This window comes from Pseudomonas sp. HD6422, assembly GCF_025377065.1.
Classification (GTDB): domain Bacteria; phylum Pseudomonadota; class Gammaproteobacteria; order Pseudomonadales; family Pseudomonadaceae; genus Aquipseudomonas; species Aquipseudomonas putida_U.
In genome coordinates, this window is sequence record NZ_JAHWIW010000042.1 from 1 (window position 1) to 44,173 (window position 44,173).

Genomic DNA, 44,173 nt, shown 5'->3' on the forward strand with positions numbered 1-44,173 from the left:
TAAGGGCGCGCAGTTCGCACGCCTCGCTATCCCTCCCCGCACTAAAGTACGGGGTATCTCGCGGAGAAAACCGATGATGGTGCTGGAGTAGCGCTGGGAAATCCGCTCACCTTCCAGCAGAGCCACTGAACTGGCCGCCTGGCCAATCATCTGCCGCAGAGGGATAACACCGGGCCGTGCTTCGTCCAGCACCAGCGCGGTGATGTCGCCGATGCGGGGCAGGCGCTGCGAGACATCCATGAGCAGCAGTTGCATATCCAGGAGCTGCAACTGAACGCTGAACGTTTCGACATTTCCCGCGAGATGCTCCACGACGGCCTGTGGGATATCGAGGTGGTGGCCGGCGACCCGGCCAACCCGAGCAACACCATCTGGTGGTCGTCGCAGATGCGCAGGCTGCTTGGTTGCAACACCGTCGAGGAATTCCCCAACACCTTGGAAAGCTGGACCTCACGCCTGCCCCCCGACGACAGCGCCGGTGCCATCGCTGCGTTTATCGCCCATGTCGACGATCGCAGCGGCAACACCCCGTTCGATGTGGAGTACCGGCTTCGGCACCAGAGCGGCGCCTATCGCTGGTTCCGCGGCCGTGGGCAAACACGCCGTGGTCAGGATGGCGCGCCGTTGCGGGTAGTAGGGGCTATAACTGACATCCATGCCCGCCATGAAGAAAGCACCATCCGCGAGGCACAGGCGCAACAGCATCAGGTAATGCAGGATACCCTTGGCAAAATCACCCACATCGTCGCCACCATCCAAGGTATCGCCAGCCAGACCAACCTGCTGGCGTTGAACGCCGCCATCGAAGCAGCACGCGCAGGTGAAGCCGGCCGTGGTTTTGCCGTGGTCGCAGACGAAGTGCGCAAGCTAGCCACACGTACCAGCCAGGCGACCCAGCAAGCGGCACAGATGATCGACAGCTAGGGGTGATCGCGTCCGCTTGAAAATACGCGGACACCATCGCCCCTAAAGCAGTCAGATCACTTTTACCGCGCGGCCAATGAACTTCACCGGCCCCGTAGGCAGGCCGGTAGGCGAACCGCCAGATTTCTCCAGTGTCAGTTCGAACAATTGATTGGCCTCTAGCGGTGGCAGGCTCTCTAGCGGAACACGATAGAGCTCCCCAGGTTTGACCAGGCCCAATGAAACCGGTGCTTGCCACTGTTCGCCCTTGGTCCAGAACTGAAGGGCCATGCCTTCGGGGACAGCATCCCGGCCAAGCGGGATCAGCTCAATCATGCGGCTATCGCTGGTCTGCACCACCCAGCCGGCGGTTTGGCTGTTCGGCGCCACCAATACCACCACGAACTGGGTGGGCGGCGGGGGCGCAGTAAGCAATGTGAACGCCAGGACCGCGCTTGCAGCCAGCCCCGCTGCACTCAGCCCTTGCCACAGGCCGAGGCGTCGCCACCATCTAACTCGCTGTTGCGCGGCAGGTGCGGCCAGTTCATTCAGGCTGCGCTGGATGCGGCCCCACAGGCGGGCGCTTGGTGGTTGTGGCGCAGCCAGCGCGGTCAGCTCCAGCAAACGTGCTTCCCAGGCATTCACTGCGGCGCGCAAAGCCGAGTCGCTGACCAGGCGCTCGGTCACTGTGGCGTGTTGCTGTGGCGACAGGGTTCCCAGCACGAACTCGCCGGCGAGGCTGTCCAGTTCCTCGGCAGTATCCGGCTTCATTCCAGGCACTCCCGCAATGCCTTGAGGCTGCGCTTGATCCAAGCTTTGACGGTGCCCAATGGCGCCCCCAGCAGCCCGGCGATTTCGGCGTGGCTGCAGCCGTCCACATAGGCGTGCAGGATGCAACGCTGTGGTGCAGGCTGCAGCTTTTCAAGGCAACGGTAGATCTTCGCCGACCCTGACCAGAGGTCAACGTCATCGAATCCCCCGTGCAATGTGGGCGTCGTATCCATATCGGCTTCGTCCAGTACGGTTTCACGGCGTGAATCGCGGACCGAATTCAGTGCCAGGTGTCGGGTGATGCTGTAGATCCAGCCGCGCGCAGAGCCGCGTGCGGGGTCGAAGCTGGCGGAGCGGGTCCAGATACGGATAAAGGCATCGTGGACGATGTCTTCTGCGCTGGCGTCGTCACGCGCGATGCGCCGGGCAACGCCCAGCAGGCGCGCGCCTTCGTGGTCGTAAAGCGCCTGCAGGGCACGCCGGTCACCCTGTGCGCAGGCCTCCAGGCAGCGGTGGAAGTCGAAGGGGGCGACAGGCGAGTTCAACGTGTGCAGCTTCCTTGTGTCATGCAAGGTTCCCCGGCCATCCAGCCGGGGGCTTGCCAACGAGCATAGATGAAGATTGCAAGGTGTCTGCTCAAGTGCGTCTTACTTGGCTGTCCAGAACACATAGTCGGCCTGATACTTGACGAACTGCCTAGCACCTTTGTTCTGCGCCGTACAGTCGCTTGCCGGCGCCACGCCGCCGCGGGTGGCCAGGCGCTGGATGTAGCTGACGCCCTGCATGGCGCCCTCGCCTTCGGCCATGTTGGCCTTGACCAGTTGATAAGGTATAGCGCCCTTGTCTGCAGGTGCCACCGCCACCTGGGTACCGGTGACTTTTGATCCATCCTTGGCCTGCCAGGTGGCGGGTGGGCCGAAGTAGTCGCCCACCTGCCTACCGGCACGGTCATTGAGCGCGGCCTTGGGGCCTACGAAGGTCCATTCGGTCTGGCCGGGGGTATTGGCCTTGTCGCGGCACTCGTAGGTGATCTCGCCGACGCCGACGGTCTCGAGCAAGACGCGATGACCATCGGGGACCTTGACCGCATCTGGCAGTGCGGTTTGGGCGTGAGCGGGTTGCAGCGCCAGGGCGAGGCAACAGGCGAGCAGGCAGACGGTGGGTTTGAGGCTCATGGGTAGTGCTCCTGACAGGTCATTTGGCTGGGCAGTCACAGGCCGCCCATAAGCAATACCCACCAACGGCCGGACTGGATGCACTGAATGGGTAAAAAACTGGTTTCGCCCATCAGGACCGACCGCTAACGACCCAAAGCTGCCCTTCAGACCTAATGCCTGCTGACGCCTGTTCAACTATCGGTCGGCTCCTCCAGGATCGCCACCGCTCGCACAAAACCCGCTGAGGCGCGTCGAATCTTGTAGGGGAAGGAACTGACCAGGAACCCACGATTGGGCAGGAGCTCCAGGTATCGGTTCCGACCACGTCAATTCTGCCTCGACCTCTGCCGCCGTGAACCAGCAGCTTGGCCTGCTCCGTCAGCGGTTGGCGGAGCCAGGCCAAGGCTGGATCGGTCGCCAGCTGAGTATTTTTCGATGGTCGGTATCTTCTACCGAGATACCTGGTCTGGAACGACCTGCTCTGTTGTCGCACACCGTTCGGATCGTGTCGCGTAGAGCATGCTGCCGCCCCGATAGACCGCCTACCCTGCCTCCCTGTCAAAGGCGTAAACCAGAAAAAAGCTGACAACACCCGCCATGGGAGCACTGCTCGTGCCTATCGATTTCAGACCCGCCCAAGCCTCGGACGCGCAAGACATCGCGCGTTTCTTCCAAGTGACATCGGAAGGCATGGCCGATTACATATGGAGCAAGCTCGCCGCCCCCGGAGAGACATTGCTCAGTGTCGGTACCTCTCGCTATGCCAGGGAACAGGGCGACTTTTCTTACAAAAACTGCCTGATGGCCACTTTCGAAGGGCGCGTCATCGGCATGATGCATAGCTACGCCTTACGCGCGGTCGAGGACAGACCGGTGGAGACCGACCCGGTCCTCGCGCCTTATGCCGACATGGAAATACCCGATACCTTATACATATCCAGCCTGGCGCTGGATGAGGCTTGGCGGAACCAGGGGCTGGGCGTCCAGTTTCTGCATCACGCCCAGCAGCGCGCCGATGACGCTGGCCTCGATGGGCTGTGCCTGATCGATTACGCGGAAAACCACGGTGCACGCCGCTTCTACGAACGGCACGGTTTCCAGATTGTTAAAACCTGCCAGATCGTGCCGCACCCGATGCTGGGCGTAACCGGTGAAGCCTATTTGATGTATCGCCCTACTCACAACCTACTCGAGAACAAACGATGAGCCAGAAACTGACCGTGTTCCGCGAACTGGATATCCAACCGCTGCGCGACCTTCCCTTCTTTGAAGAGATCGTCGACGGTACCCCTCATACGCTCACGTCCAAGTACTATCACGATGAACAACAAGGTCGCATTTCCGGAGAATGGGAAGCCACCACCGGGGCGTGGCGCATCGACTACAAAGTCTGGGAGTTCTGCCATGTGCTGAGCGGGCGCTGCGTCATTGAACTGGAGGGTCGCTCCCCGGTAACGCTGGCCGCAGGCGACACGTTCATCATCGAGCCGGGTGCCAAAGGCAAATGGACCGTAGTGGAAGACATGAAAAAGAACTTCGTGATTATCGTGCCTGCGAACTAGGCCCAGGGGTGCGCTTGGCGGCAAAGATCCAGCTAACAACGCCCCCGAAAATACTCACCGAGAAACTCCACCGTCACTTTCACCTTCGCCGAATTGAGCAACGGCGAGGTGTGCACGGCCCAGATGTCTGCCGGCTGTCGGTACTCACCGAGCACGGCCGTCCAGATCCGCACTGCTGAAACCGTTGCGTTGACAGAAGCGCTGCAACTCACGGGCTTCGGGCTCCCTGCCCGTGAAGATTCTCAGGTACTCGGGGATGTAGCGCATGCGCTCGCTCAGCGTCTCCTGGGTCTTCATGCTGATATAGCCGATTTGCGTGAGATAGATCGAACGTGCACGGGTAACCGCAGCATCCTGGTCAAAACCGAAACGCTCGAACATCTGCCGCAGCGCCTCGACCCGTTGGGCGTCGGCCTGGCTGATTTCCTGCGCCACTTCAGCGGACTGCAGCGCCCAACTGCGCATGGCGAACTCGAACTGCGAGTCGAACAACTCGCTGTTCAGCCAGCAATCGAAAACGTTGAGTATCGCCTCGGTGATGAACTCGGCATAAGCCTCGGATTGGGCAATGAGGTTGAAGGTGTTCTTGCCTTTCCAGCGTTCGATCAGGGCGCCGAGCAAGGCATCGCGGTCTTCGAAGAACCAGTAGAAGCTGGTGCGCGACACATTCAGTTTTTTCGCCAGCGGCATGACTCGCACGGCCTCTACACCTGACTCCGTCAGGCTTTCGTAGGCCGCATCGAGCCACCCTTCCAACGAGCTTCGGCCGGTCGGCTCCGCCATTTTGGTGGTCGCTTTCATGGGTGATGCTTCCCTGTTCAGATGCGCTGTTGGTGGTCGATTGTACACCAGTGTCAATAATGTTGACACTGGTGTACAGCCAGCCTATTGTCGGCCAAGCCTGATGACCTGTTTGCGAGACCGATATGAAAAACGATCCGCTACTTCAGCCTTATCGCCTCAAGCATCTGACCTTGCGCAACCGCATCATCACCACGTCGCACGAACCGGCTTACCCGGAAGACGGGATGCCGAAGAAGCTCTACCGTGCCTACCACGTCGAGCGGGCGAAAGCCGGGGTAGCCATGACCATGACCGCAGGCTCGGCGGCGATCTCCCGTGACAGCCCACCTGTGTTCAACAACATTCTGGCGTACAAGGACGAAGTGGTCGGATGGCTCAAGGACCTCACCGACGAGTGCCACGAACACGGCGCAGCGGTGATGATCCAGCTCACTCACCTGGGCCGGCGGACACGCTGGGACAAGGGCGACTGGTTACCGGTGGTGTCACCCTCGCACAATCAGGAACCCGCCCACCGCGCCTTTCCCAAGCAACTCGAACCCTGGGACATCGAGCGCATCATCCGCGACTACGCCGATGCCGCCGAACGCATGAAAGCCGCCGGCCTGGACGGCATCGAGCTGCAAGCCTACGGCCATCTGATGGATCAGTTCTGGTCACCCCTGACCAACGAACTGGAAGGGCCATATGGCGGCTCGCTGGATAACCGTCTGCGCTTCACGTTCGATGTGCTCACCGCCATTCGCCAGCGCGTGGGCGCAGAATTCATCGTCGGCATTCGCTACACCGGGGACGAAATCCTGACCGGCGGACTGACCAAAGAGGAAGGCCTGCAGATCTCCCAACGGCTCAAAGACAGCGGCATGATCGACTTCCTGAATGTGATTCGCGGTAATATCGCCACCGACGCCGGGCTGACTGACGTCATTCCGGTCCAGGGCATGCGCAATGCCCCGCACCTGGACTTTGCCGGCGAGATCAAGGCGCTGACCGGCTTCCCGACCTTCCATGCCGCGAAGATCCCCGACGTGGCCACGGCGCGCCATGCCATTGCCTCGGGGTTGGTGGACATGGTCGGGATGACCCGCGCGCACATGACCGACCCCCATATCGTGCGCAAGATCATCGAAGGTCGCGAAGACGATATCCGCCCTTGCGTCGGCGCCAACTATTGCCTGGACCGTATCTACAACGGCGGCGCGGCCTACTGCATCCACAACGCCGCGACCGGGCGCGAAACCACCATGCCTCATGAAATACCCAAGGCTACCCAGAAGCGCAAATTCGTGATTGTCGGTGCAGGCCCCGGAGGCCTGGAAGCGGCACGCGTGGCAGCAGAGCGCGGCCACGAGGTGGTGGTGTACGAGTTGGCAGACAAGCCCGGCGGACAGATTCGCCTGACCGCGCAGTCCGAGCGGCGCAAGGAGATGATCAGCATCATCGATTGGCGCATGGCGCAATGCGAGCGCCTTGGCGTGACCTTTCACTTCAATACCTGGGCCGACACCGCGATCATTCTCGATGAGGGCCCCGACGTGGTGATCGTGGCCACCGGAGGGATGGCGCACACCGAGGTGCTGGAGCAAGGCAATCAGTTCCTGGTATCAAGCTGGGACATCATCTCCGGCGACGTGAAGCCTGGGCGCAATGTGCTGGTTTACGACGATGCGGGCGACCACGCGGGCCTGCAAGCCGCCGAATTCATCGCCCGCAGCGGCGCCAGGACCGAAATCATGACTCCCGACCGCTCGTTCGCGCCTGAAGTCATGGGCATGAACCTGGTTCCGTACATGCGCTCGTTGCAGCAACTCGACACCACCTTTACCGTCACTTACCGGCTCAAGGCGGTGGAACAACAAGGCGACCAATTGCTGGCCACGATCGGCACCGATTACAGCGAACTGACCAGAACACGCCTGGTGGATCAGGTAGTGGTCAACCATGGTACCCGGCCGCTGGACGAGCTGTACTTCGACCTCAAACCCCTGGCCAGCAACGAAGGCGCCGTGGAGTACATGGACCTGATCGTCGGCAAGCCACAAACCAAGGCCAGCAACCCCCAAGGGCGCTTCCAGTTGTTCCGCATTGGCGATGCCGTGGCGTCGCGCAACACCCACGCCGCTATTTACGATGCCCTGCGACTGGTCAAGGACCTCTAGGCGCTTATTGACATCGCGAGAAACCCAGTGCCCGGCCGGTACTCGATAGCGTGCCCTGGGTGATCTCGTACAGCACCTGGTCAGCCAGTGGCAGCCCGGGAGTTCAACTGCGTGATTGGGACAACTAAATCCTTATGCTTGAATCAATAAAAAACGCCCCAAAGGGTAATGCCAGTCAGTTAAGGTCTCATGCTCATCTATTGGGGCCGCGTTGCGGCCCTTCGCGGGTAATCCGACTCCCTGACCACAGGGAAGTAAGCCTTGCCCGCCTCGGTAAGTTCGAGGCCCCGTGGCAGACGCTTGAAAAGCGCAACCCCTAACTGGGACTCCAGCGCCTTCACCTGCTGACTGATCGCCGCTTGCGTAAGATTGAGCTCTTCGGCGGCATGGGTGAAGTTCAGCATTCGGGCAGAAACTTCGAATGCTCGAAGCCAGTTCAGGGGAGGTAAACGCTTTTTCATACGGCATCCAACGCTAGGCTCATCGGGAGTCGAATCGCTTCGTGATTGACATTAGAGACGAACAGTCTAAATTACAACGCATGAATAGCTCCCAACCCACACCTCGAAGAGGCCGTCCCCCAAAAGTTGCGCGTGAGCACGGCGAAACGCTCGAACTGCTGTTGCGCTGCGGCATGGAAATCCTCACCGAACAAGGCTTTGCCGCTACCGGCATCGATACCGTGCTCAAACGGGTCCAGGTACCCAAGGGCTCGTTCTATCACTATTTCGACAGTAAAGAAGCGTTCGGCCAAGCGGTACTTCAGCGCTATGCCGACTATTTCGCTCGAAAGCTCGATCGCTGTTTCGGCGACCTGAGCGTGTCGCCGCTGGGAAGGCTGTCCAATTTCGTCGAAGAGGCGAAAGTGGGGATGGCCAGGTACCAGTTCCGAAGAGGTTGCCTGGTCGGCAACCTTGGCCAAGAGGTATTGGTGCTGCCAGACAGCTTCCGCGAACAGTTGGAGCTGACCTTGCAGGACTGGGAGCTGCGTTTGTCGGCCTGCCTGGAGGACGCGGTGAAGCACGCAGAAGTGTCTTGCGAGCATGACTGCAAGGCCCTCGCGGCCTATTTCTGGGTGGGTTGGGAGGGTGCCGTGCTGCGCGCAAGACTGGCGCAGAATGTCCGCCCCCTGGACATTTTCTTTCAAGGCTTTCTGTCAGGAATCACGCGCTGATTCCTCTCGGCCAATTTAAAGACAATCGGTCTAAAAAAAGGATGAACCATGTTCAAAGCCATACTTATCGAAAAGCTGGACGACCAGTACTCTGCCCGACTCACCGAGTTACAGGACGATCAGCTCCCCTGCACAAGCGTGACGGTGAAGGTGAACTACAGCACCTTGAACTACAAGGATGCGCTCGCAATTACCGGCAAAGGGCCGGTTGTCCGTCAATTTCCGATGGTGCCAGGCATTGATCTCGCGGGCATCGTAGAGGCGAGTGACGATCCTCGATACCAACCTGGCGACCGCGTATTGCTCAATGGCTGGGGGGTGGGCGAAAGCCATTGGGGCGGACTTGCACAAAAAGCGCGGTTGAACGGTGACTGGCTGATCCCTCACCCCAAGCGCCTGAGCGAACGCCAGAGCATGGCTATCGGCACCGCTGGGTACACCGCCATGCTGTGCCTGATGGCGCTGGAGCGCCACGGCTTGAAGCCTTCCGATGGACCGGTGTTGGTCACAGGCGCCACAGGCGGCGTCGGCAGCTTTGCCATCAGCCTTTTGGCCGGTGCCGGGTATGACGTCATTGCAGCCACAGGTAAAGCCAGCGAAGCGGCTTATCTGGAAAGCCTGGGTGCGAGGAGCATCATCGATCGCGCTGAGCTCTCAGCCCCAGGACGCCCATTGGCGAAAGAAAAATGGGCGGCTGTCATCGATTCGGTTGGCAGCCATACGCTGGCCAATGCCTGCGCGAGCACGATGTCCGAAGGCTTGGTCGCCGCCTGTGGACTGGCTCAGGGTATGGATTTTCCGGCAACCGTTGCGCCTTTCATTCTCCGCGGGGTAAGCCTGCTCGGCATCAACAGCGTCACCCAGCCCTTCGAGCGGCGTGTCGAAGCCTGGGACAGGCTGTCGACTCAGTTGAACCTCGACGCATTATCCCTGATGACCCGAGAAATTAGCCTCGGGCAGGCGATTGCAGCTGCTTCTGATTTGATGGATGGCAAGATCCGTGGCCGGCTGGTCGTGGACGTCAACGGCTAGCAAGGCGGCCTGATGCGCTGCATCAGGCCGATGCAGCGCAGCCTCCACCTCAGTCCTGCTTGTCCTTGATGGCCTTGAGCAGCGCATCGATATCGCTGCGCCGCCCCTGGTCCGCCAACTCACGCCCTGGCCTTGCAGGCGCCTGCAAGGCTTTCTGCAAAGCCGCGGTGGCCTCCGGGTAGCGCTTTTGCCGGTACAGGTGATTACCCCAGAAGTAATTGCTGTCGATCCCATTGGGGTTGATCTGCAACGCCTTGCGCAGCAACTCGTCGGCCTTGTCGGCATCACCGAAACCGATCGGCCAGCCCGGCACCTGGTCGTACAACGTGCCCAGGCTGGTATAGGCGGACCCTTGCAGAGCGTTGGGGTCCAGCTTGATCGCCTGTTCCAGGCTGGCTTTCGCCGCCTTGACCTTGCCCAGCGCTCCCAGCCCCCCGACCGCACCTGCCCAACTGCTGTTGATGATGCCTTCCCAGATCAACGGTTCAGGCGTGTCCGGGTAACGTCGAACGAACGTCGCCGCGTCGCCAGCAAGTGCTTCGAACGCATCGGCACGCTGGTCCTTGGGCAATTGGTACTGGATTTTCGCCCAACGTGACTGCAGGTCACTGAGCTGTTGGCTGCCGGCTTGATCCAGTGCCCAGGTGAACGGGGCGAATGCCAGCAGGCTGGCGATGAACAGGCGCTTCATTTGCTCGACTCCTTGGAATGGCTACCGATATACCGCCGGATCACCGGCAATTGCTTGCGCAGCGCACGATCGACGACCCCTGGCAACATGCCGTTGATGCGCACGAACAACTTCTCCGGCCAGCCCAGATAGAGCTCGCTGCGTTCGGACACCATGGCATCGAGCACGGCCCGAGCGACATCGGCGGGATCGTCCATGCCGACTTTCAGTGCCTGGTTGAGCGCCGTCGCGGCACTGCTGTTCATGCTCGTGCGGGTGGCCCGAGGCGCGGCATACACCACGTTCACGGTGGTGTCGGCCAACTCGCGGCGCAAGGCCTCGGAAAAGCCACGCAGCGCGAATTTGCTGGCGCAATAACTGGTGTAACCCGGATAGCCTATCGAGCCATAGGTGGACCCGACATTGACCACCAACGCCTTGGGCTGGGCCCGCAGCAGCGGCAGACAGGCACGGGTCAACTGCAGCGGCGCCTTGAGGTTGATGTCCAGCAACTCGTCCAATGCGTACTCGTCCAGTTGATCGAGCAAGGCGAAACGATTGACCCCGGCGGCGTTGATCAGAACGTTGAACCCGCCCATTTCGCGGGCCCGACTGATGACTTCGTCACGGCCCTGCTGGCTGCGCAGGTCGGCGCTCTGCCAGCGCAGACGCTCCGGGTAGCGGTTCATCAGGCTTGCCAGTTTGCCAAGGTGCCGGCTCACCGCCAGCACCCGCGCCCCTGCGGCGCACAGTTGCTCGGCCAACTCCAGGCCGATGCCACCGCTGGCTCCGGTGAGCAACACCACCGATTCAGACAAACGCATGGTTCACCTCTGATTGGCCCGCACGCGGCAAGCCTTCGAACATCTCGGTATACAGCCGGTACACCACCTTGGCCGCGTGGATCACCGCCTGGTGGTCATCGACCGCCTCGAGCCGGTCCATCAGCCGCTTGTAGGTGACCATGTGGTCTTGGTCCAGGGCGCCATGGGAGCTGAGATAGCTGAACGCGGTGTCCGGAAGGCCGAGGCTGTTCTGGATCGCGCCGGCGGCATGGGTCGCCAGGGCGATGCTGGTGCCTTCGAGAACGTTGACCATGCCGAACAGCCCCACGGGGTTGCCGCGGGCGATCAGGTCATACAGATAGGCAACCATCAGTTCGATCGGCAAGGCGGGTCGGCCGTCACGCACCGCCTCCCAGTCGCCGCCGCAGGCCTTGATGTCGTTGAGGATCCACTGCTCGTGGCCATACTCTTCCTCGATGTATTCGCAAACGGCGCCGCGCAACCACTCCAGGCGTGTGGGCAGGCGCGCACCGCAGGCCATCATCAACGGTACGGTATGGCGCACATGATGGTAGGCCTGGGTCAGGAACGCGATGTAGCTTTCCCGGCTGACCTGACCGGCCAGGGCTTCGCGTATCACCGGCACCTCGAACAGGGTTTGGCGTTCGTGACGGGTTTGCAATTGCAGGGTGTCGAAAAAGGACATGGCAGGCCTCACAACGGAATCTCGGACAACAAGGTATGGAATCGCTGCAGGATCGCCTCGCGTCGCGGGCGACCGTTGGCGGTCAGGGTGTTCTCGCCCGGGGACAGCGGGCCGGGCAGTCGCCGCCAGGCATGAACCCTGGCGTAGTCGGGCAAGCTCGCGTTGCAGCGCTGCACGGCCTGTTCGAGGGTGTCATCGCTTGCATCGGGGTCCAGCGGCCAGAGCAGTGCCAGATTGCGCGGCAGCCCTTCACCGTGGACGAAGGCCTGGGCGATCGCGCCGCTCTGGGTCAGTTCGGCTTCCACCCATTCAGGGTTGACGTTGCGGCCAAAGCTGGTGATGAACTGGTGCTTCTTGCGACCGTTCAGGTACAGGTAGCCATCGTCATCCAGGTAGCCCAGGTCGCCCGTAGCCCACCAGGCCGACGACACCGGTGGCTCCCCCAGGTAGCCAAGCAGCACCGAACCTGCGACCAGGACCTCACCATCCTCGGCGACACGCACCTGCACATGGGGCAATGGCTGGCCGACACTGCCTGGGCGTACCGCCCCCGGGCGATTGAGCGCCACTACCGATGCACATTCCGAGAGCCCGTAACCTTCGAACACGGGTAACCGCAGGACCTCGGCCCGGGCCAGCAGGCTGGGCGATACCCGAGCGCCGCCCACCGCGACGAAGCGCAACGCGCCAACTCGCATCAAACCGTGCTCGATCGCCGTCACCAGCCCCATCAACAGTTGCGGCACCAGAATCAGGCTCTGCGCCCCGCTCAGGGCGATGGCGCCCAACAAACGCTTGAAGTCGACCTGGCTGGCCCCGCCCATGCCCAGTTCTGCCTGGGGATACGACAGCACGCTGGCGCCCGCCATCAAGGCGGCATATACGCCCAGGTTCTCCAGCAGAACGCCCAGCGGCAGGACCGTGAGATGGCGCTGTGGCTGACTGGGCCGACTGGCCAGGTGCAGTTCATAGGCGACCCGCAGCATGCTGTCCGCGCTCAGGCAAACGCCTTTGGGCGTACCTGTGCTGCCGGAGGTGTAGGTAATCTTGGCGGTGCCTTCAGGCAGTGCCACCGGTGTCTCGAGCGTGCGCTCCCAGAATGCATCCTGCTTCATGAAGCCAAGCTGCTCGAGCATTTCGTCCCACGGAGCGTGGCAGACGATCTGGCATGCGCCACTCTGTTCGATGCAGTGCCGGACCTGGGACAGGCTGAAGAACGGCGGCACGATCACGCAGGCCCGTCCCGAGACCAACGCCGCCAGGTCCCAGAACAGCAATTGCGGCCCGTTATCCAGTGCCAGCAGCAACGCACCTGGCCGTCGCTGGCGCAGTGTTTCAGCGCGCAGTTCCACCTCAGCGAGCAGTTGCTTGTAGGTGAACCGCTCGTTCGAGCCCTGGACCGCCAGCGCATCGCCCTGCTCACGGGCATGGGCGAACAGCAGTCGCCTGAAACGCTCAAGCTCATGGGACATGGACGGTCTCCTGGCACACGGTGGTCGCGCGCAGACACCGAAGGGCGCCGGTTCCAAGCTCAAGGCAGCCAGGCAAGGGTATGGATTCAGGCAAGTCGTGGGTCATGAAACTCCCCCCGTTTGGGTTGGTGAGGGGAGTATCCGAGCTGAATCTTAAGGCAATCTGAAGTGCTGACCCGGGCGATGCTTACGCTCGCTCATTGACCTCACGGGGCAGCACGAAACGCTTCGACGGCGTTGAACAGCAACATGCCGACCAGCATCGCGGCCACGAACAGCCAGGCCTGCCAGTGACCTGCAGGCAACAACACCAGGGCCGGCCCGGGACAGACGCCCGCCAGCCCCCAGCCAACACCGAATACCAGGCTGCCGCCGATCAGGCGGCGGTCCAGATCGCGCCGGGTGGGCAACTGCATCTTGCCGCCGAGCAACGCCACGTCGTGCCGACGCGCCCAGGCCATGGGCAACAATGCGGCACCGATGGCACCGACCATGACCAAGGCCAGTGACGGATCCCAGCGCCCGGCAAGGTCGAGAAAGCCCAGCACCTTGGCAGGGTTGGCCATGCCTGACAGCAACAAGCCCAGGCCGAACAGCAGTCCTGCCACGAAGGCCATGATCCGTTTCATGTCACGCTCCTCTAAGCAAATGCCGGATGACGTACACGGTGGCGAAACCCGCAGCCATGAAACACACCGTGGCCAGCGCCGACCGGGGCGACAGCCGGGACAGGCCGCACACTCCGTGACCACTGGTGCAGCCGCCGCCATAACGGGTACCCACGCCGACCAGTAGTCCAGCCGCCATCAGCGACCAGGGCGTGGTGCTGAAATCAACGACAGGCATCGCCGAGAACGCTTGCCAGAGCATCGGTGCGGCCAGGATGCCAAGCAAAAAAAACAGCTTCTCCCCCCGCCCCTCCCCTGCGCGCTGCAGCAACGACGCCAGCAAGCCGCTGATGCCAGCGATGCGCCCATTCGCCACCACGAACATTCCCGCCGCCAATCCGATCAGTACGCCACCGGCCAAAGCCGACCAGGGCGTGAATGCGCCCATGTCAACGACCATCTCGCTCTCCTTATCCTACCTGTGGCAAGATTCTGAACCTCTCTACCAGCTGTGTTCAATCGCTGAACACCGACGCGTCACTGCTGTCAGGCGCCGCGACGGGCGCCGGCTGAGCCAGTGCCCGCCGCGATGCCCGCACATCGCACAACCGTTCGATAACCGCACAAATTCCGCGATTCCCTCTCTACTTGTCCCCCTCTCTGCGGCAGGCTATAGCGCAAGTCGACAGACATTTTCCAAGCGCTGACTGGCCCTGTCTTTTCACCGCACGCCGGCCAGTTCGACAATCCATACTCCAGGAAGAACCAGGAGCTCGCTTTGATCAATAAAACATTCGAGTCCATCGCCAGCGCGGTGGAAGGCATTAAAGACGGTTCGACCATCATGGTCGGTGGCTTCGGCACTGCCGGCATGCCGTCCGAGCTCATCGATGCCCTGATCGACACCGGTGCCCGCGATCTGACCATCATCAGCAACAACGCCGGCAACGGTGAAATCGGTCTGGCCGCCCTGCTCAAGGCGGGCAGCGTGCGCAAGGTGGTCTGCTCGTTCCCGCGCCAATCCGACTCCTACGTCTTCGACGAGTTGTACCGGGCCGGCAAGATCGAGCTGGAAGTGGTACCGCAAGGCAATCTGGCCGAGCGTATTCGCGCAGCCGGCTCGGGCATCGGTGCGTTCTTCTCGCCAACCGGTTACGGCACCCTGCTGGCCGAAGGCAAGGAAACCCGTGAGATCGACGGTCGCCAGTACGTCCTGGAAATGCCGCTGCACGCCGACTTCGCCCTGATCAAAGCCTACAAGGGCGACCGCTGGGGCAACCTGGTCTACCGCAAGGCCGCCCGCAATTTCGGCCCGATCATGGCCATGGCAGCCAAGACTGCCATCGCCCAGGTCGACCAGATCGTCGAGCTCGGCGAACTGGACCCGGAACACATCATCACGCCGGGTATTTTCGTTCAGCGCGTGGTCGCCGTTTCCGGGGCTGCCGCATCTTCGATCGCCAACGCTGTCTGAGGCCTGCCATGACCATCACCAAAAAACTGTCCCGCACCGAGATGGCCCAGCGCGTGGCCGCAGACATCCAGGAAGGCGCCTACGTGAACCTGGGCATCGGCGCCCCGACCTTGGTCGCCAACTACCTGGGCGACAAAGAAGTGTTCCTGCACAGCGAGAACGGCCTGTTGGGCATGGGCCCGAGCCCTGCGCCGGGCGAGGAAGACGATGACCTGATCAACGCCGGCAAGCAGCACGTGACCCTGCTAACCGGTGGCGCCTTCTTCCACCACGCCGACTCGTTCTCGATGATGCGTGGCGGCCACCTGGACATCGCCGTCCTGGGCGCCTTCCAGGTATCGGTCAAGGGCGACTTGGCCAACTGGCATACCGGCGCCGAAGGCTCGATCCCTGCCGTGGGCGGTGCGATGGACCTCGCCACCGGTGCCCGTCAGGTGTTCGTGATGATGGACCACCTGACCAAGACCGGCGAGAGCAAGCTGGTGCCTGAGTGCACCTATCCGCTGACCGGCATCGGTTGCGTCAGCCGCATCTACACCGACCTGGCCGTGCTGGAAGTGACGTCCGATGGGCTCAAGGTGATCGAGATCTGCGCTGACATCGACTTCGATGAGCTGCAACGGCTCAGTGGTGTGCCGCTGTACATGTAAACGGCGCAGCGTCGAACAGGTGCCGCTGGCCGACTGGCCAGCGGCACTTGAATTACCCCCTCTTCAAAGCTCCGCCCTCACGCCCCTGCCCCACCACGCTGGTCTGCTCAGGCAGCGCCGTGACCTTGATCGCACGCACCGGCACGGCGAACCTGGCGCCAATACGGGAGAATCGTTCGAGCAAGCCGAAATTGATGCCTTGCTGAATGTCCATGTACAGGTTGTAGCCAGGGTCTTGAACGATGTAGACGCACTCGAACTCCAGCGCCTCCTTGCCAAAGCCACGCAGGTGGGCGCGGTCGAAGCGAACCTGATCCTGCGCCTTGATGACCTCTTCGACGATGGCGGGCGCCTTTTTCACGGCTTCGGTGGGTGTGTCATAGGACAAACCGAATTCGAAGACGATACGCCGCTCCTGCAGGCGTTTGTAATTCTGGATAGTGCTGCTGATCATGCTGGCGTTGGCCATGACGATCTGCTCGCCGCCGAGGCTGCGGATTCGTGTGGTCTTGAGCCCGACGTGCTCCACGGTGCCTGCCAGCGGGCCGATGACGATGAAGTCTCCCACCTCGAAAGGCTTGTCTACTGCAATCGACAGCGAAGCGAACAGGTCGCCGAGAATGTTCTGCACAGCCAGTGCCACCGCGATGCCGCCTACGCCCAGGCTGGCCACGAAGGCCGTGATGTTCACGCCCAGGTTGGACAACATGGCCAAGGCCACCACCGACCAGAGCAGCACGCGAGCGCCCCAGGCCGACAACGTCGCCAGCGCACTGCCCTGGTAGAGCCCATCGCCGCCGTGGCGGGAAAAGTAGCGGGCCAGGCCCAGGGCGATCGCACGGTTCAACCACAAACCGATCTGTAGCGCTGCCACCACGAACCACAGGCTGCCGACACGGCTCAACCACCGTTCGGGCAGGTCGAGCAGTCCCAACCCGACCAACAGCGACGCCAGCAGCAACAGCAGGTTGCTGGTGCCCGCCAGCACCTGGGCCAGCACTTGGTTGAATGCGCCGGTATGCCGTATCCGACGCTTGAGGAAGCCAACGGCCGTGCGCGCCAACAAGAAAGTGGCGGCGGCAGCGCACAGGGCTACCAGTACGTTGAGTACGGAAATACCGAATACCGTGGTGTGGGTAATGGTGTCGATGATGCGATCATTCATGGTGGGCAGGCCTCCTGATGCTCCTCGGATGATTGACGGTACGCTGCATCTGACGCCGCACAGGCCCAGGAGGTCGATCGGATTTGCTCGCCATCGCGATCTATCTTCTCCTTTACGCGTTTTTTACTCGACATTGGCGCAGATCCGTCAATACTGCGCGGCATATCCCGAATGAGCTCGTTCGATGCCACTCCCTGCGTTGCGTTTCATTGGCTTCATCATTGGTGTTTTCCTGATCACGCTGGCCGTCAGCATGGTGATTCCCATGACGACGCTGTTGCTCTATGGTCGCAGCGATGACCTCGGTGCCTTCGCCTGGTCGAGCCTGATCGCCCTGTGCGCCGGCGTCGCCCTGATCGCCCGCGGCATCCCCGAGGCACCGCAGATAAGGGCCAGGGACATGTATTTGCTGACCACCGCCAGTTGGGTCACCGTCTGTGCTTTCGCCGCGCTGCCGATGGTTTTCATTCGCCATATCAGCTACACGGATGCCTTCTTCGAAACCATGTCGGGCATCACCACGACCGGATCCACCGTGCTGACGGGGCTCGACACAGCGTCACCTGGCCTGCTGATCTGGCGCTCGCTGCTGCACTGGCTGGGGGGTATCGGCTTCATCGGCATGGCCGTCGCGATTCTGCCGCTGTTGCGGGTCGGTGGTATGCGCCTGTTCCAGACCGAGTCTTCGGACTGGTCGGACAAAGTGACACCGCGCTCCCACGTTGCGGCCAAGATGATCCTGCTGATCTACCTGGCAATCACCGGATTGGGCTTCGTTGCCCTGTGGCTCGCCGGAATGACGCCGTTCGACGCCATCAATCATTCGATGTCGCTGGTCTCGACCGGCGGCTTCTCGACCTCCGACGCATCGCTCGGGCACTGGACCCAACCGGCAGTGCACTGGGTGGCCGTGGTGATCATGATTCTCGGCAGCCTGCCCTTCACCCTGTATGTGGCGACCCTGCGCGGGCATCGACGGGCTTTGCTCAAAGATCACCAGGTCCGCGGCTTCCTGGGTTTTCTGCTGTTCGTCTGGGTCACGGTCGGCAGCTGGCTGTGCTGGCACAGCGACCTGAGCTGGTGGGACGCCTTCCGGGTCGTGGCGGTCAATGTGACCTCGGTGGTCACCACCACCGGCATTGCCGTCGGTGACTACACCCTCTGGGGCGGGTTTGCAGTCATGCTGTTCTTCTACCTGACCTTCATCGGCGGATGCTCAGGGTCGACAGCCGGTGGCTTGAAGATTTTCCGCTTTCAAGTCGCTGCATCGCTGCTGATCGGCAGCTTGAAGCAGTTGATCCATCCTCGGGCGACGATTTCGAAGAAATACAACGGTCATCCGATCGACGAAGAAATCGTGCGGTCGCTGCTGACCTTTTCGTTCTTCTTCTCCATCACCATTGCGGTGATCGCCCTGCTGCTGTCGTTGATCGGGCTTGACTGGACCACCGCCCTGAGTGGCGCAGCCACCGCCGTCTGCAACGTTGGACCTGGCCTGGGCGAACTGATTGGCCCCGCCGGCAACTTTGCCTCGCTGCCCGATTCGGCGAAGTGGCTGCTGACCATCGGCATGCTTCTGGGACGCCTGGAAATCCTCACCGTGCTGGTGCTGGTAGCCCCTGCGTTCTGGAGGTTCTAAGCGACTATGCGTGCCTTCACGCGACGTACCTGAGCAGCATCCATAGGCCCATGCCGAACATGATGAGGTTCTCGGTCAGGGAAATCGCCCCCAGCGGCACATTGCTGCTGCCGCCCACGCAGGCGCACTTGAGCTCGCGTTTTTCGATGTACACAGCGCGAAACACCGAGATCGCGCCCACACCGCCGAGCACCATCGCTAGCGGACCGGATAACCAACTGAGCCAGCCCGCCACCATGAGCAGCCCCGCCAGCGCTTCGCCGTAGGGATAAACGTAGGCATAAGGCACCCAGCGCTGAGCGAGCAGGTCGTAACCCAGAAACATGTTGCTGAACGACTCGACGTCCTGAAGTTTCAGCATCGCCAGCAGCAGCATGGTGATAGCGAAGAACCCCTGCACCAGCCAGGCCAGACCGAACTGCCCCACCCCCATCAGCGCCAGTACCCCTGCCAGCAACAAGGCACACAGGAACACCGTCACGACAGGGCGATACCGATTGGCTTGCGCACTGCCTTTGCCTAAATGCTGACGAAGGTCATCGTAGCCACCGATGCGCTGGTGATCTATCCAAATCTGCGGCGTGGACTTCACGCCTTCGCGCTCCTTGAACCTGTCCGTCTCCTCGCGAGTCCTCAGCCAGTTGTCTTCGACTTCGTAGCCAGCCTGGGTCAGTAGATATTTTGATTTGAGCCCGAACGGACACACGTGCTCGGGCATCACCATGCGGTACAACACGGCCTCTTTCTCGGCCATCAGCGGTCTCCTCGTCAACCAGGGCAGTTACGTCAGTGGAGTGACGTCTGCCGGATTGGTTGATGTTGAGTCAGCACTGAGCGATGAACGGACCGATTGACGCCAAGGACGACACAAAAACTTGTACAAGATAATTGTGCGCGTACAAGTTTTATCCTAGTCTTCAGCTATACCTGTACAACCTGGCATGGTTGTACAAGAATGTCTGGAGTCTCGCATGTCCGACTATCTCCAACGGTTCGCCCAGCGCTTCGCCAGTCTCGACGCCAGCACGCTCGATGACCTGGGCAACCTGTACGATGAAAACGTCACCTTTCGTGACCCCCTGCATGAGTTGAAGGGCCTTCAGGCCCTGCGGGGATACTTCGACCAGTTGTACGCCAACACCCACGACATCCGCTACGCCATCCTCGGCGCCGATGAGCTCAGTCCCGGCCAAGGCTACCTGCGCTGGTCCCTGCAGTTTCGCCACCCGCGCCTGGCCAGCGGCCAGCCGATCCAAGTGCAAGGTTGCAGCTACCTGCAATGGCGTGACCGGGTGCACTTCCATCAGGACTATTTCGACGCTGGCGCGTTGCTTTACGAGCATGTCCCGGTCATGGGCAGTGCCATCCGCTGGCTCAAGGGCCGCCTGAAATGAGCCGCTGCTGGTTGACCGGCGCCAGCAGCGGCATCGGCGCTGCACTGGCTCAGAGCCTGCTGGAAAGCGGCCACCAAGTGGCGCTGGGCAGCCGCCGGGCCGACCGTCTCACTGCCCTGGTCGAGCAGTTTCCCGGACAGGCGTTGCTGGCCATCGGCGATCTCGATAGGCCCGAGCAGGTGACCGACATCGCCGGGCGCATCGAACAGGCTTGGGGCGCACTGGATCTGGTGATTCTCAACGCAGGCACGTGCGAGTACCTCGAGCCTGGGCATTTCGACCCAGCCCTGGTCGAACGCGTGATACGCACCAATTTCCTGGCCGTCAGCCATTGCCTGGGCGTTGCCCTACCCTTGTTGCGCGCCGGGCATGCACCGCATCTGGTGGTCATAGGCAGTTCGGTGACTTGGCTGGCCTTGCCCCGCGCCGGTGCCTATGGCGCCTCCAAGGCCGCCGTGCGTTACCTGGTGGAGTCCTTGCGTATCGACCTGGCGCATGAAGGCATCGATGTCACCCTGGTCAGCCCGGGCTTCGTCGACACCCCGCTGACCCGCCGCAACGACTTTCCCATGCCGCAGATGTGGTCGGCGCAACGCGCCGCCCAGCATATCGCCAGGCGATTGCCGCGCCGGCCCCTGGAAATCAACTTCCCCGGCTCTTTCACATTGCTGTTGCGCCTGCTCGGGGCGTTGCCGCCACGGCTGCGCCTGGCCCTGGGCAAGCGTCTGGCACGTGCGGAACAGGAGTGACGAAGCATGCGCATCGCCATCATCGGTAGCGGCATCGCAGGGCTGACCTGCGCCTACCTGCTGTCGCGCAAACATGAGGTCACGGTGTTCGAGGCCGAGCGATGGATCGGCGGGCACACCCATACCCTCGATGTCGACTGGCAGGGCCAACGCTATGCCATCGACACGGGCTTCATCGTTTTCAACGACTGGACATACCCAAATTTCATACGCCTGCTCGATCAGCTCAACGTTGCATCGCAACCGACGCAGATGAGCTTTTCGGTGCATGACCCGCGCACCGGCCTGGAATACAACGGTCATGACCTCAATACGCTGTTCGCGCAACGGCGCAACCTGCTGTCACCGGGGTTCTGGGGCATGTTGCGCGATATCCTGCGCTTCAACCGACAGGTGATCACCGACCTGGACAACCAACGTATCGATCCGACCACCACCTTGGGCGCCTACCTGCTCGCCCAAGGCTACGGCCATCGCTTCATCGAGCACTACATCGTACCGATGGGTTCGGCGATCTGGTCGATGTCGCGCGCCGACATGCTCGCCTTCCCGCTGCGCTTCTTCGTGCGTTTCTGCCGCAACCATGGCTTGCTGTCGGTGAACGATAGACCTCAATGGCGGGTCATCCAGGGCGGCTCGCGCAGCTATGTGGAACCGCTGTGCCGAACCTTCGCCGAGCGCATACGTCTCGGCTGCAAGGTCGAGCGAGTCAGCCGCGACGAAGCCGGTGCCACCGTCGTCAGCACCGCCGGCATCGAACGCTTCGACAGCGTGGTCTTCGCCTGCCATAGCGACCAGGCCCTGGCCATGCTGCAAGCGCCGACCGCCCAGGAGCGTGCCGTATTGGGTGGCATCGGCTACGCCGACAATGACGTCGTCCTGCACACCGACACCCGGCTGCTCCCTCAACGCAAACTGGCTTGGGCGAGCTGGAACTACCGCCTGGGTGCAGCCGAGAACGCCCCGGCTGCGGTCACTTACAACATGAACCTGCTGCAGGGGCTGAAAGCGCCGGTGACCTTCTGCGTCAGTCTGAACCAGACCGCCCTGATCGACCCGACGCAAATCATCGCCCGCTTGCGCTACGCCCACCCGCAATACACCCTGCGCGCTTCGGCGGCGCAAGGGCGCAAGGCCCAGTTGCAGGGGCATCTGAACAGCTACTTCTGCGGTGCGTATTGGGGCAATGGCTTTCATGAAGACGGGGTGGTCAGCGCGTTGCAGGTCGCTGGCCATTTTGGCGAGCAGCTGTGAACAGCGCACTTTGCGTAGGCTGGCTCAGCCACCGCCGCCTGGTCCCCAAGGTCCACGCGTTTACCTACCACATGGGAATGTTCTATCTGGACCTGGACGAACACGCCGCTTGGATGAGTCTCTCGCGCGGGCTCAGGCCCTGGCGCCTGGCACCGCTGAGCTGGCGCGAAACCGACTACCTGCCCGCCTTGACCGGTCGCGGCATGCCGCTGGCTCAGGCCGCACGCTCGCTGGTCTGCCAGGCCCTCGGCCAGACGCCCGAGGGGCCGGTGCACCTGCTGACGCAATTGCGTTGCTGGGGGCTGTCGTTCAACCCGGTCAGCTTCTACTTCTGCCACGACGCCGACCAGCGACTGGCCGCGATCCTGCTGGAAGTACGCAATACCCCCTGGCGAGAACGCTTCCACTACGTGTTGCCGGTCCAGGGCGAACTGTCCACGCCGTTCACCCTGGCCAAGGCCTTTCATGTGTCACCGTTCATGCCGCTGGACATGGAGTACCGCTTGACCTTGCGCATGGACGCCGACCAGCTGCGCATCCACATGCAGAACTGGCAGGACGGGCAGAAGGTATTCGACGCCACGCTCAACCTGCAACGCCAACCGCTTACCCGACAGGCGTTACGGCACTACATCCTGACGTTTCCCTGGATGAGCCTGCGCACCGTCTCAGGCATCTATTGGCAGGCGCTGCGCCTGTTGCTCAAACGCCTACCCGTCCATGACCATGCCGAACGCCGGGGCGATCTGGTGGTTGGCCAACCCTGCGAGGACCCCGATCATGCCCAACACCACCCTGAGCGCTAGCAAGTCATCCGGTCTGGCACCGCGGCTCGGGACCCTGGCCCGAACCCTCGTCCTGGCCCAACTGGGCAAGCTGCGCCACGGCCATCTGCGCGTGCTCAGCCATGGCAGGCAGTGGAGCTTCGGCGATGCTGCCAGCCCTTTGCAGGCCGAAGTGGAAATCCTCGATGAAGCCGCCTGGAGCCTGTTGGCAGGCAATGGCTCGATCGGCGCCGGCGAGGCCTATATCCAAGGTTACTGGCGCAGCCCCGACCTCGCCTTGGTGACACGTCTGTTCGTAGCCAACCTCGCTGTCCTGGACGCCCTTGAAGGAGGACTGGCACGCCTGGGCCGCCCGGCGTTGCAACTGTTTCATCGGTTGCACCGCAACAGCCGGCACGGCGCGCGGCGCAACATCCTGGCGCACTATGACCTGGGCAATGCCTTGTTCGAACAACTGCTCGACCCGACCATGATGTATTCAGCCGCCCAGTTCGAGTACCCCGAACAGCCACTGGAACAAGCCCAGTTGCACAAACTCGAACGCATCTGCCAAAAGCTCGAACTGCGCCCCAGCGACCACCTGCTGGAGATCGGCTGCGGTTGGGGCAGCCTGGCCATCCATGCCGCCACCCGCCACGGCTGTCGGGTCACCACCACCACGCTGTCGGAAGCGCAGTACGCCTATACCTTGCAGCGCGTGCGGGCCATGGGTCTGGAGGCACAGGTGACGGTGCTGCGCGACGACTACCGTGACCTGAAGGGCAGCTTCGACAAACTGGTCTCCATCGAGATGATCGAGGCCGTGGGCCACCGCTACCTGCCGATCTACTTTCGCCAATGCGCCGCACGGCTCAAGCCCGACGGGCTGATGTTGTTGCAGGCGATCACCATGCGTGACCAACGCTACGCCCAGGCCCGACGCTCGGTGGACTTCATCCAACGCCATATCTTCCCCGGCGGAGCCCTGCCCTCGCTGAGCGTGATGCTGCAGACTGCCAGCCGCGAGACAACGCTCAACCTGGTGCACCTGGAGGACTTCGGCGCGGACTACGCACGGACCCTGCGCCATTGGCGCGACAACCTGCGCCAGGCACGCACCCGCTTGAGCCAGCTGGGATACGACGATGCCTTCCAGCGCCTGTGGGAGTTCTACCTGTGCTACTGCCAGGGAGGATTCGAAGAGCGGGCCATCGGTGTGGCCCAATTGCTCTGGGCAGCGCCCCAGGCCCGGCGGGCGCCCTTGCCTGAGCCGCGATGAGCAGCACTCGGTGGCTACTGGCCAATGCCTTGTGGTTGCAGGCCGGCTGGTGGCTGTGCGTGCTCGGCGCTCAGCGCCCCTGGCTGTTGTCGCTGGTCGCGCTCGGGCTGGGCATTCACCTGTACCTGAGCCCGGCCCGGGGGAGCGAGGTCGCGGCACTGTGGCGGGTCGCATTGGCAGGCTGTGTACTCGATAGCCTGCTGGGCGCGCTGGGCCTTTTCGCTTTCGTCGCCTGGCCGCTGCCACTCTGGCTCGCGTTGTTGTGGCTGGTGCTGGCCAGCGGTCTGCGCCATAGCCTGGCCTGGACAGGCTGGCCATTGTGGCGCGGCGCCCTGGTCGGAGGGATGGGTGGGCCAGGGGCATACGTGGGCGGTGCCGGGCTGGCAGGTGTCGATTTGCCCCTCGGCCCATTGCCGACCGCTCTATGTCTGGTGCCGATCTGGGCACTGGCGCTACCGTTGCTGGCACGCCTGGCGGCACACCAAGGCCGCTGAAAGCTGATCTAGCGTGCTCAGTTACAGCTAGCGGCGCTGGGCGTGCGCCGGAAGAACAAGGTGACCTGGCCGACTTCCACGCCCAATTTGCTCATGCGGGTACGGTTGATCAGGGTGTCTTCGTCCATCAGGAACATCCAGTCATCCATGTCCATCTGCCAGTGCCGCCCGTCGACCGGCAGGTCCAACTGGTAACGCCAGCGCAGGGCATTGCCCGCCACCTCACCGCGTGCTTCGCCGATCACGTCCCCCGCGGTGCCGCGCCAGCGTCCGGGGCCGTCCGGCACCAGTGTCCAGACCCGTTGTTGGCGAGTCCCATCGCTGTACACGAAACGCTCATCGAGAATCAAGCGCTCTCCCTCTCGATGGCTGCCTATGCACACATGAAAGCGCTTGACCACCTCTCCAGAGCGCTTCTGAAACATGCCCCAGGCCTGCACCGGCTGCGAGAAGAACGCAGCCAGGTCGAGCGCCGGTCGCTCGCCTGCATAACGCTCGACGCCGACATTGCCACAGCTTCCCAACAGCAGGCAGGTTACCAACAGCAGTGCTCTGGACATGTTTACACTCCTCAGTCGCCGCCGGCCTGGCCAAGCAGGCGCAGGCGCAGTTGCGTATCCCTGGCCCGGGGATCGAGCCAGATAGCGAAAAACGCCCGGGCGAACAGCGGATCGTCGACCACCTGGGTCAGCCTGCCATCGACATAGAAACGACATCCCTGCTCCGGTCGATACACACCCGTGATGCGCATGCCTGGGGTGACATCGACGAAAGCGCCAGCGAGCCTTTCGGACCAGGCATCGATCTGCGCTTGTGTCACCCTACCGCGGTTCAAACGGCGGATTTCCTCGACACTGGCCTTGACCAAGGTGTCGCGGGAGAGGGACCGGTGGTAGCGCAGTTCGAGCGCGAACGGCTGCTGCCAGTCCTGTACCGGACCAACGGTCCACAGCCTGGCGCTGTAGACCCGCAGGCCGAACCAGGTGAAGTCGCCACTGCCGAGGAGCTGCGCCGTGGGCATCGCCGATCGCCAATCGGCGGCTGCCGGTTGCGCGAATACCAGAAACAGCAATAGCCAGATGCAGCGAGCAGGTTGCGCCATGCTGACCTCGAACGCCTTGAATATTGTACAAAGATAGTTTTCTGTACAGCTTTATTCAAGCGTTGCACAGACGCTATGGCGATAGCCGGTGCAGCCTTCAGCGCCGGTCCAGATAGCGGTACAACGCGCCCTCCGGGCAGGAATGCGCTTGACCATGGCGTAACTGCGAGGGTTCAGATGGGCATGACCGATCAAGGCGTCGTTGCATGCGCCTCCTCCGGGAGCAGGTCGAACTGCTCCAGGCAACGTTGCTCATCGGCCGGTGTCAGTGCCTTCAAACCGCTCACTTCCTGCAGGGGCGTGTCGAACAACGCCAGACGAATCACCCCGTTGCGATCGAGAAAGGTTTGCGCCAGGCAGGTACACACCGGCTTGCCGATCAGTGCCGAGAGCTGCTCGTCCTCCGGGGACTGCACCTGACCCTGCAGGCTCGCCTCGCAGTGGTCGACGATCTGTGCCACGGAGCGCCCAGCCAGCCACACAGTACCCGCTCCCAGCACAGCCAGCAGCAGCAACGTGGCCAGCAATGCGTTGGATTCCCGTGCGACCGCGCGCAGAAACGCCAGCCTGTCCTGCCAAGTGCTCTGTTCACTGGTGAAGATGGCCTTGCCCACCGTGCGTTTGACGCCTCGCTGCACCGCCCAACCCAATGCCGCGCTCAAGGCCAGCAAGGCCAACAACACCACCGGGTCGCGCATGGGCAGGCGCCAGGTCGGTGTCAGGTGTCTGTAGACGGCGGTCGCTACCAGCAGGGCGACGATGGCCACGATCCAGCCCAGACTGCCCCTGGGTCGATGCATCCAGGCCCGCAACCTGGCCCGAGCTTGTGTATTCATGGATACCTCCTGCGCTGGCTCAGCGCACAGGGTCGATGGCAACCGTTTCCTGATAGTCAGGTACGCACACCTGCCAGCCGAGTTCGAGGCTGATACGCCGGCGCAGGGTATCGGCAGCATGAGGTTCGCCGTGAATGACGTAGGTCTGCCGGGGCGGCCGGCTGAACCCTCGCAACCACTCCATGATCTCGTCGGCGTCAGCATGGGCAGAGAGGTTCTCCATGGCATGCACCTGCGCCCGGATGGGCACGTCCTTGCCTTGCAGGCGCACGCTGTGGGCGCCCGCGACGATGTCGGCACCGCGCGTGCCGCCGGCCTGGAAGCCTGAGAAAAGAATGCTGTTGCGTGGGTTGGGCGCCAGCGCCTTGAGGTGGTGCAGTACCCGCCCACCTGTGGCCATGCCACTGGCAGCGATGATCACCGCCGGCTCGCGCAACTGATCCAGGTGCCGGGATTCGTCGACCGTGCGGACAATCCGCGTGCCCTGACACATCGAGGCGCACTCTGCCGCGCTCAGGCGATGCTCGCTCCGGAAACGCAGGTACAGTTGCGTGGCATCGGTGGCCATCGGGCTGTTGAGATAGACCGGGATATCCGGGATCAACTTGTCGCGCTTGAGTTTGTAGAGGTAGTACATCAGCAATTGCGCCCGGCCAACGGCAAAGGACGGAACCAAGGTGATGCCATGGCGCAGGAGCGTCTGATTGATGACCTGGGCCAGGTATTGCTCGGTGGACTCTGCAGGATGCAAGCGATCGCCGTAGGTGGATTCAACCAACAGTACGTCAGCCGTCCGAACCAACTCCGGCGCGCGCATGATCGGGTCCTGCGGGCGCCCCAAATCGCCCGAGAAAACCACGGTCTGACCTCCCGCGCAGATCTGCACGGTCGCCGCGCCAAGAATGTGTCCGGCACTGCGCAACAGCAATTCGATACCCTCGGCGATAGGCGTGGTCTGGTGCAGCTCCACCGGGCGAAACAGCTCTAACGCACGTTTGGCGTCCTCTTCGGTATAGAGCGGGCGCGCCGGCGAATGCTTGGAGTAGCCGTGGCGATTGGCATGCTCTGCCTGTTCCTCCTGCAACCGGGCACTGTCGAGCAGCAGGATCTGCGCCAAGGCGCAGGTTGCCGCAGTGGCATAGATGGGCCCGCGGTAGCCTTCACGGACCAGCACCGGCAGATAGCCGCTGTGATCGAGGTGGGCGTGGGTCAGCACCACGGCGTCGAGCGCCCGCAGGGTGGCGGGCAAAGGCTCCCAGTTACGCAGACGTAGCTGCTTGAAGCCCTGGAACAGTCCGCAGTCGACCAGTATCCGCGTCGTATCGTGGGTCAGCAGGAATTTGCTACCGGTCACGGTCCCGGTGCCGCCAAGAAATGTCAGGTGCATGGCTAGGCCTCCCAGGTACCGGCCAGATCAGGGTGAACCGCGAAGATGCTGCACGGCGGCCGTCCGACGAGGCGTTCGGTGGTGTCGCCGAGCAGTTTGTCCAACCCTTTGGGCTGCACCACCCCCATCACGACCGCATCGATATCCAGAGCCTGCACCTGTTCACGGATCACCTGCACCGGGCCACCTTCGACGAAATGGCGACGGTCCAGGGCCACCCCTTCGGCGTCTGCCAGCGCGTCGAAAGGCTCCTGTAACGCCTTGCGCATCTCTTCGATCCAGGCCTGAGTCACGTTCATGTCCGAAGCGAACACCCCGGCGAGGTTGTAGGCGCAGAGCAGGTGCAACTGTGCATCACACTGCAAGGCCAGTGCCTGGGCAGCGCGTACCAGCCCCTGGTTGAAGCGCTCCTGGGTTGCAGGCGCCTCGCTGAAGGCGGTGTCCACGGCAACCAGGATGCGCCGAGGCAATGACACGGCAGCCTGCGGCACGAACTGGGTGATGCCCTTGAAGCTTCGCATCAGCGCGCAATCGAGCGGAGTGCCGAACAGCCGCATCAAGGCAGAGGCGGTTTCGCTGTCCTTGATGACCATGTCAGGCTGTAGCTCGCCGATGTAGTCGATGGCCTGGCTGCGGATGTCCTCTGCGCTGAGGCTATCGACCGTCAGCACGATGCCGCTGGCGCGGTGCCGGTCGACCAGCTTCGCCAACTGGATACGGTAGCGCTCGTACTGGCGCTCGATATCGGCCTCGTTCAGCCGCTCCTCGCGCAGCAGATGTTCTTCGCTTGGCTCGAACAGGCCCAGCACGTGGACGCTGGCGCCGCTGACATGCGCCAGGGCCAAGGCCCGGCGCAGCGCGGCCGAGTGGGGATCGACCTCGGTGAGCAACACCAGCAACTGTCGATATTGACCCATGATGGACCTCCGGATACGGGCGACGGGAATGCGCTGGGAACGATATTCCGCGCCAATGTCGGATGCCGCTTGATGCAGATCAGAAATCCACCACCCATCCTCAGTTTGACGTTTGTCAGAACCGAACCGGCGCTTCACGTTACAACAGCAGCACCAGGCATTGATCCGGCAACCGCGAGGCGACATGAACGGGCATCCGACTGACCAGGCAGAAGCGTGCGAGCACTGGGTCGAAAAGCTGGACGACGGCTCGGCAGTACTGATCCGCCCGCTGCGCGAGGAAGACCACGAACGGGACAAGCGCTTTCTGAGCACGATCGCTTACGAGTCGCGCCGCTTTCGCTTCATCGCCGGGCTCAGCGGCGGCTTGCCGAGCCTGGACACGCAATGCATGCCGGTGGACTACCACCAGCGCATGGCCTACGTCGCACTGGCGCATGTCGACGGCAAGCTGCAACAGATCGGCGTCAGCCGCTATGCCGGCATCCCGGGCAGTCCACGCTGCGAATGCGCGGTGGCGGTGAGGGAAGATTGGCAGCGCAAGGGCCTGGGCAGGCACCTGCTGCAACACCTGATCGCCGCTGCGCGGCGCAACGGCTACCACTACATGATGTCCAGGGACCTGGCGAACAACTACGCCATGCACCGACTGGCCAAGGGGCTGGGCTTCAGCTCGAGCTATGTGGGGGGTGACGTCAGCGAGATCCTGCACGAACTCGACCTGCGCCCCTGAAGACAAGGCCCTTGCGGGCCTTGAACTCAACCCTGGGAACGTTCCGGGGAAATCACCAGCACGCTGCTGGACAACCGATGCAGCACCCGCTCGGCGGTGCTGCCGATGAACCAGCCGATGCCGCGGTGGTGATAACTGCCCATGACCAGCACATCGATGTCGTTGTTGTCCATGTACAGGGCCAGCACCTTGGCTGGGTCGCCGATGCGCATGTGTCGATGCTCGACGGCGATGCCATTGCGTTCGGCGAGCGCCTGGAATGCATCGCTTTGGGCCTCATGGAGGGTCTGGGCGAGGTTCGAGTCGAACAGGAACGAGTGCTCGCGGCTACTGCCGGCGTCCAGGTACATGGAGCCGAGGTCGTAGGCATATAACAAGTCGATCTGGGCATTGCACTGCAACGCCAGTTTCAGCGCTTCGCTGATGATCTGGTCGTTGAAACCTTCGAACTGATCCTCCGGTCTGGACAGGTCCACGGCCGCCAGAATCCTGCGCGGCAGCGCATGGCTGGCCTTGTGCACCAGGTGCAGGGGGACGCGGGTTTCGCGCAAAAGCTGGATATCCAGCGAGGTGAACATGGCCCTCACCCACCAAGGCTCATGCTCGAACTCCTTGATCAGCATGGCGAATGGTTGCTCGCGCAGATGCACCAGGATCTCGTTCAAGGGATGCTGCACCCATACCACTTCGGTGGTCACCGTGACGCCATTGCGCCGCATCGACAGCGCCTGGCTTTCCAGCCACTCACGGTGTTGTTGCACATATCCTTCGCGCATCACCGCCAGTGCCTGATCGTTGACCAAGCCTGCGGTGGCCAGCCCTTCCAGGTAATCGAACGCCACGATGTGCAGTGCCATGCCCTTGGCCTTGGCCAGCGCGGCAGCGCGGTCATAGACAGGGGTTCGGCGCATCAGCGGGGGTACGATCAGCAGCAGTCTTTGTGGGGTTTGCATGTCACACCTCAGCGGTTGGGGTACGTACCTTGAGCATCTGCCACCTTTGCCATGCGTATTTGATGTTTATCAATTGCCGCCCGCAGCGGACCAGCGGCATGGACCTTGGCAAGAAAATTTGACGCGGATCAAAGCGAGGCAAATTAGTCGGCGCACGCTGTCCCCATGTCACCAACGGTTCCATCGCAGGCCAACGGGGTGACCAGGCCCTGAGTCCTACCCGCTGGCGGCAGGGATGCCTTCGTTTTGCCATGTTGCAGATACCTTGCTCATGCATGCTCTGGAGGCTCCGTTGAACGTCTACGTCGAGAACGACACCGAACAAAAGCGCTGGTGGGTCCGCATGGATGACTGGCGGGTGGCTTTCAGCACAGCTGAAGAGGCCGAACTGTTCGTCGAACGTCTGAACAACCGACTCAATGCCCCTCACTCGCGGGACAGGCTGGCAGATGGGTCGCCCCGCAACGGCGTAGCCGATCACCGATGTGCGAAGGAGGCATGACCATGACTGGCCAACTGAAGGTCACGCTCCTCGAACAGCCCGCCGCATCCCGCGCGGCAAAGCCGATACACCTGAAACCGCTGGCGGCCCTGTGCAGAGACTGCCGCGTCAGCGGCCTGTGCTTGCCTACCGGACTACCGATACACGACAACAGCTGCCTGGGCGCCTTGATCGGACCGCGCCTGCGCGTGCGCAAAGGCGCCGCACTGTTCAATGCCAACGATCCCTTGACCATGCTCTACGCGGTGCACTGCGGCAGTTTCAAAACCAGCCTGAATACCGCCGAAGGGCAAGGTGTGGTAATCAACTTCTGGATGCCTGGCGACGTGCTCGGCCTCGACGCCATTGCCACCGAGCGGCATGTCTGCGATGCGATCGCCTTGGAAGACAGCGAGGTCTGCCCGGTGCCCTACCGCCGCTTGCAATCCCTGGCCCGCGACTTTCCTGTCCTGCAACAGAGCCTGAATCGCCTGATGAGCCGGGAAATCGTGCGCGAACACGAGCGCGTACTGATGCTCTGCAACCTCACCGCCGAACAGCGGCTGGCCAGCTTTCTGGTCGGGCTGTCCAGGCGCTTTGTCAGCCGAGGCTACTCGGCCCACGGCTTCCTGCTGCGCATGTCGCGCGAGGATATGGCGTCGTACCTGGGCCTGCGCCTGGAAACCGTGTGCCGGTCGGTGGCCCGGCTGCGCGCGCTTGGCATCGTCAGCCTGCGCGGCAGGCTGGTGGAGATTCTCGACATGCCTGCGCTGCTTGCCCTCGAACAAGGCGGCGCCGAAGGCACTAGCCTGGATACCAATGATCATCGGGCGTGAACCTTGTCCACTGGGGCGTACTCCATCCAAGACCCGGAGAATCTGCCCCTTGATGAGGTGCCCCCTTGAATAACACCCTGCCGCCATCAAACGGTGCCTCAGCGCGGGAAGGTTTCTACAGCACCGACATCCCCGCCCGCCTCGACCGTTTGCCGTGGACGCGTTTTCACACGTTGTTGGTGGTGGCGCTCGGTATCACCTGGCTACTCGACGGGCTCGAGGTCACTTTGGCTGGGTCGGTGTCCGGCGCCCTCAAGGACAGCCCGGCCCTGGCCATGAGCAATACCGAGATCGGCCTGGCCGGCGCCAGCTACATCGCCGGCGCGGTGCTCGGTGCACTGCTGTTCGGCTGGCTCACCGACCGCCTCGGGCGGCGCAAGCTGTTCTTCATCACCCTGGCGCTGTACATCGGTGCCACGGCGGCCACGGCGTTTTCCTGGAACCTGTGGAGCTTCCTGGTGTTTCGCTTTCTCACCGGCGCCGGTATCGGCGGCGAATACACCGCGATCAACTCGACCATCCAGGAATTCACCCCGGCACGCTACCGGGGCTGGGTCGATCTGACCATCAACGGCACGTTCTGGATCGGCGCGGCACTCGGTGCCGTAGGCGCAGTGGTGCTGCTCGACCCGGACGTGGCGGGTGGAGAACTGGGTTGGCGGCTGTGCTTCGGCATCGGTGCGCTGTTGGGTCTGGTGATCCTGCTGATGCGCCTGTGGATACCAGAGAGCCCGCGCTGGCTGATGATCCACAACCAGCCCGAAGAAGCCGAGCGTATCGTCGCCGACATCGAGCGTCATTACCACGAGCGCGGTATCGAGATACCGTCCCTGCAGGCCCCACCCCTGCGCCTGCGCACCCGCAACCACACGCCGCTGCGCGAGGTGGTGCACAGCCTGTTCGTCGAGCATCGCCAGCGGGCGCTGGTGGGTCTTGCGTTGCTGACCGCCCAGGCGTTTTTCTATAACGCCATCTTTTTCACCTACGCCCTGGTGTTGACCGACTTCTACCAGGTCCCGTCGGCTCAGGTGGGTTGGTACGTCCTGCCCTTCGCCCTGGGGAACTTCTGTGGCCCCCTGATACTTGGCCGCCTGTTCGACGTCATCGGCCGACGGATCATGATCAGCTCGACCTACCTGATCGCAGGTGTGCTGCTGACGATCAGCGGCTACCTGTTCCAGCAAGACATGATCGACGTCACCCAGCAGACCCTGGCCTGGATGGTGATCTTTTTCTTCGCCTCCGCCGCTGCGAGCTCGGCCTATCTCACGGTGGCCGAGACGTTCCCGCTGGAAATCCGCGCGCTCGCCATTGCTGTGTTCTACGCCTTCGGCACCGGTCTGGGTGGTCTGATCGGGCCAACCTTGTTCGGCGCGCTGATCGAGACCGGCGAACGCACCAATGTCTGGTATGGATACCTGATCGGGGCAGTGTTGATGATCGTCGCCGCGCTGACCCAGGCGGTCTGGGGTGTGTCGGCTGAGCGCAGATCGCTCGAGGAGGTGGCCCGGCCACTTTCACAAGTCTGCGAATAACTGAGCGCCTCTCGGCCGCGGCGAGCCCACCCTCTCAGCGGATGTAACGAAATGTGAAAAAAATGTCGAATTGCTAGATGCCTTTGATGTAGATTCTCATTCAGATTATCAAATGCATCAAAGTCCATTTCGCCGTAGGATCTTTTCTTTGAAACGTCACTTCCCTGCCAGTCTCCTGCTGGTCGGCGCGTGCAGCGCCTTGCCCAGTGTTCATGCCGCCGACGACCTGACGCTACCCGCCACCGAGATCGTCAGTACCCACGAAAGCATCGACGGTGTCAGTCAGGGATACGAGGGCCAGGCATCCTCCACCACCACCAAGCTGGGCCTGACCGACAAGCAGACGCCCCAGGCGGTCACCACCCTCACCCGCCAGCAGCTGGACGACTTCAAGATCAACGGCATCAAAGAGGCTCTGCGCTCCGCGCCGTCGGTGACCGTCGAACAGACCGAATCGGACCGCACCGAATTCACCTCGCGCGGTTTCGACATCAACACCTTCGAATTCGACGGCATGGGCATGCCCTTCGTCGGCACCGTGCTGGTGGGCGAACTGGACCTGGCCGAATATGAGCAGATCGATATCCTGCACGGCGCCAATGGTTTGATGAGCGGTGCCGGCAACCCGTCCGCCACGGTCAACTTCGTACGCAAACGCCCTACCGAGACGTTCCAGGCCCAGATCAATACCAGTGTCGGCTCGTGGGACAACCGCCGCGTCGACGTCGATCTTTCCGGCCCGTTGACCGACAGCGGCAATGTCCGCGGCCGCTTCATCTATGCCCACGACAAAGGCAACTCGTGGATGGACCGCTACAGCCACGAGCGCAACATCGCCGCCGGCCTGTTGGCTTTCGACGTGACCGACACCGACACCGTGACCGTCGGCTTCTCCCAGCACAACAGCGACTCCAACGGCAGCACCTGGGGCAACCTGCCACTGGTCGACAGCGCTGGCAACGCCATCCACTACAGCAGCCGCAGCAGCAACATCGGCCAGCCGTGGACGTACTGGAACCTGCACACCCAGCGAGCCTTCGTCGAGCTCAAGCACGACTTCGGCAACGATTGGAATGCCACCCTCACGGCGTCTGGCGTGCAAGAGAAGCAGAATACCAACATGCTCTACGTAGGGTCGGTCGACGGTGACGTTGCCGGCGCCTATGCCAACCATACCCGTAGCGAGGCGCATCAGTTACTGGGCGAGGCCAAGTTACAAGGTCCGTTCAGCTTGTTCGGTCGCGAGCATCAGCTGACATTGGGGGCTGCGTACGGGCGAACCCATCAGAAACTTAAAGAGTATGACGAGGACCTGGCGCACTTCAGCTACTTCGAGACTTCATGGTCGGACATTCTGGCAGGCAAAACGCTTATGCCATCGTTCACGGCCAACGACGCATCGCTGTCGCAGAATTTCCAAGATACTCAGAAGAGCGTGTTCGCAGCGACCCGCTTCAGCCTCACCGACGACCTGCACTGGATCGCCGGCGCACGTCTGCTCAGTGCCGACGGGAAAGGTGACAGCTATGGCGCCGAACGCTCTACCCGCGAGCACGGCAAGGTCACGCCCTATACCGGACTGGTCTATGACCTCAACGACGCCTGGAGCGTGTATGGCAGCTGGACCAAGATCTACAACCCGCAATACAACCTGGCGGACGTCTCCGGCAAACTGCTCGATCCGTTGGAAGGCAAGAGTATGGAAGTCGGCCTCAAGGGCAGCGTCATGGACTCACGCTTGCACGTAACCGCAGCACTGTTCAAGACCGAACAACGCAACGTCGCCGTGGATGCGGGCATGGTAGCCGGTCGCCAGGCCTATACCGCCGACGAGTTCAAGAGCCACGGCGTCGAACTGCAGGCCACGGGCGAAGTGATGCCTGGCCTGGACCTGATGGCCGGCTATACCTATGTCCGCATCGACAATGACGACGGCGATCGTGCGCGCAAATACGTGCCGAGCCACGCCTTGCGCGGCATGCTCACCTACCGCCTGCCGGCCCTGCCGCAGATGAAGGTCGGCGCCCGCCTCAGCTGGCAGACCAAGGTGGAGAACGACAACAACAGCGCCATCCACCAGAATGCTTACGGCCTGGTGGACCTGATGACCAGCTACGACATCGACAGCAACTGGAGCACGTCGCTGAACCTGAACAACGTCACCGATCGCAAGTACCTGCTGTCGCTGTACAACAATGCCACCACCGCCAGCTACGGCGCGCCGCGTAACCTCACGGCCTCGGTGACCTGGAGGTATTGACCCCTGCCCTAGACTGTTCGAGGCGGGCCTGACAAACCCGCCTCACCCGCCCCGCGCCCTCCTGGGCAGCGTCAACCCAGATAGTCCTGCACACACTTCAGCCAAACATCGCTAAGCCAATCAGGACGTCAACGCCTGCTGGCGCACTGGCATTTCATAGCGGTGCGGCTGCTGCCAGGCCAAGGTCTCCTGGACACTCACCGCGGCATCCAACACTTTCTGCGTCCAGCTTTCGTCCTTGGGACACACGACGACCACACGAAAACCGTGGTCGAGGCCTTCGATGCGCACGCCCTCGGAGTCATCGACGTGGAGATCGATATCGAACGCCGGCGGGTATTTGGACGGCCCCTTGAAGAAGCCTTGCGCGTTCAATGCGTGCTGATGGCGGTCGCTGTTGACCACGCCATCGACGTGTATCCCGTAGAGCATCAACCAGCGCCGAATATAGGCCGGAGTGCGCCCTGAAGAGGTGTACACCCATACGCTACAGCCCTGACGGCGCAGGTCACGTATCAACGAGCGGGTCCCTGCCCGCAAGGGCTCGCCCAACCAGCGGTGGACGAACTCGGGCAGTTTGCAGTCTTCGGCAGCACTGTGCTCAGGCAAACAGGCGAGCGTGTCGTCGATGTCGAACGAAATACGCATCTTCGGCCGCGAGAAAGCGCGAGCCAGCGTTTGCCACGCCTGCTGGGTGGAAGGTCGCCATTGATTGAGCATCGGATAGCGGGCCATCAGTGGCTCCCCTGGTAGATAGCCTGTGGTGCAGCGCCGAGGAAGAACGCCCTGGCGTCAGGCGCCTGCGCTTCCAGAAAGGCCGCGTATTTTTTCTTGATCTTGGGCAACTCGTAAAGGGCCTTGACGCCATGCTTGGCGGAGTTGCGAATCACCGAGGAAGGATTGAAGTAGCCTTCGGCGTTGTCCAGCGACAGCACGAACGGCGGCAGACCGGCACGCATCAGCAAATAGCTGACGATGAGCGAACCGGTGCGGTTGTTGCCCTCGATGAACAGTTGAGGTTTGCTCAGAATCCGCACGTAGACGCCCGCAGCCCGCTTCCATACCGAATCACTCCGATACGAGCAATACCAGTTGTACAAGTCCTTGATGCCGCCCTCGACGTTGTTGAAGAAGTGCGCCTCGGTGGCGGCCAGATGCTGGGCGAACTCCCGCCGGCGTCGCGGATCTCGACCGCACAGTACCGTGGCATTGAGTTCGAGCATCAGGTTGACCTGCTGCAGCTCGAACAGGTCGATGCCCCGCGCTACGTAGTCGTCTATGAGGGCATAGCCTTCGACCACATTCAGCAACACCTCATCGGTGAACGGGTCACGCGGTTCGGTGAAGTGCCGGCTGAGCTCGGCGAAACGGTTCTGCACCTCACGCAGTGCGCGTTCTACCGCAGACAGATCAAGACGACGCGTTGCAGGCATGGGTGATCCCGACACAGACTGAAAAGTAAAGCGATCCGAGTGGCTCCCGGCTCAGCTGAATTTACCGCTGATGTAATCGCTGGTCAGTTGCTCGCGAGGGTTCTCGAAAATCTGCCGGGTCTCGCCCATCTCGACCAGGTAACCGGTACGGGTCCCCTGGGAAATGTCGACCGAGAAGAACGCGGTGGTGTCGGCGACACGGATCGCCTGCTGCATGTTGTGGGTCACCAAGGCGATGGTGTAATCCTTTTTCAGCTCGACCATCAGTTCTTCGACACGGCGGGTAGCGATCGGATCGAGTGCCGAGCATGGCTCGTCGAGCAACAGCACTTCCGGTTCGGTGGCGATGGCGCGGGCGATACACAGCCGCTGCTGCTGGCCACCGGACAGCGACAGGCCGCTGACCTTGAGCTTGTCCTTGACCTCGTCCCACAGCGCAGCACCTTGCAGGGCGTGCTTTACGCGGTCGCCCAGATCACCCTTGTAACGATTCAGACGCAGGCCGAAGGCGACGTTGTCGAAGATGCTCATGGAGAACGGGTTCGGCTGCTGAAACACCATGCCGATGTAGCGGCGCACCACGACCGGATCGACGCCCTTGCCATAGACGTCCTGGCCGAGAAAGTGCACATGGCCCTCGAAACGGAAGCCCTTCACCAGGTCATTCATGCGGTTGAGGCTGCGCAGCACGGTGCTCTTGCCACAGCCCGACGGACCGATGAAGCCGGTGATCTTGTTCTTCTCGATCGGCACATGGCTATCGCGCACGGCCATGAAGTTGCCGTAGAAGATCTTGTCCAGTTTGCAGTCCATGACCACGGGCGATTGGTTGACCATCGGAGCGGCGCGGTGCGCAGTGGATACGTTCAAGTTCAGATGCTCCCTGTCTTAATACTTGGGCTTGCCGAAGATGCGGCTGATGACGTTCACCACCAGCACGATCATCACCAGCACCAGCGAGGCGGCCCAGGCGAGCTCCAGCTGGTTGTCGAACGGCATGCCGGAGAAGTTGTAGATGAGTACGGCAAGCGAGGCCGTAGGGTTCATGACCGCAAGGCTGCCGTCATGGTAGATCCAGTAGTTGCTGAACAGCGCGGTGAACAGCAGCGGCGCGGTTTCGCCGGCGGCACGTGCAACGGCCAGCATGACGCCGGTGAGGATCGCCGGCAGGCCAGTTGGCAAGACGATCTTCCAAACCACCTGGGCGCGGGTGCAGCCCATGCCGTAAGCGGCATCTTTCATGATCTTGGGCACCATCTTCATGGCTTCTTCGGCGGTCAGCACGACGATCGGCAGCATCAGCACGGCCAGGGCGACACCGCCGGCCGGTGCCGAATAAGTCCCCGTGGTCATCACCACCAGCGCATAGGCGAATACACCGGCGAGAATCGAAGGCAGGCCGGTGAGCATCTTGGCGGCGAAGCGTGCGGCATTGGCCAGCTTGCTGTCCGGGCCCAGTTCGGCCAGGAACACCGCCGCCAGGATACCTACCGGCACGGCGATGGCTGCGGCAATGCCAACCATGACGAAGGTACCGGCCATGGCGTTACCGAAACCGCCGCCCATCTCGAAGCCCGTCGGCGGCAGTTCGGTGAACACTTCGAGGTTCAGGCGCGCACCGCCGCGGGTGATCAGCATGTACAGGACCGAGATCAGCGGCACGCTGGCGAGCAAGGCAACCAGCCAGACCAGGGTGGTCAGTACCACGCTGCGCAGGGCACGCCCTTCGAACCTGCGTTGCAGACTTGGCAAGGCGACGGCTGGGGTGGTCAGGTCGGTCATTATTTGTTACCCCGCTGGGCGTAGAGCATGATCATCGAGCCGAACACGTTCACCAACAGGGTGATGAACATCAGTACCAGCGCGGCGTACATGAGTATCTCGATCTCGTTCGGTCCGGCCTCGGGGAAGTTCAGGGCCAGCAGGGCCGCCAGGGTGTTGGCCGGGGCGAACAAGGACAGCGAGATGTTGTTGGCGTTACCCACCAGCATGGCCAGGGCCATGGTTTCGCCCAGTGCCCGACCGAGTCCCAGGACCAGGGAGCCGAAAATTCCGGTGGCAGCCGAGGGCACCATCACCTTGAGAATCGCTTCCCAATGGGTGGTCCCCATGCCGTAGGCCGCCTGTTTGGTTTTCATCGGTACGCTGGTCAGCGCATCCTGCGAAACGGCGGCGATGGTCGGCAGAATCATGATGGCGAGTACCAGTGCCGCTGGCAGCAGCCCAGGCCCGCTCAAGGAGGTGCTGAAGAATGGAATCCAGCCCAGCTCGCTGTTGAGCCATGCGGTCAGCGGGCGGATCGCCGGGATCACTACGTAGATGCCCCACAGGCCGTAGACCACACTGGGGATGGCCGCGAGCAGCTCGACGATGGTACGGAACACCGCAGCCAGTCTCGCGGGTAGAAAGTCCTGGGTGAGGAAGATGGCCATGCTGATGCCGAAGAAACCGGCAATCAGCAGTGCGATGAAGGCGCTGTACAGGGTGCCCCAGATGGCCGGCAGGATGCCGTACTTGCCCTGGTTGACATCCCAGACGCTGCCGAACAGCACGTCGAAGCCATGCTTCTCCATCCCCGGAAGTGCCTTGCTCCCCACTTCGTAGACCAACGCGAAGACCAGTGCCAGCACCAGCACCACGCCGATCCGCGCAAGCGCACGGAACGTGCGATCGACCAGGAAATCCCTGGCCGAGGGTGGCTGGCACGCTGAGTCGGGATTATCCGGTATGGCAAAGGGTGTGTTCATTGGCTGTTTCCGCGACGAAGGTCAAATGCTCCCGACGCGGTGGTCACACCGGTCAGGAGCGGTCTGGCAGGTATTACTGAATGTTCTGAGCCGCTTTACGCACTTCAGCGACGACCGACGGCGGCAATGGGATGTAGCCCATCGAGTCGGCGATTTTCTGACCTTGGGTCAGGCTGTACTCGACCATTTCACGCATGGCCTTGGCCTTGGCCGGATTGCCGTTGTCCTTGCGGAAGATCATCCAGGTGTAGGTGGTGATCGGGTAGGACTTGGCACCGTCCGGATCAGGCAGCCAGGCCACCAGGTTTTCCGGCATCTTCACCGCCGCCAGGGCTTCTGCACCGCTTTCGGCATTCGGCACGACGTATTGACCGGCCTTGTTCTGCAGTTCGGCGAAGTCGACCTTGGCCAGCTTGGCGAAGCCGTACTCGATGTAGCCAATGGCACCAGGCGTCTGGCGTACGGTCGCGGTCACGCCATCGTTCTTCGGCGACTTGATGAACTTGTCGGAGGCTGGCCAGTTGACGGTGTTGCCCTCGCCCATGGCGGACTTGAAGGCCGGATTGATGGTGGACAGGTGCTTGGTGAAGACTGCGGTGGTACCGCTGGAGTCGGCACGCACGACCACGGTGATCGGAGTGTCAGGCAGCTTCAGATCAGGGTTGGCCGCGACGATCTGCGGATCGTTCCAGTGGGTGATCTTGCCCAGGAAGATGTTGGAGTACACATCACGTGGCAGCTTCAGGCCCTTCGGATTGCCTGGCAGGTTGTAGGCCAGGACGATTTCACCAGCGGTCATTGGCAGCAGTTGCACGCCTTCACCCACCTTGGCGATGTCTTCGTCCTTCATGGCCGAGTCGCTGGCGGCAAAATCGACGGTCTTGTTCAGGAAGTCCTGAACGCCCGCACCACTGCCCTTGGACTGGTAATCGACGGTCACGCCATCGGTGTTCTTGCTGAAATCCTTGAACCAGGTGAGGTAGATCGGTGCTGGGAAGCTGGCGCCGGAGCCGGTCAGGCGAACGTTCTCGGAGGCGAAGGCACCCGAGGCACAGAGAGAGACCGAGACGGCGAGTGCAGCAGACTTCATCAGGCGTATCATCGAAAGAGCTCCATGTGTTGGCCGGAGCACTTTGCAATAGCTATGTTACAGCTGTGTGACGATTGGGTGGCAACGCTCGAGACAGACCCACTTTCCGACTAATGCTTAGACACTGGGACCTAGGGTGCCGTTCTCGACTCCAGGTCCATGTCGGCAGGCCACGTTACCTTGGGCGCCAAGCGGAGTGCGAATTCACACCACAGCACATCGTTATGGTCTTTGGGTGGGTCTGGGATTGGCAAGGCGGCGGGGCCTTCTTGCATGTAGGTACAGATGTAGGCCCAGGCATGCTCATCCGCCCCCATGGTGCCCAGAGGAAATCGGTCGATCACCACATTCGTGCCGGGCTCCACGATTGAAAGCACGACGCCAGCTTTGTAGATAACGCCGCCATTGGGCAAACCGCCCATCTGCGACCATCGTTCGGCCCTCACCTGGGACCAATCGTAGCTTACGGGCACTACGGTCCAAGCCGCGAAGGGGTTCCACCAAGTGTGTTTGAAGTTGTAGGCGTATATTTTTCGCCGAAGCCGATTGAAACGTAGAGGTTCGTCTCTCGGTGGGCAGACGGCGATTTTGAAGGAAAATAGCGTGCTCCACACACTAACAAGAAATACTAGGCTACCTGTAAACAGGAATTCAGTATCACCTTCAAAAAACGCATCCACTATATACCGAGGAATATCAAAAACACTGTAAGCCGTCAACAAAGAAAAGAAAATAAACACACCACGAAACGAGATCGAAGACCGAGGAATTTCTAAATAAATACCATCCTGGTAATTTGGCGACTTCCGACAAAGACTAGCCTCAATGGCAACTTTCTCGCCTGGACCTGGGAGATCTTCTTGCCATCCAGTACATGGCGGATTTAAAAGCGGACGACACATCACCTATCCTCCATTTGCGCTTGCAACTTATCTTCTCTAACGGTCACGACAGCCAGCCCAGCATCGTCACCCTTGTCAGGCCAGTACTCAATCTTCAGCTGAATTGCCGTAATACCGTGATTTTCACTCAGAGGAAGCCCGGCCTGAATTCTTAAACTCTTATCTTGACTGATACAGCTCAGTCGCGGCAAAGACTCGAAAAATATATCGCTAGTTCCCGCGGCCAAACCATTAATCCTACCCAACCGTTCACCATCCCCCCAAAGGGACACATCTTGCTTGTGGCCTCCGGGCCTGTACAGATCCAGATACCACTTGACACTTGACACTCCATCAATGAAACCAGGCAGCTCTATATTCAGATCCAGATAAAACCCGAAATTGACAGTTTCATTAGCGAATATAACCGCCTCAGATGCTTGATGATGCGGCGACTGCAGCCTCAAGGCAATTGAAATATCCGCGCGCAAACCGATAGCTGCGGCATTCAGCTCCCCAATAGAGGCGTCAAAGTTTGACGAGTGCATCCAGCGTCTTTCGTGTGGCGGCATCCCCCACCTCGAGCGCCGACACCAAAGTTCCAAAGCACTAGACTCTTCATGCCTGCCTCCTAAAGCGAGCATATACGCGACAAAGCCCAGTATGATTGCAATACCTAAAGCCCCGAGTAGTGCACCGGAAGAAAAAGCAGCGTACACTCCAGCACTAGTGGAAAATAACGCCACCCATCCAGCACCCACACAACTTCGAGAAGCGTTAGAGTCACTTGCAGCGGCCGCTCTCGAGGCCGCATGAAAATATTGCGCCGAATCCATCAATCCAGCCAGCGCCGTAATAGCACCACCAAATTTGGCGACAGTCTGCCCTAGGGATAACGTTGCACCAGTACCATTCAGCATCTTCCCTGGCCGAACCAGATCCATCAACAGCCCGGTGGTTTCAATACCTGCGCCCATCACGCCGAGTGTGGAGGAACCAATGGCTGCCAGCGCCTCTGGATTGCTCTGAGTCGTCTCAAGAAGCACCTCAAAGTTCTTGCGAAGTGTCTCCTGCTGAAACCACAAACTTCCAAGTGCCAATAACAGCTTCGCGCTGCCAGGACTGGAAGCCGCCGTACGAAGAGTACGCAGTCCATCGCTCGCGACGCTGCGAGCTGCCGCTGCGCCAATTTTCAGATCATCGCCTACAGACCTCATACTCAGCCGGAGGGTATCTGCACCGATTGAGGCTTTGCGTACAAGGGTCCCCGCTCCCTCGACCGCACTCTCCCGTAGCTGCGTCAACCTGGCTTGCAGACTCTCAGCGCTCTCCAGCGTCCATATCATCACCTCGATCATTTGGCTGCGATTCTCCGCCGCCGCTAGATGGATCGCCCCACTTAGCACCGTGGCCCGCACCTTGCGCCCGGCAGGTCTTCGGAAGTGCTTGTCCAATTGCCCAAGGAAAGCGTCGGTGCGCTCCTGCAGTGCCTCGCTGAGCAAGCTCATGTACTCGCCCAAGGTGAGCGAGAGCCTGACTTGTGTAATGGGTTGCCCCGCAAAGAGTAAAAATGCTGAGCTATGAACGTGACCGATCAATGCCCTCGTTCGCCCACTGATTTGCTTTCCAAGCGCATTGCCTGCACTGGCCATTCCAGCAAGGAGTTGGCCGATGGCATCTTGCACCGACTTGATCATCAACTGTTCGCCTTCCGAGCTAGTGGCGATGGCTTTAACCGCGTGATAGACCTGGGTCAGCTCATTGCTCGACAGCGCCTTGACCAATTGCTGGCGCAAGCTCTGGTTCTTGGCCGTCAAAGCCTGATATAGCAGGCTGTTGGGGTCTTCCAACAACTGCTGCCATAGGTACTGGGTGGGGCCGAGTGGATCATCCTGTTCGGGCAGTTTCTCTGTCGGCCCACCCGCCAGGCAGGCGGACAACATCTGGATGAAGTACTCGACTGAGAGTGGGCTGGTCGCGCTGTAGTCGAAGTAAGCGATACGCTGGAACGAGCGATGTCCGTAGAGAGTGGCGTAAAGCTCACCGGCCTTGTCGATCCTGGTTTGCCAATGCTTGACCTCGCGGTCGTAGCCGGCCTGGAAGGCGGCACGTGCTTTCTCGTCGTAGCGTTCTTCCAGCCGTTCACGGGCCTCTTCCTGCTTGTTCTTCGTGGCGCGCTGTGTGTGGGCTTCTATATCCACCGGTGGAAGGTAGGCTTTGAATCCGATGGGGCTCTCGTTCCATTTCTCCCTGTTTTCTGCTTCCTGGGCGGTATCCACCACAGCCTGGGCCGCTGCCCTGGCTTCGTTCAGTTCAC

At 61.5% G+C, this 44,173-nt stretch carries 45 protein-coding genes and 6 pseudogenes; 21 read left to right on the top strand and 30 right to left on the bottom strand.

Features of this window, described 5'->3' with window-relative positions; all coding sequences use genetic code 11:
* Positions 1-255, bottom strand: a pseudogene (locus KY379_RS23595) (hypothetical protein); the annotation flags it as partial.
* A gap of 48 nt (positions 256-303) precedes the next feature.
* On the opposite strand from KY379_RS23595, the pseudogene KY379_RS27520 reads away from it, so the two are divergent.
* Both KY379_RS27520 and KY379_RS27525 read left to right on the top strand, forming a co-directional pair.
* Positions 304-630: pseudogene (locus KY379_RS27520) on the top strand (PAS domain-containing protein); the annotation flags it as partial.
* Positions 625-915, top strand: a pseudogene (locus KY379_RS27525) (methyl-accepting chemotaxis protein); the annotation flags it as partial. The pseudogenes KY379_RS27520 and KY379_RS27525, both read left to right, overlap by 6 nt.
* A 60-nt stretch (positions 916-975) precedes the next feature.
* On the opposite strand, the gene KY379_RS23610 reads toward KY379_RS27525, so the two are convergent.
* The 4 genes and pseudogenes from KY379_RS23610 to KY379_RS23625 form a co-directional block, all read right to left on the bottom strand.
* Positions 976-1,674: an anti-sigma factor domain-containing protein gene (locus KY379_RS23610; protein WP_133329232.1), complete on the bottom strand. Its 699-nt coding sequence runs from the start codon at positions 1,672-1,674 to the stop codon at positions 976-978.
* Complete coding sequence (locus KY379_RS23615) at positions 1,671-2,219, bottom strand: sigma-70 family RNA polymerase sigma factor (protein WP_133329230.1); 549 nt, start codon at positions 2,217-2,219, stop codon at positions 1,671-1,673. The genes KY379_RS23610 and KY379_RS23615 overlap by 4 nt, the downstream gene beginning before the upstream one ends.
* A 102-nt stretch (positions 2,220-2,321) precedes the next feature.
* Entirely contained in the window at positions 2,322-2,849 is a 528-nt protein-coding gene (locus tag KY379_RS23620; RefSeq protein WP_133329228.1) for a DUF3455 domain-containing protein, read from the bottom strand.
* Between the two features lie 173 nt (positions 2,850-3,022).
* Positions 3,023-3,139 (bottom strand): annotated as a pseudogene (locus tag KY379_RS23625) (cyclase family protein); the annotation flags it as partial.
* Positions 3,140-3,428: 289 nt separating this feature from the next.
* Here KY379_RS23625 and KY379_RS23630 point away from each other — a divergent pair.
* Positions 3,429-4,037 carry a GNAT family N-acetyltransferase gene (locus tag KY379_RS23630; protein ID WP_261241573.1) on the top strand — a complete coding sequence of 203 codons (609 nt, stop codon included), beginning with the start codon at positions 3,429-3,431 and terminating at the stop codon, positions 4,035-4,037.
* The gene (locus tag KY379_RS23635) at positions 4,034-4,393 is read left to right on the top strand and encodes a cupin domain-containing protein (RefSeq protein WP_261241574.1); all 360 of its coding nucleotides are present in this window, start codon (positions 4,034-4,036) and stop codon (positions 4,391-4,393) included. Before KY379_RS23630 ends, KY379_RS23635 begins: the two co-directional genes overlap by 4 nt.
* A gap of 32 nt (positions 4,394-4,425) precedes the next feature.
* Here the strand turns inward: KY379_RS23635 and KY379_RS23640 are convergent.
* Positions 4,426-4,548 (bottom strand): annotated as a pseudogene (locus KY379_RS23640) (LysR family transcriptional regulator); the annotation flags it as partial.
* Complete coding sequence (locus KY379_RS23645; protein ID WP_261241575.1) at positions 4,538-5,194, bottom strand: TetR/AcrR family transcriptional regulator; 657 nt, start codon at positions 5,192-5,194, stop codon at positions 4,538-4,540. The pseudogene KY379_RS23640 and the gene KY379_RS23645, both read right to left, overlap by 11 nt.
* 125 nt (positions 5,195-5,319) lie before the next feature.
* On the opposite strand from KY379_RS23645, the gene KY379_RS23650 reads away from it, so the two are divergent.
* Complete coding sequence (locus KY379_RS23650) at positions 5,320-7,356, top strand: NADH:flavin oxidoreductase (protein WP_261241577.1); 2,037 nt, start codon at positions 5,320-5,322, stop codon at positions 7,354-7,356.
* A gap of 233 nt (positions 7,357-7,589) precedes the next feature.
* On the opposite strand, the pseudogene KY379_RS23655 reads toward KY379_RS23650, so the two are convergent.
* Positions 7,590-7,817: pseudogene (locus tag KY379_RS23655) on the bottom strand (LysR family transcriptional regulator); the annotation flags it as partial.
* Between the two features lie 80 nt (positions 7,818-7,897).
* Between KY379_RS23655 and KY379_RS23660 the strand changes: the two are divergent.
* Together KY379_RS23660 and KY379_RS23665 are read left to right on the top strand one after the other, a co-directional pair.
* Entirely contained in the window at positions 7,898-8,530 is a 633-nt protein-coding gene (locus tag KY379_RS23660) for a TetR/AcrR family transcriptional regulator (protein WP_230385413.1), read from the top strand.
* 48 nt (positions 8,531-8,578) lie between these two features.
* The gene (locus KY379_RS23665; RefSeq protein ID WP_133329156.1) at positions 8,579-9,562 is read left to right on the top strand and encodes an MDR family oxidoreductase; all 984 of its coding nucleotides are present in this window, start codon (positions 8,579-8,581) and stop codon (positions 9,560-9,562) included.
* A 49-nt stretch (positions 9,563-9,611) separates the two neighbouring features.
* Here the strand turns inward: KY379_RS23665 and KY379_RS23670 are convergent, their stop codons facing one another.
* From KY379_RS23670 to KY379_RS23695, 6 genes are all read right to left on the bottom strand, one after another.
* Entirely contained in the window at positions 9,612-10,253 is a 642-nt protein-coding gene (locus KY379_RS23670; protein ID WP_133329154.1) for a hypothetical protein, read from the bottom strand.
* Entirely contained in the window at positions 10,250-11,056 is an 807-nt protein-coding gene (locus KY379_RS23675) for an SDR family oxidoreductase (protein WP_133329152.1), read from the bottom strand. Before KY379_RS23675 ends, KY379_RS23670 begins: the two co-directional genes overlap by 4 nt.
* Positions 11,043-11,723: a TenA family transcriptional regulator gene (locus KY379_RS23680; RefSeq protein WP_261241580.1), complete on the bottom strand. Its 681-nt coding sequence runs from the start codon at positions 11,721-11,723 to the stop codon at positions 11,043-11,045. The genes KY379_RS23675 and KY379_RS23680 overlap by 14 nt, the downstream gene beginning before the upstream one ends.
* Before the next feature lie 8 nt (positions 11,724-11,731).
* On the bottom strand, positions 11,732-13,195 hold the full coding sequence (locus KY379_RS23685; protein ID WP_196172481.1) for an AMP-binding protein: 1,464 nt from the start codon (positions 13,193-13,195) through the stop codon (positions 11,732-11,734).
* Between the two features lie 206 nt (positions 13,196-13,401).
* Positions 13,402-13,824, bottom strand: coding sequence for a DUF6691 family protein (locus KY379_RS23690; protein ID WP_133329145.1), 423 nt, complete (start codon positions 13,822-13,824; stop codon positions 13,402-13,404).
* A 1-nt stretch (position 13,825) separates the two neighbouring features.
* Entirely contained in the window at positions 13,826-14,263 is a 438-nt protein-coding gene (locus KY379_RS23695; RefSeq protein WP_261241582.1) for a YeeE/YedE family protein, read from the bottom strand.
* 318 nt (positions 14,264-14,581) lie between these two features.
* Here KY379_RS23695 and KY379_RS23700 point away from each other — a divergent pair, with 318 nt between their 5' ends.
* Positions 14,582-15,277: a 3-oxoacid CoA-transferase subunit A gene (locus KY379_RS23700; protein ID WP_133329141.1), complete on the top strand. Its 696-nt coding sequence runs from the start codon at positions 14,582-14,584 to the stop codon at positions 15,275-15,277.
* An 8-nt stretch (positions 15,278-15,285) separates the two neighbouring features.
* Positions 15,286-15,927: a 3-oxoacid CoA-transferase subunit B gene (locus KY379_RS23705; protein ID WP_133329139.1), complete on the top strand. Its 642-nt coding sequence runs from the start codon at positions 15,286-15,288 to the stop codon at positions 15,925-15,927.
* A 52-nt stretch (positions 15,928-15,979) separates the two neighbouring features.
* Here KY379_RS23705 and KY379_RS23710 read toward each other — a convergent pair whose 3' ends face one another.
* Positions 15,980-17,092 carry a mechanosensitive ion channel family protein gene (locus KY379_RS23710; RefSeq protein WP_133329137.1) on the bottom strand — a complete coding sequence of 371 codons (1,113 nt, stop codon included), beginning with the start codon at positions 17,090-17,092 and terminating at the stop codon, positions 15,980-15,982.
* Between the two features lie 184 nt (positions 17,093-17,276).
* Here KY379_RS23710 and KY379_RS23715 point away from each other — a divergent pair, with 184 nt between their 5' ends.
* Complete coding sequence (locus tag KY379_RS23715; RefSeq protein WP_133329135.1) at positions 17,277-18,731, top strand: TrkH family potassium uptake protein; 1,455 nt, start codon at positions 17,277-17,279, stop codon at positions 18,729-18,731.
* 16 nt (positions 18,732-18,747) lie between these two features.
* On the opposite strand, the gene KY379_RS23720 is transcribed toward KY379_RS23715, so the two are convergent.
* Entirely contained in the window at positions 18,748-19,485 is a 738-nt protein-coding gene (locus KY379_RS23720; protein WP_261241584.1) for a glutaredoxin, read from the bottom strand.
* Positions 19,486-19,702: 217 nt separating this feature from the next.
* Here KY379_RS23720 and KY379_RS23725 point away from each other — a divergent pair, with 217 nt between their 5' ends.
* From KY379_RS23725 to KY379_RS23750, 6 genes are read left to right on the top strand one after another with little or no spacing between them, the layout of a single operon-like run.
* Positions 19,703-20,125, top strand: a complete 423-nt coding sequence (locus tag KY379_RS23725; protein WP_133329131.1) for a nuclear transport factor 2 family protein — start codon at positions 19,703-19,705, stop codon at positions 20,123-20,125.
* Positions 20,122-20,874: an SDR family NAD(P)-dependent oxidoreductase gene (locus KY379_RS23730; RefSeq protein WP_261241585.1), complete on the top strand. Its 753-nt coding sequence runs from the start codon at positions 20,122-20,124 to the stop codon at positions 20,872-20,874. The genes KY379_RS23725 and KY379_RS23730 overlap by 4 nt, the downstream gene beginning before the upstream one ends.
* A 6-nt stretch (positions 20,875-20,880) precedes the next feature.
* The gene (locus tag KY379_RS23735; protein WP_261241587.1) at positions 20,881-22,128 is read left to right on the top strand and encodes an NAD(P)/FAD-dependent oxidoreductase; all 1,248 of its coding nucleotides are present in this window, start codon (positions 20,881-20,883) and stop codon (positions 22,126-22,128) included.
* Positions 22,125-22,934: a DUF1365 domain-containing protein gene (locus KY379_RS23740; RefSeq protein ID WP_261241588.1), complete on the top strand. Its 810-nt coding sequence runs from the start codon at positions 22,125-22,127 to the stop codon at positions 22,932-22,934. Before KY379_RS23735 ends, KY379_RS23740 begins: the two co-directional genes overlap by 4 nt.
* Positions 22,909-24,171: an SAM-dependent methyltransferase gene (locus KY379_RS23745; RefSeq protein ID WP_133329123.1), complete on the top strand. Its 1,263-nt coding sequence runs from the start codon at positions 22,909-22,911 to the stop codon at positions 24,169-24,171. The genes KY379_RS23740 and KY379_RS23745 overlap by 26 nt, the downstream gene beginning before the upstream one ends.
* Positions 24,168-24,665 carry a DUF2878 domain-containing protein gene (locus KY379_RS23750; RefSeq protein ID WP_133329121.1) on the top strand — a complete coding sequence of 166 codons (498 nt, stop codon included), beginning with the start codon at positions 24,168-24,170 and terminating at the stop codon, positions 24,663-24,665. Before KY379_RS23745 ends, KY379_RS23750 begins: the two co-directional genes overlap by 4 nt.
* Before the next feature lie 17 nt (positions 24,666-24,682).
* Here KY379_RS23750 and KY379_RS23755 read toward each other — a convergent pair whose 3' ends face one another.
* The 5 genes from KY379_RS23755 to KY379_RS23775 form a co-directional block, all read right to left on the bottom strand.
* Positions 24,683-25,225: a DUF3833 domain-containing protein gene (locus KY379_RS23755; RefSeq protein WP_261241589.1), complete on the bottom strand. Its 543-nt coding sequence runs from the start codon at positions 25,223-25,225 to the stop codon at positions 24,683-24,685.
* Between the two features lie 11 nt (positions 25,226-25,236).
* On the bottom strand, positions 25,237-25,767 hold the full coding sequence (locus KY379_RS23760) for a chalcone isomerase family protein (protein ID WP_261241590.1): 531 nt from the start codon (positions 25,765-25,767) through the stop codon (positions 25,237-25,239).
* Positions 25,768-25,958: 191 nt separating this feature from the next.
* Positions 25,959-26,603 (bottom strand): hypothetical protein, encoded by a 645-nt coding sequence (locus KY379_RS23765; protein WP_230385412.1) that lies wholly within the window; start codon positions 26,601-26,603, stop codon positions 25,959-25,961.
* A gap of 19 nt (positions 26,604-26,622) precedes the next feature.
* A complete protein-coding gene (locus KY379_RS23770; protein ID WP_261241591.1) occupies positions 26,623-27,990 on the bottom strand; it encodes an MBL fold metallo-hydrolase RNA specificity domain-containing protein in 1,368 nt (455 codons plus the stop codon).
* Positions 27,991-27,992: 2 nt separating this feature from the next.
* On the bottom strand, positions 27,993-28,907 hold the full coding sequence (locus KY379_RS23775) for a universal stress protein (protein ID WP_196172473.1): 915 nt from the start codon (positions 28,905-28,907) through the stop codon (positions 27,993-27,995).
* A 184-nt stretch (positions 28,908-29,091) separates the two neighbouring features.
* On the opposite strand from KY379_RS23775, the gene KY379_RS23780 reads away from it, so the two are divergent.
* A complete protein-coding gene (locus tag KY379_RS23780; RefSeq protein ID WP_261241592.1) occupies positions 29,092-29,640 on the top strand; it encodes a GNAT family N-acetyltransferase in 549 nt (182 codons plus the stop codon).
* Between the two features lie 26 nt (positions 29,641-29,666).
* Here the strand turns inward: KY379_RS23780 and KY379_RS23785 are convergent, their stop codons facing one another.
* Positions 29,667-30,593: a universal stress protein gene (locus tag KY379_RS23785; protein WP_261241593.1), complete on the bottom strand. Its 927-nt coding sequence runs from the start codon at positions 30,591-30,593 to the stop codon at positions 29,667-29,669.
* Between the two features lie 292 nt (positions 30,594-30,885).
* Here KY379_RS23785 and KY379_RS23790 point away from each other — a divergent pair, with 292 nt between their 5' ends.
* The 4 genes from KY379_RS23790 to KY379_RS23805 all read left to right on the top strand — a co-directional run bounded on the left by KY379_RS23790 (position 30,886) and on the right by KY379_RS23805 (position 35,705).
* Positions 30,886-31,095 carry a hypothetical protein gene (locus KY379_RS23790; RefSeq protein ID WP_133329107.1) on the top strand — a complete coding sequence of 70 codons (210 nt, stop codon included), beginning with the start codon at positions 30,886-30,888 and terminating at the stop codon, positions 31,093-31,095.
* A gap of 2 nt (positions 31,096-31,097) precedes the next feature.
* On the top strand, positions 31,098-31,910 hold the full coding sequence (locus tag KY379_RS23795; RefSeq protein WP_261241594.1) for a helix-turn-helix domain-containing protein: 813 nt from the start codon (positions 31,098-31,100) through the stop codon (positions 31,908-31,910).
* A 65-nt stretch (positions 31,911-31,975) separates the two neighbouring features.
* On the top strand, positions 31,976-33,445 hold the full coding sequence (locus KY379_RS23800) for an MFS transporter (protein WP_261241595.1): 1,470 nt from the start codon (positions 31,976-31,978) through the stop codon (positions 33,443-33,445).
* A gap of 175 nt (positions 33,446-33,620) precedes the next feature.
* Positions 33,621-35,705 carry a TonB-dependent siderophore receptor gene (locus tag KY379_RS23805; protein WP_261241599.1) on the top strand — a complete coding sequence of 695 codons (2,085 nt, stop codon included), beginning with the start codon at positions 33,621-33,623 and terminating at the stop codon, positions 35,703-35,705.
* Positions 35,706-35,825: 120 nt separating this feature from the next.
* Here KY379_RS23805 and KY379_RS23810 read toward each other — a convergent pair whose 3' ends face one another.
* From KY379_RS23810 to KY379_RS23845, 8 genes are all read right to left on the bottom strand, one after another.
* The gene (locus tag KY379_RS23810) at positions 35,826-36,353 is read right to left on the bottom strand and encodes a hypothetical protein (RefSeq protein ID WP_261241600.1); all 528 of its coding nucleotides are present in this window, start codon (positions 36,351-36,353) and stop codon (positions 35,826-35,828) included.
* A gap of 86 nt (positions 36,354-36,439) precedes the next feature.
* A complete protein-coding gene (locus KY379_RS23815) occupies positions 36,440-37,138 on the bottom strand; it encodes a hypothetical protein (protein ID WP_196172317.1) in 699 nt (232 codons plus the stop codon).
* A gap of 51 nt (positions 37,139-37,189) precedes the next feature.
* Entirely contained in the window at positions 37,190-37,975 is a 786-nt protein-coding gene (pstB, locus tag KY379_RS23820; RefSeq protein ID WP_409977294.1) for a phosphate ABC transporter ATP-binding protein PstB, read from the bottom strand.
* 51 nt (positions 37,976-38,026) lie between these two features.
* Positions 38,027-38,920 (bottom strand): phosphate ABC transporter permease PstA, encoded by an 894-nt coding sequence (pstA, locus tag KY379_RS23825; RefSeq protein ID WP_133329067.1) that lies wholly within the window; start codon positions 38,918-38,920, stop codon positions 38,027-38,029.
* Entirely contained in the window at positions 38,920-39,885 is a 966-nt protein-coding gene (gene pstC / locus KY379_RS23830) for a phosphate ABC transporter permease subunit PstC (RefSeq protein ID WP_133329065.1), read from the bottom strand. Before pstC ends, pstA begins: the two co-directional genes overlap by 1 nt.
* Positions 39,886-39,958: 73 nt before the next feature.
* Complete coding sequence (gene pstS, locus KY379_RS23835; RefSeq protein ID WP_133329063.1) at positions 39,959-40,987, bottom strand: phosphate ABC transporter substrate-binding protein PstS; 1,029 nt, start codon at positions 40,985-40,987, stop codon at positions 39,959-39,961.
* 119 nt (positions 40,988-41,106) lie between these two features.
* On the bottom strand, positions 41,107-41,877 hold the full coding sequence (locus KY379_RS23840; RefSeq protein WP_261241597.1) for a DUF6708 domain-containing protein: 771 nt from the start codon (positions 41,875-41,877) through the stop codon (positions 41,107-41,109).
* On the bottom strand, positions 41,877-44,173 hold a 2,297-nt coding region (locus KY379_RS23845; protein WP_261261845.1), incomplete at its 5' end, for a T6SS effector BTH_I2691 family protein. The genes KY379_RS23845 and KY379_RS23840, both read right to left, overlap by 1 nt.

Excerpts from the sequence above, each read along its gene's own strand:
- KY379_RS23610 (WP_133329232.1), bottom strand. The coding sequence starts at position 1,674 with ATGAAGCCGGATACTGCCGAGGAACTGGACAGCCTCGCCGGCGAGTTC.
- KY379_RS23620 (WP_133329228.1), bottom strand. The coding sequence starts at position 2,849 with ATGAGCCTCAAACCCACCGTCTGCCTGCTCGCCTGTTGCCTCGCCCTG.
- KY379_RS23630 (WP_261241573.1), top strand. The coding sequence starts at position 3,429 with ATGGGAGCACTGCTCGTGCCTATCGATTTCAGACCCGCCCAAGCCTCG.
- KY379_RS23635 (WP_261241574.1), top strand. The coding sequence starts at position 4,034 with ATGAGCCAGAAACTGACCGTGTTCCGCGAACTGGATATCCAACCGCTG.
- KY379_RS23645 (WP_261241575.1), bottom strand. The coding sequence starts at position 5,194 with ATGAAAGCGACCACCAAAATGGCGGAGCCGACCGGCCGAAGCTCGTTG.
- KY379_RS23650 (WP_261241577.1), top strand. The coding sequence starts at position 5,320 with ATGAAAAACGATCCGCTACTTCAGCCTTATCGCCTCAAGCATCTGACC.
- KY379_RS23660 (WP_230385413.1), top strand. The coding sequence starts at position 7,898 with ATGAATAGCTCCCAACCCACACCTCGAAGAGGCCGTCCCCCAAAAGTT.
- KY379_RS23665 (WP_133329156.1), top strand. The coding sequence starts at position 8,579 with ATGTTCAAAGCCATACTTATCGAAAAGCTGGACGACCAGTACTCTGCC.
- KY379_RS23670 (WP_133329154.1), bottom strand. The coding sequence starts at position 10,253 with ATGAAGCGCCTGTTCATCGCCAGCCTGCTGGCATTCGCCCCGTTCACC.
- KY379_RS23675 (WP_133329152.1), bottom strand. The coding sequence starts at position 11,056 with ATGCGTTTGTCTGAATCGGTGGTGTTGCTCACCGGAGCCAGCGGTGGC.
- KY379_RS23680 (WP_261241580.1), bottom strand. The coding sequence starts at position 11,723 with ATGTCCTTTTTCGACACCCTGCAATTGCAAACCCGTCACGAACGCCAA.
- KY379_RS23685 (WP_196172481.1), bottom strand. The coding sequence starts at position 13,195 with ATGTCCCATGAGCTTGAGCGTTTCAGGCGACTGCTGTTCGCCCATGCC.
- KY379_RS23690 (WP_133329145.1), bottom strand. The coding sequence starts at position 13,824 with ATGAAACGGATCATGGCCTTCGTGGCAGGACTGCTGTTCGGCCTGGGC.
- KY379_RS23695 (WP_261241582.1), bottom strand. The coding sequence starts at position 14,263 with ATGGTCGTTGACATGGGCGCATTCACGCCCTGGTCGGCTTTGGCCGGT.
- KY379_RS23705 (WP_133329139.1), top strand. The coding sequence starts at position 15,286 with ATGACCATCACCAAAAAACTGTCCCGCACCGAGATGGCCCAGCGCGTG.
- KY379_RS23710 (WP_133329137.1), bottom strand. The coding sequence starts at position 17,092 with ATGAATGATCGCATCATCGACACCATTACCCACACCACGGTATTCGGT.
- KY379_RS23715 (WP_133329135.1), top strand. The coding sequence starts at position 17,277 with ATGCCACTCCCTGCGTTGCGTTTCATTGGCTTCATCATTGGTGTTTTC.
- KY379_RS23720 (WP_261241584.1), bottom strand. The coding sequence starts at position 19,485 with ATGGCCGAGAAAGAGGCCGTGTTGTACCGCATGGTGATGCCCGAGCAC.
- KY379_RS23725 (WP_133329131.1), top strand. The coding sequence starts at position 19,703 with ATGTCCGACTATCTCCAACGGTTCGCCCAGCGCTTCGCCAGTCTCGAC.
- KY379_RS23730 (WP_261241585.1), top strand. The coding sequence starts at position 20,122 with ATGAGCCGCTGCTGGTTGACCGGCGCCAGCAGCGGCATCGGCGCTGCA.
- KY379_RS23735 (WP_261241587.1), top strand. The coding sequence starts at position 20,881 with ATGCGCATCGCCATCATCGGTAGCGGCATCGCAGGGCTGACCTGCGCC.
- KY379_RS23745 (WP_133329123.1), top strand. The coding sequence starts at position 22,909 with ATGCCCAACACCACCCTGAGCGCTAGCAAGTCATCCGGTCTGGCACCG.
- KY379_RS23750 (WP_133329121.1), top strand. The coding sequence starts at position 24,168 with ATGAGCAGCACTCGGTGGCTACTGGCCAATGCCTTGTGGTTGCAGGCC.
- KY379_RS23755 (WP_261241589.1), bottom strand. The coding sequence starts at position 25,225 with ATGTCCAGAGCACTGCTGTTGGTAACCTGCCTGCTGTTGGGAAGCTGT.
- KY379_RS23760 (WP_261241590.1), bottom strand. The coding sequence starts at position 25,767 with ATGGCGCAACCTGCTCGCTGCATCTGGCTATTGCTGTTTCTGGTATTC.
- KY379_RS23765 (WP_230385412.1), bottom strand. The coding sequence starts at position 26,603 with ATGAATACACAAGCTCGGGCCAGGTTGCGGGCCTGGATGCATCGACCC.
- KY379_RS23770 (WP_261241591.1), bottom strand. The coding sequence starts at position 27,990 with ATGCACCTGACATTTCTTGGCGGCACCGGGACCGTGACCGGTAGCAAA.
- KY379_RS23775 (WP_196172473.1), bottom strand. The coding sequence starts at position 28,907 with ATGGGTCAATATCGACAGTTGCTGGTGTTGCTCACCGAGGTCGATCCC.
- KY379_RS23780 (WP_261241592.1), top strand. The coding sequence starts at position 29,092 with ATGAACGGGCATCCGACTGACCAGGCAGAAGCGTGCGAGCACTGGGTC.
- KY379_RS23785 (WP_261241593.1), bottom strand. The coding sequence starts at position 30,593 with ATGCAAACCCCACAAAGACTGCTGCTGATCGTACCCCCGCTGATGCGC.
- KY379_RS23795 (WP_261241594.1), top strand. The coding sequence starts at position 31,098 with ATGACTGGCCAACTGAAGGTCACGCTCCTCGAACAGCCCGCCGCATCC.
- KY379_RS23810 (WP_261241600.1), bottom strand. The coding sequence starts at position 36,353 with ATGCGTATTTCGTTCGACATCGACGACACGCTCGCCTGTTTGCCTGAG.
- KY379_RS23815 (WP_196172317.1), bottom strand. The coding sequence starts at position 37,138 with ATGCCTGCAACGCGTCGTCTTGATCTGTCTGCGGTAGAACGCGCACTG.
- pstB (WP_409977294.1), bottom strand. The coding sequence starts at position 37,975 with ATGGTCAACCAATCGCCCGTGGTCATGGACTGCAAACTGGACAAGATC.
- pstA (WP_133329067.1), bottom strand. The coding sequence starts at position 38,920 with ATGACCGACCTGACCACCCCAGCCGTCGCCTTGCCAAGTCTGCAACGC.
- pstC (WP_133329065.1), bottom strand. The coding sequence starts at position 39,885 with ATGAACACACCCTTTGCCATACCGGATAATCCCGACTCAGCGTGCCAG.
- pstS (WP_133329063.1), bottom strand. The coding sequence starts at position 40,987 with ATGATACGCCTGATGAAGTCTGCTGCACTCGCCGTCTCGGTCTCTCTC.
- KY379_RS23840 (WP_261241597.1), bottom strand. The coding sequence starts at position 41,877 with ATGTGTCGTCCGCTTTTAAATCCGCCATGTACTGGATGGCAAGAAGAT.